Origin of the sequence: Ruegeria sp. HKCCA0235A (assembly GCF_013033235.1) — a bacterium.
In the GTDB taxonomy this organism is placed as follows: Bacteria; Pseudomonadota; Alphaproteobacteria; order Rhodobacterales; family Rhodobacteraceae; genus Ruegeria.
The window spans coordinates 1-56,624 of the sequence record NZ_WQDQ01000001.1 but is presented as its reverse complement, the minus strand read 5'-3'; the positions used below and the strand labels follow the sequence as shown (position 1 = coordinate 56,624).

General features: G+C 58.2%; 57 protein-coding genes (1 of these 57 running past the window's edge). 24 read left to right on the top strand and 33 right to left on the bottom strand.

Features of this window, described 5'->3' with window-relative positions; translation table 11 throughout:
• Positions 1–140, bottom strand: the 5' portion of a protein-coding gene (locus GOW56_RS00280) for a 4Fe-4S binding protein (protein WP_171204595.1). Its footprint begins 1,813 nt before the window's first position; only the first 140 of its 1,953 coding nucleotides appear in the window; it begins with the start codon at positions 138–140; its stop codon lies off the left edge, out of view.
• A gap of 263 nt (positions 141–403) precedes the next feature.
• Here GOW56_RS00280 and GOW56_RS00275 point away from each other — a divergent pair, with 263 nt between their 5' ends.
• The 11 genes from GOW56_RS00275 (at position 404) to GOW56_RS00230 (ending at position 9,965) form a co-directional block, all read left to right on the top strand.
• The gene (locus tag GOW56_RS00275) at positions 404–958 is read left to right on the top strand and encodes a DUF3305 domain-containing protein (protein ID WP_171204594.1); all 555 of its coding nucleotides are present in this window, start codon (positions 404–406) and stop codon (positions 956–958) included.
• Positions 955–1,536 carry a DUF3306 domain-containing protein gene (locus GOW56_RS00270; RefSeq protein WP_171168535.1) on the top strand — a complete coding sequence of 194 codons (582 nt, stop codon included), beginning with the start codon at positions 955–957 and terminating at the stop codon, positions 1,534–1,536. The genes GOW56_RS00275 and GOW56_RS00270 overlap by 4 nt, the downstream gene beginning before the upstream one ends.
• A gap of 4 nt (positions 1,537–1,540) precedes the next feature.
• Complete coding sequence (locus GOW56_RS00265; RefSeq protein WP_171116377.1) at positions 1,541–2,152, top strand: molecular chaperone; 612 nt, start codon at positions 1,541–1,543, stop codon at positions 2,150–2,152.
• Positions 2,153–2,209: 57 nt separating this feature from the next.
• The gene (locus GOW56_RS00260) at positions 2,210–2,398 is read left to right on the top strand and encodes a ubiquinol-cytochrome c reductase iron-sulfur subunit N-terminal domain-containing protein (RefSeq protein WP_171116379.1); all 189 of its coding nucleotides are present in this window, start codon (positions 2,210–2,212) and stop codon (positions 2,396–2,398) included.
• A 105-nt stretch (positions 2,399–2,503) separates the two neighbouring features.
• Positions 2,504–5,398, top strand: a complete 2,895-nt coding sequence (locus tag GOW56_RS00255) for a formate dehydrogenase subunit alpha (RefSeq protein ID WP_171204593.1) — start codon at positions 2,504–2,506, stop codon at positions 5,396–5,398.
• Between the two features lie 12 nt (positions 5,399–5,410).
• Positions 5,411–6,004 carry a formate dehydrogenase FDH3 subunit beta gene (gene fdh3B, locus GOW56_RS00250; protein WP_010439472.1) on the top strand — a complete coding sequence of 198 codons (594 nt, stop codon included), beginning with the start codon at positions 5,411–5,413 and terminating at the stop codon, positions 6,002–6,004.
• A gap of 111 nt (positions 6,005–6,115) precedes the next feature.
• A complete protein-coding gene (locus GOW56_RS00245) occupies positions 6,116–6,466 on the top strand; it encodes a putative quinol monooxygenase (protein ID WP_171168537.1) in 351 nt (116 codons plus the stop codon).
• Between the two features lie 27 nt (positions 6,467–6,493).
• Positions 6,494–7,690 carry a formate dehydrogenase subunit gamma gene (locus GOW56_RS00240; protein ID WP_171204592.1) on the top strand — a complete coding sequence of 399 codons (1,197 nt, stop codon included), beginning with the start codon at positions 6,494–6,496 and terminating at the stop codon, positions 7,688–7,690.
• Positions 7,691–8,953, top strand: a complete 1,263-nt coding sequence (locus GOW56_RS00235; RefSeq protein ID WP_171204591.1) for a c-type cytochrome — start codon at positions 7,691–7,693, stop codon at positions 8,951–8,953.
• A gap of 13 nt (positions 8,954–8,966) precedes the next feature.
• The gene (locus GOW56_RS21975) at positions 8,967–9,092 is read left to right on the top strand and encodes a hypothetical protein (RefSeq protein ID WP_256367747.1); all 126 of its coding nucleotides are present in this window, start codon (positions 8,967–8,969) and stop codon (positions 9,090–9,092) included.
• Positions 9,093–9,965, top strand: a complete 873-nt coding sequence (locus tag GOW56_RS00230) for a helix-turn-helix transcriptional regulator (RefSeq protein ID WP_171204590.1) — start codon at positions 9,093–9,095, stop codon at positions 9,963–9,965.
• 49 nt (positions 9,966–10,014) lie between these two features.
• Here GOW56_RS00230 and GOW56_RS00225 read toward each other — a convergent pair whose 3' ends face one another.
• The 11 genes from GOW56_RS00225 to GOW56_RS00175 all read right to left on the bottom strand — a co-directional run bounded on the left by GOW56_RS00225 (position 10,015) and on the right by GOW56_RS00175 (position 19,670).
• Complete coding sequence (locus GOW56_RS00225) at positions 10,015–10,830, bottom strand: substrate-binding domain-containing protein (RefSeq protein ID WP_171204589.1); 816 nt, start codon at positions 10,828–10,830, stop codon at positions 10,015–10,017.
• Positions 10,831–10,852: 22 nt separating this feature from the next.
• On the bottom strand, positions 10,853–11,587 hold the full coding sequence (locus GOW56_RS00220) for an ATP-binding cassette domain-containing protein (protein ID WP_171204588.1): 735 nt from the start codon (positions 11,585–11,587) through the stop codon (positions 10,853–10,855).
• Entirely contained in the window at positions 11,580–12,293 is a 714-nt protein-coding gene (locus GOW56_RS00215) for an ABC transporter permease (RefSeq protein ID WP_152457703.1), read from the bottom strand. The genes GOW56_RS00220 and GOW56_RS00215 overlap by 8 nt, the downstream gene beginning before the upstream one ends.
• 157 nt (positions 12,294–12,450) lie before the next feature.
• Positions 12,451–13,440: an ABC transporter substrate-binding protein gene (locus GOW56_RS00210; RefSeq protein WP_152457702.1), complete on the bottom strand. Its 990-nt coding sequence runs from the start codon at positions 13,438–13,440 to the stop codon at positions 12,451–12,453.
• Positions 13,441–13,499: 59 nt separating this feature from the next.
• The gene (locus GOW56_RS00205; RefSeq protein WP_171204587.1) at positions 13,500–14,345 is read right to left on the bottom strand and encodes an ABC transporter permease; all 846 of its coding nucleotides are present in this window, start codon (positions 14,343–14,345) and stop codon (positions 13,500–13,502) included.
• Positions 14,342–15,259, bottom strand: a complete 918-nt coding sequence (locus GOW56_RS00200; RefSeq protein ID WP_170344671.1) for an ABC transporter permease — start codon at positions 15,257–15,259, stop codon at positions 14,342–14,344. The genes GOW56_RS00205 and GOW56_RS00200 overlap by 4 nt, the downstream gene beginning before the upstream one ends.
• Complete coding sequence (locus GOW56_RS00195) at positions 15,256–15,699, bottom strand: GNAT family N-acetyltransferase (protein WP_254447137.1); 444 nt, start codon at positions 15,697–15,699, stop codon at positions 15,256–15,258. Before GOW56_RS00195 ends, GOW56_RS00200 begins: the two co-directional genes overlap by 4 nt.
• Positions 15,689–16,477, bottom strand: coding sequence for an ABC transporter ATP-binding protein (locus GOW56_RS00190; protein WP_171204585.1), 789 nt, complete (start codon positions 16,475–16,477; stop codon positions 15,689–15,691). The genes GOW56_RS00195 and GOW56_RS00190 overlap by 11 nt, the downstream gene beginning before the upstream one ends.
• Positions 16,474–16,872 (bottom strand): hypothetical protein, encoded by a 399-nt coding sequence (locus GOW56_RS00185; RefSeq protein ID WP_171204584.1) that lies wholly within the window; start codon positions 16,870–16,872, stop codon positions 16,474–16,476. Before GOW56_RS00185 ends, GOW56_RS00190 begins: the two co-directional genes overlap by 4 nt.
• Positions 16,873–18,327 (bottom strand): dihydropyrimidinase, encoded by a 1,455-nt coding sequence (gene hydA, locus GOW56_RS00180; protein WP_171204583.1) that lies wholly within the window; start codon positions 18,325–18,327, stop codon positions 16,873–16,875.
• Between the two features lie 92 nt (positions 18,328–18,419).
• The gene (locus GOW56_RS00175; protein WP_152457697.1) at positions 18,420–19,670 is read right to left on the bottom strand and encodes a Zn-dependent hydrolase; all 1,251 of its coding nucleotides are present in this window, start codon (positions 19,668–19,670) and stop codon (positions 18,420–18,422) included.
• Positions 19,671–19,842: 172 nt separating this feature from the next.
• Between GOW56_RS00175 and GOW56_RS00170 the strand changes: the two genes are divergently transcribed.
• Positions 19,843–20,451, top strand: a complete 609-nt coding sequence (locus GOW56_RS00170; protein ID WP_152457696.1) for a TetR family transcriptional regulator C-terminal domain-containing protein — start codon at positions 19,843–19,845, stop codon at positions 20,449–20,451.
• Between the two features lie 47 nt (positions 20,452–20,498).
• Here the strand turns inward: GOW56_RS00170 and preA are convergent, their stop codons facing one another.
• From preA to GOW56_RS00155, 3 genes are read right to left on the bottom strand one after another with little or no spacing between them, the layout of a single operon-like run.
• Entirely contained in the window at positions 20,499–21,803 is a 1,305-nt protein-coding gene (gene preA, locus GOW56_RS00165) for an NAD-dependent dihydropyrimidine dehydrogenase subunit PreA (protein ID WP_171168560.1), read from the bottom strand.
• 18 nt (positions 21,804–21,821) lie between these two features.
• Positions 21,822–22,658, bottom strand: coding sequence for a methyltransferase domain-containing protein (locus tag GOW56_RS00160; protein WP_171204582.1), 837 nt, complete (start codon positions 22,656–22,658; stop codon positions 21,822–21,824).
• A 46-nt stretch (positions 22,659–22,704) separates the two neighbouring features.
• A complete protein-coding gene (locus GOW56_RS00155; RefSeq protein WP_171204581.1) occupies positions 22,705–24,039 on the bottom strand; it encodes an NAD(P)-dependent oxidoreductase in 1,335 nt (444 codons plus the stop codon).
• A gap of 442 nt (positions 24,040–24,481) precedes the next feature.
• On the opposite strand from GOW56_RS00155, the gene GOW56_RS00150 reads away from it, so the two are divergent.
• The 3 genes from GOW56_RS00150 to GOW56_RS00140 all read left to right on the top strand — a co-directional run bounded on the left by GOW56_RS00150 (position 24,482) and on the right by GOW56_RS00140 (position 27,555).
• A complete protein-coding gene (locus GOW56_RS00150; protein ID WP_171204580.1) occupies positions 24,482–25,477 on the top strand; it encodes a hypothetical protein in 996 nt (331 codons plus the stop codon).
• Positions 25,478–25,549: 72 nt separating this feature from the next.
• Complete coding sequence (locus GOW56_RS00145) at positions 25,550–26,842, top strand: O-acetylhomoserine aminocarboxypropyltransferase/cysteine synthase family protein (protein ID WP_152457691.1); 1,293 nt, start codon at positions 25,550–25,552, stop codon at positions 26,840–26,842.
• Positions 26,843–26,844: 2 nt separating this feature from the next.
• Positions 26,845–27,555 (top strand): GNAT family N-acetyltransferase, encoded by a 711-nt coding sequence (locus GOW56_RS00140; RefSeq protein WP_171204579.1) that lies wholly within the window; start codon positions 26,845–26,847, stop codon positions 27,553–27,555.
• A gap of 2 nt (positions 27,556–27,557) precedes the next feature.
• Here GOW56_RS00140 and GOW56_RS00135 read toward each other — a convergent pair whose 3' ends face one another.
• Positions 27,558–28,262 (bottom strand): SIMPL domain-containing protein, encoded by a 705-nt coding sequence (locus tag GOW56_RS00135; protein ID WP_371807861.1) that lies wholly within the window; start codon positions 28,260–28,262, stop codon positions 27,558–27,560.
• Between the two features lie 155 nt (positions 28,263–28,417).
• Between GOW56_RS00135 and GOW56_RS00130 the strand changes: the two genes are divergently transcribed.
• Positions 28,418–30,367: a hypothetical protein gene (locus GOW56_RS00130; RefSeq protein WP_171204578.1), complete on the top strand. Its 1,950-nt coding sequence runs from the start codon at positions 28,418–28,420 to the stop codon at positions 30,365–30,367.
• Positions 30,368–30,456: 89 nt separating this feature from the next.
• Here the strand turns inward: GOW56_RS00130 and hppD are convergent, their stop codons facing one another.
• Positions 30,457–31,554, bottom strand: a complete 1,098-nt coding sequence (hppD, locus tag GOW56_RS00125; protein ID WP_171204576.1) for a 4-hydroxyphenylpyruvate dioxygenase — start codon at positions 31,552–31,554, stop codon at positions 30,457–30,459.
• A 147-nt stretch (positions 31,555–31,701) separates the two neighbouring features.
• On the opposite strand from hppD, the gene GOW56_RS00120 reads away from it, so the two are divergent.
• Complete coding sequence (locus GOW56_RS00120) at positions 31,702–32,157, top strand: Lrp/AsnC family transcriptional regulator (RefSeq protein WP_152457686.1); 456 nt, start codon at positions 31,702–31,704, stop codon at positions 32,155–32,157.
• Between the two features lie 20 nt (positions 32,158–32,177).
• Positions 32,178–34,058 carry a monovalent cation:proton antiporter-2 (CPA2) family protein gene (locus GOW56_RS00115; RefSeq protein ID WP_171204575.1) on the top strand — a complete coding sequence of 627 codons (1,881 nt, stop codon included), beginning with the start codon at positions 32,178–32,180 and terminating at the stop codon, positions 34,056–34,058.
• Positions 34,059–34,088: 30 nt separating this feature from the next.
• On the opposite strand, the gene cobT is transcribed toward GOW56_RS00115, so the two are convergent.
• Positions 34,089–35,099, bottom strand: a complete 1,011-nt coding sequence (gene cobT, locus GOW56_RS00110) for a nicotinate-nucleotide--dimethylbenzimidazole phosphoribosyltransferase (protein WP_171204574.1) — start codon at positions 35,097–35,099, stop codon at positions 34,089–34,091.
• A gap of 78 nt (positions 35,100–35,177) precedes the next feature.
• Here cobT and cobS point away from each other — a divergent pair, with 78 nt between their 5' ends.
• A complete protein-coding gene (gene cobS, locus GOW56_RS00105; RefSeq protein WP_171205014.1) occupies positions 35,178–35,942 on the top strand; it encodes an adenosylcobinamide-GDP ribazoletransferase in 765 nt (254 codons plus the stop codon).
• Here cobS and GOW56_RS00100 read toward each other — a convergent pair.
• The 6 genes from GOW56_RS00100 to GOW56_RS00075 all read right to left on the bottom strand — a co-directional run bounded on the left by GOW56_RS00100 (position 35,939) and on the right by GOW56_RS00075 (position 41,842).
• Positions 35,939–36,700, bottom strand: a complete 762-nt coding sequence (locus GOW56_RS00100; RefSeq protein WP_171204573.1) for an ion channel — start codon at positions 36,698–36,700, stop codon at positions 35,939–35,941. The two genes, cobS and GOW56_RS00100, sit on opposite strands and share 4 nt — an antisense overlap.
• Positions 36,701–36,817: 117 nt before the next feature.
• A complete protein-coding gene (locus tag GOW56_RS00095; protein ID WP_152457681.1) occupies positions 36,818–37,327 on the bottom strand; it encodes a CarD family transcriptional regulator in 510 nt (169 codons plus the stop codon).
• 282 nt (positions 37,328–37,609) lie between these two features.
• Positions 37,610–37,948 carry a ferredoxin FdxA gene (gene fdxA, locus GOW56_RS00090; protein WP_152457680.1) on the bottom strand — a complete coding sequence of 113 codons (339 nt, stop codon included), beginning with the start codon at positions 37,946–37,948 and terminating at the stop codon, positions 37,610–37,612.
• 66 nt (positions 37,949–38,014) lie between these two features.
• Entirely contained in the window at positions 38,015–38,380 is a 366-nt protein-coding gene (locus GOW56_RS00085) for an RNA-binding S4 domain-containing protein (protein ID WP_171204572.1), read from the bottom strand.
• 6 nt (positions 38,381–38,386) lie between these two features.
• Positions 38,387–41,212, bottom strand: a complete 2,826-nt coding sequence (locus GOW56_RS00080; RefSeq protein ID WP_171204571.1) for a helicase-related protein — start codon at positions 41,210–41,212, stop codon at positions 38,387–38,389.
• Positions 41,213–41,233: 21 nt separating this feature from the next.
• Entirely contained in the window at positions 41,234–41,842 is a 609-nt protein-coding gene (locus tag GOW56_RS00075; protein WP_171204570.1) for a tetratricopeptide repeat protein, read from the bottom strand.
• A 30-nt stretch (positions 41,843–41,872) separates the two neighbouring features.
• Between GOW56_RS00075 and GOW56_RS00070 the strand changes: the two genes are divergently transcribed.
• From GOW56_RS00070 to GOW56_RS00060, 3 genes are all read left to right on the top strand, one after another.
• Positions 41,873–42,163, top strand: coding sequence for an SCP2 sterol-binding domain-containing protein (locus GOW56_RS00070; protein WP_170344693.1), 291 nt, complete (start codon positions 41,873–41,875; stop codon positions 42,161–42,163).
• Positions 42,163–43,137 carry an alpha/beta fold hydrolase gene (locus tag GOW56_RS00065; protein ID WP_171204569.1) on the top strand — a complete coding sequence of 325 codons (975 nt, stop codon included), beginning with the start codon at positions 42,163–42,165 and terminating at the stop codon, positions 43,135–43,137. The genes GOW56_RS00070 and GOW56_RS00065 overlap by 1 nt, the downstream gene beginning before the upstream one ends.
• Positions 43,138–43,222: 85 nt before the next feature.
• On the top strand, positions 43,223–45,043 hold the full coding sequence (locus tag GOW56_RS00060) for a M3 family oligoendopeptidase (RefSeq protein WP_171204568.1): 1,821 nt from the start codon (positions 43,223–43,225) through the stop codon (positions 45,041–45,043).
• Positions 45,044–45,750: 707 nt separating this feature from the next.
• Here GOW56_RS00060 and GOW56_RS00055 read toward each other — a convergent pair.
• The 4 genes from GOW56_RS00055 to GOW56_RS00040 form a co-directional block, all read right to left on the bottom strand.
• Positions 45,751–46,020 carry a DksA/TraR family C4-type zinc finger protein gene (locus GOW56_RS00055; RefSeq protein WP_170346639.1) on the bottom strand — a complete coding sequence of 90 codons (270 nt, stop codon included), beginning with the start codon at positions 46,018–46,020 and terminating at the stop codon, positions 45,751–45,753.
• A 58-nt stretch (positions 46,021–46,078) separates the two neighbouring features.
• Positions 46,079–47,053, bottom strand: a complete 975-nt coding sequence (locus GOW56_RS00050; RefSeq protein WP_171204567.1) for a Gfo/Idh/MocA family protein — start codon at positions 47,051–47,053, stop codon at positions 46,079–46,081.
• Between the two features lie 249 nt (positions 47,054–47,302).
• Positions 47,303–48,199 carry an RNA polymerase sigma factor RpoH gene (gene rpoH, locus GOW56_RS00045; protein ID WP_171116444.1) on the bottom strand — a complete coding sequence of 299 codons (897 nt, stop codon included), beginning with the start codon at positions 48,197–48,199 and terminating at the stop codon, positions 47,303–47,305.
• Positions 48,200–48,344: 145 nt separating this feature from the next.
• Positions 48,345–49,379, bottom strand: a complete 1,035-nt coding sequence (locus tag GOW56_RS00040; RefSeq protein ID WP_171204566.1) for an RluA family pseudouridine synthase — start codon at positions 49,377–49,379, stop codon at positions 48,345–48,347.
• On the opposite strand from GOW56_RS00040, the gene GOW56_RS00035 reads away from it, so the two are divergent.
• On the top strand, positions 49,378–49,680 hold the full coding sequence (locus GOW56_RS00035; protein WP_152457651.1) for a DUF6476 family protein: 303 nt from the start codon (positions 49,378–49,380) through the stop codon (positions 49,678–49,680). The two genes, GOW56_RS00040 and GOW56_RS00035, sit on opposite strands and share 2 nt — an antisense overlap.
• Positions 49,681–49,729: 49 nt before the next feature.
• Here the strand turns inward: GOW56_RS00035 and GOW56_RS00030 are convergent, their stop codons facing one another.
• From GOW56_RS00030 to GOW56_RS00015, 4 genes are all read right to left on the bottom strand, one after another.
• Entirely contained in the window at positions 49,730–51,625 is a 1,896-nt protein-coding gene (locus GOW56_RS00030; protein WP_171204565.1) for an ATP-grasp fold amidoligase family protein, read from the bottom strand.
• A gap of 27 nt (positions 51,626–51,652) precedes the next feature.
• Positions 51,653–52,705: a glycosyltransferase family 2 protein gene (locus tag GOW56_RS00025; RefSeq protein ID WP_171204564.1), complete on the bottom strand. Its 1,053-nt coding sequence runs from the start codon at positions 52,703–52,705 to the stop codon at positions 51,653–51,655.
• Between the two features lie 22 nt (positions 52,706–52,727).
• Complete coding sequence (locus GOW56_RS00020) at positions 52,728–53,399, bottom strand: class I SAM-dependent methyltransferase (RefSeq protein WP_171205013.1); 672 nt, start codon at positions 53,397–53,399, stop codon at positions 52,728–52,730.
• A 94-nt stretch (positions 53,400–53,493) separates the two neighbouring features.
• The gene (locus tag GOW56_RS00015; RefSeq protein WP_171204563.1) at positions 53,494–55,377 is read right to left on the bottom strand and encodes a glycosyltransferase family 2 protein; all 1,884 of its coding nucleotides are present in this window, start codon (positions 55,375–55,377) and stop codon (positions 53,494–53,496) included.
• Positions 55,378–55,486: 109 nt separating this feature from the next.
• Between GOW56_RS00015 and GOW56_RS22045 the strand changes: the two genes are divergently transcribed.
• Entirely contained in the window at positions 55,487–55,909 is a 423-nt protein-coding gene (locus tag GOW56_RS22045; protein ID WP_371807860.1) for an acyltransferase family protein, read from the top strand.
• Here GOW56_RS22045 and GOW56_RS00005 read toward each other — a convergent pair.
• Positions 55,863–56,624, bottom strand: a 762-nt coding sequence (locus GOW56_RS00005) for an IS3 family transposase (protein WP_254447136.1), incomplete at its 5' end; no start/stop codon positions are given. The two genes, GOW56_RS22045 and GOW56_RS00005, sit on opposite strands and share 47 nt — an antisense overlap.

Below are 56,624 nucleotides of genomic sequence, written 5' to 3'. Positions count from 1 at the left end.
AAGTCCGCGGCGGACTGCAACTCATCGGTACAAAGCGCGGTATGCAACCTGGAACAGGCAACGCCGCAGGCGCTTTCGATCTTGTCCGGATCGAATGCCTGTGTTCCGGCGCAATCACATAGCAGTAGTTTCGTGGCCATATCCTCTCCTCGGGCAACCGCCCCGGTTCCATGCACACTAGGCTGTACCCCCGGGAAAGCAACTTCAACCCCTTGCCGCGTTTCCTGCACAGGGTTGAATTTCGGCAATAAATGCCACGAAACACAAGCATTCACAGGACCTGCTCACGCAGTTGCTACCCTGGACTACGACCAAAGTCGTAGAGCTTAGGCTTGGCACACAGCCAGTTTGTGTACCATAGTGGACTTGGAAAGGCAGGGGAGAGCCTTTCGGGGAGGAGCCAGTGGCCAAGGCCGCAAGCCAGACTGAAATGCCGGTTGGCGTCATCGTGCGCAAGACACCCGGGGTCACACGGTGGGCCCGGTGGAACTGGCGCGCTGTGGCCCTTTTACCCGGCGCGGGGCCGGCCGACTGGCAGGAACTGCGCCGCGAAGGCGATGCCGTCGAGTATCACGCGGCCACCTTGCCCCTGACGCTCTGGGCAGATGAAACCGAAGCCTACATGGTTAACTTGTCGGATGGGCAGCCTTCGCTGTACCTTGTGCTGCGGGACGAACTGAAAGGCGAAACTCCCCTGAATGCAGTTCTGATCACCGCCTCTCCGTTCGAGGGGCAGGATTACGCGGATACCGGTGAAGAAATTGTCGAGAAGATCCCGATGACTGTAGGGCTGATTGCCTGGGTTCGCGATTTTACTCTGAAACATCATCAGCACGAAGTTTTCGTCAAGCGCCGCCGCGACAAGAAGCGGACAGATCTGGTTGAAGACGGCAAGGGTGATGCTCGTATCCGGCAGACGTCGGACGTGTATCGCGCCCCGAGAAAGGCGCTGCAATGAACCGGCCCGATGATTTCTGGTCTCGCCGAAAGGCCGCCGTTCACGCCGAAGCCGAGGCCGAGGCACTGGCCCTTGAAGAACAGGCGATCGCAGAACGGCAAGCGGAGCTGGAAGAAAAGGATGACGCCGAGATCCTCGCCGAGTTCAACCTTCCCGACCCAGAGACCCTGCAACCCGGCGACGATGTTTCGGGCTTCATGGCCAAGGCCGTGCCTGATCGCCTGCGCCGTCGGGCTTTGCGTCGGCTGTGGCGGCTGAACCCGGTTCTGGCCAATGTCGACGGGCTGGTTGATTACGGCGAGGACTACACCGATGCGGCCTGCGTGATCGAAAACATGCAAACCGCCTATCAGGTTGGAAAGGGCATGCTGGCACATATCGAAGCACTGGCGGCCGACGCGGAAGAGGCCAAAGACGATGCTGCTGAAAGCGAAGCCGATACGCGCGCTGAACCCGAGGCCGAGCCGGTCGAACCCGATACCGGGCCCGAACCGGTTTCCGTCGCCCGCGCGGACGAGCCGGAAGAAATCGACCTTCCCCCGGCGCCACGTCGAATGACATTTGAATTTGAAGGATGACCGAATGACCGCAAGTGACGCGCACACTCTGGACGTTTCAGCCGAGGATCGCCTGCGCGCGGATTTCTACAACTTTCTGGGCTTGCTGCTGGCCGGTCCACCCGACCAGATGCTGCTGGATCAAATGGCGAGCCTTAGCGGGGATGACACTGATCTTGGTCAGGCCATCCAAGCCATGGCGCGGGTTGCAAAGGTCACCAAGCCCGCCGCCGCGGAACGGGAATTCAACGCATTGTTCATCGGTTTGGGTCGGGGCGAATTGCTGCCCTATGCCAGCTTCTATCTCACGGGTTTTCTGAACGAGAAACCTCTGGCGCAGCTCCGCAATGACATGGCGGTGCGCGGGATCACACGCGCCCAGAACGTGTTTGAGCCCGAGGACAACATCGCCTCATTGATGGAGATGATGGCAGGCATGATCGTTGGGCGTTTTGGCAGCCCGGCATCGCTTGAAGACCAGAAAGCATTCTGGAGCAAACATATCGGCCCATGGGCCGCACATTTCTATTCGGATTTGGAAGCTGCTGAAAACTCTGTTCTCTATGCATCCGTCGGTACCGCCGGTCGGGTATTCATGGAGATCGAGCGCGAAGCGTTCCGGATGACAGCGGGGTAGCCCGCACATCGCCGGTGCCCTGTGGGCACCAAACCGCAATTGGGACAGGAGGAGCCCATGAGCAAGACCAAGGAAGAAGGCGCCACACGCCGCGACTTCCTCAAACTGGCCGGAACCGCAGCGCCTGCTGCTGTTGCCGCCGCCAGCCTGACCGGGAAAGCCGAAGCGGCCGAAGCGCCGACAGACGATACCCGCATCCAGGATACCGCGCATACACGCGCCTACATCGAAAGCACCCGGTTCTAGGATCGGACGTTTTCACACCCGACTGACGGTTGCGATTGGCCCCGACGTCGGCTTCAGCAGTACCAAGCCAGCCGTGGCATACACGGCGCGCAAGGGAGGAAACAAATGCTTAGGAAAAAGACCAACGGGGTTGCGAGACGCCCCCAGCGGACAAGTATCCTGTCCCAGGTCGGCGAGAAAACCGTCGATCGCCGCGCATTCCTGCGTGGATCGGGCCTGACGATCGGCGGCCTTGCCGCGATCAGCGCCACGGGTGGAACCGTGACGCCAGCCAGCGCCCAGACCGCAGCCAACACGGCTGTCGAGAACATCAAGTCCGTCTGCACGCATTGTTCGGTCGGTTGCACGGTGGTTGCCGAAGTTCAGAACGGCGTCTGGATCGGGCAGGAGCCCGGCTGGGACAGTCCGTTCAACCTGGGCGCCCATTGCGCCAAGGGTGCCGCCGTTCGCGAGCACGCCCATGGCGAGCGCCGCCTGAAATATCCGATGAAAAAGGAAGGCGGAGAGTGGAAGCGCATCAGCTGGGAAGAGGCGATCAACGAGATCGGCGACGGCATGATGAGCATCCGCGAAGAATCCGGGCCTGACAGCGTGTACTGGCTGGGTTCCGCCAAGCACAACAACGAACAGGCCTATCTGTTCCGCAAGTTCGCCGCCTACTGGGGCACGAACAACGTGGACCATCAGGCCCGGATCTGCCACTCGACCACTGTTGCGGGTGTTGCGAATACATGGGGCTACGGCGCCATGACCAACAGCTACAACGACATGCACAACAGCAAGGCGATCTTCATCATCGGCGGCAACCCGGCCGAGGCGCATCCCGTGTCGCTGCTGCATATTCTGCGCGCAAAAGAGCAGAACAACGCCCCGCTGATCGTCTGCGACCCGCGCTTTACGCGCACTGCGGCGCATGCGGATGAATATGTCCGTTTCCGGCCCGGCACGGACGTTGCGCTGATCTGGGGTATCCTCTGGCACATCTTCGACAACGGTTGGGAAGACAAAGAGTTCATCCGCACCCGTGTCTGGGGCATGGATCAGATCCGCGAAGAAGTTGCCAAGTGGAACCCGGATGAGGTGGAACGTGTCACCGGCACTCCGGGATCGCAGTTGAAGCGGGTTGCCCGCACGATGGCCAACAACCGTCCTGGAACGGTTGTCTGGTGCATGGGCGGAACGCAGCACACCAACGGCAACAACAACACCCGCGCGTATTGCGTCCTTCAGCTTGCACTGGGCAACATGGGAACCTCGGGTGGTGGCACCAACATCTTCCGCGGTCATGACAACGTTCAGGGCGCAACGGACCTTGGTGTTCTTTCCCATACCCTGCCCGGCTATTATGGCCTGTCCGCAGGCGCATGGGGTCACTGGGCCCGTGTCTGGGGCGAAGAACCTGAATGGCTGGCCGGTCAATTCGCCACGATCAAGGACAAGGACGGCAAGGACAAACCGCTGCAGAACGAGCGCGGCATTCCTGTTTCCCGCTGGATCGACGGTGTTCTGGAAGACCCGGCCAACATGGATCAGGACAACAATGTCCGCGCCATGGTTCTGTGGGGCCACGCGCCCAACTCGCAGACCCGGATGACGGAAATGAAGACGGCGATGGAAAAGCTGGACATGCTGGTCGTGATCGACCCGTATCCCACCGTCTCGGCCGTTCTGCATGACCGCACCGATGGCGTCTACCTGTTGCCCGCCTGTACGCAGTTCGAAACCCGTGGCTCGGTCACGGCTTCGAACCGGTCGTTGCAGTGGCGCGACAAGGTGGTCGATCCGCTGTTCGAAAGTCTGCCGGACGAGGTCATCATGGCCAAATTCGCCAACAAGTTTGGCTGGGCGGATCGGTTCTTCCGCAACATCGAAATGGACGACCCGGAAACCCCGAATGTTGAAAGCATCACGCGTGAGTTCAACTCGGGCCTCTGGACCATCGGATATACCGGTCAGTCACCGGAACGTCTGAAAAGCCACATGGCCAACCAGCACACGTTTGACAGAACCACGCTGCAGGCAATCGGTGGACCCAACGACGGTGAGTATTACGGCCTACCTTGGCCTTGCTGGGGAACGGCTGAGATGGGTCATACGGGGACACCAAACCTTTATGACATGTCCAAACCGGTGGCCGAAGGCGGCCTGACCTTCCGCGCCCGTTTCGGTGTGGAACGCGACGGTGACAACCTGCTGGCCGAAGGGGTCTATAGCGTTGGATCGGAAATTCAGGATGGCTATCCAGAGTTTACGATGCAGATGCTGATGGATCTTGGCTGGGACGGTGATCTGACGGCCGAGGAACGCGCGGCCATCGACGCCGTGGCCGGACCAAAGACCAACTGGAAAACCGACCTGTCCGGCGGTATCCAGCGGGTCGCGATCGCACATGGCTGTGCGCCCTTCGGGAACGCAAAGGCCCGTGCGGTTGTCTGGACCTTCCCGGATCCGATCCCAATCCATCGTGAGCCACTTTATACGCCGCGTCGCGATCTGGTAGAGGACTATCCGACCTACGAGGACCGTCAGGCCTATCGCCTACCCACACTTTATGCATCGATCCAAAAGAACGACTTTTCAAAGGATTACCCGATAGTCCTCACGTCTGGTCGTCTGGTCGAGTATGAGGGCGGCGGTGACGAAACCCGGTCGAATCCGTGGCTGGCCGAGCTTCAGCAGGACATGTTCGTCGAGATCAACCCGCGCGATGCCAACAACCTTGGCATTCGAGACGGATCACAGGTCTGGGTCGAAGGTCCCGAGGGCGGCAAGGTCAAGGTGATGGCGATGCTGACCAACAGGGTCGGTGCCGGCGTGGCCTTCATGCCGTTCCACTTCGGCGGCCATTTCCAGGGCGAGGACCTGAGGGAGAAATACCCCAAAGGTGCAGACCCCTATGTGCTGGGTGAAAGCACCAACACCGCCCAGACCTATGGCTATGATTCAGTGACCCAGATGCAAGAGACCAAGGCGACTCTCTGCAAGATCTGGGCAGCGTAAGGAGGACGATAAATGGCTAGAGCAAAGTTTCTCTGCGACGCTGAACGCTGCATCGAGTGCAACGCCTGCGTAACCGCGTGTAAGAACGAACACGAGGTGCCGTGGGGCATCAACCGCCGCAGGGTGGTGACGATCAATGACGGCAACCCGGGCGAACGCTCGATCTCGGTCGCCTGTATGCATTGTTCGGATGCGCCCTGCATGGCGGTGTGCCCGGTCGACTGCTTCTATCAGAACGAAGAAGGGGTCGTCCTGCACTCCAAGGACCTGTGCATTGGCTGCGGCTATTGCTTCTATGCGTGCCCCTTCGGCGCGCCGCAATATCCACAGGCGGGTAACTTCGGATCGCGCGGCAAGATGGACAAATGTACCTTCTGCGCCGGCGGCCCCGAGGAAACGCACTCGACCGCAGAGTTCGCCAAATACGGTCGCAACCGGATCGCCGAGGGCAAGCTGCCCATCTGCGCCGAAATGTGTTCCACCAAGGCCCTGCTCGCCGGTGACGGCGACGTGGTTTCCGCAGTTTACCGTGAACGCGTCGTGGCGCGCGGTTTCGGCTCGGGCGCCTGGGGCTGGGGCACGGCCTACGACCAGAAGGACGGTTGAAATCCGGCTTTTGACAAAGCAGCCTCCCGCCCTTTGCGGGGGGCTTTTCAAGTGATGTGATCGGGGATCCGTTTCCTGCAACGTCACAGCAAACAAATTTGAGAGGCGCGCATGACCAATGATGTTTACTGGCTGCTGAAGCTTGACCTCGATCTGGATAAAAAGGATGAGTTCGAAGCGCTTATGGCAGAAATGGTCACGGCCACGCAGCAGGAGACCGGCGCCAGAAGCTATGAATGGCACATGACCGGTTCGGCTGTTCATATCTATGAACGCTACGCCAGTTCCGAAGATGCCATGATACATATGCAGAATTTCGGTGCCAGTTTTGCTGAACGGTTTCTGGCCCTTCTGACGCCAGTAGGGTTGGACGTGTATGGTCCGGCCAAGGATGATCTTCGCGAAGCGCTCGCACCGGTCGGCGCCGTCTTTCACCAGCAAATTGGCGGGTTTGACCGCTGATATGAAATTGCACAGGAGGATACCCCTATGCGTCTGATCCAGTATCTGCTGGTTTCGATTTTTCTGACCGGAGCCGCATGGGCGCAAGAGACCTCTGAACCCACGGCAGATGAGCGCACCTCGACCGGCGGAGCGACAACGCTGGAAGACATTCTCGCCCGGCAGCGTGGTGAAACCGTCGACAACAGCTATCGTTCCGAGAACACTGGTCAGGGCAATGCCGAGGGGTTGCTGGGGCAGCTTGGCACGCGTGGTGTGGCCTCGGACAGTGACGTGTATCGCGCTTTGCGCTATGGCTCGGCTGATGTGACGGTGTCTTCTCATGGTCCGGCAGACAGCGTGCTGATTCAGGATGGCGGCATGTGGTGGCTGACCTTCCGCACCGGACCGCTGCGCGAATACGGCACCTATATCGTTGCCGGGATGCTGGGCATCATCCTGTTATTTTTCCTGATCCGAGGCAAAATTCGCATCGATGGTGAGAAAACCGGCCGCACGGTCACGCGTTTCAACGGATTCGAGCGGTTCGGCCATTGGCTGTTTGCCGGGTCGTTCCTGATCCTTGGCGTCACGGGCCTGCTGACGCTTTATGGGCGCGACTTCCTGATCCCGGTTTTCGGGAAAGAGGGCTTTGCGGCCCTCGCACAGGGCTGCAAGTGGTTGCACAACAATCTGGCTTGGGCCTTCATGCTGGGCCTGATCATCGTCACGGTAAACTGGATTGCCCATAACATCCCCAACCGCGTCGATCTGAAATGGCTGGCCGCAGGTGGCGGGTTGTTCACCAAGAACAGCCACCCACCGGCAAAGAAGTTCAACGCGGGACAAAAGATCATATTCTGGGCCTGCATCCTGCTGGGCGTCTCCATCAGCCTGTCGGGTCTGTCGCTGTTGTTCCCATTCGAGATGCCCTTGTTTGCCAAAACCTTCCAGATCGCCAATGCGACCGGTATTCCACAAATGATGGACCTGAACCTGCCGGAGCAGATGTCGCCGCAGGAAGAAATGCAATATGCCCAGGTCTGGCACGTGATGGTTGCTTATGTGTTCATTGCGATCATCGTGGCGCATATCTATCTCGGCTCTGTCGGAATGGAGGGCGCCTTTGACGCCATGGGCACCGGCGAGGTCGAAGAACAATGGGCCCGTGAACACCACTCTTTGTGGCTGGAAGAAGTTCAGGAAAAAGAGGCAGGCAAAACCGCCGCCTCGCCTGCTGAATAGATGCGGGGGCTGGTTCTGGCCCTGGCGCTGATCCCTCTGCCCGCCTTGGCCGAATTCTTCACGCTCAAGGGACACGGCGGCCCAATCATGGGAATCGCCACAGCCCCGGACGGGCGTATCGCAACAGCCAGTTTCGACAATTCCGTCGGGCTGTGGGCTGATCGGACCCCCGAATGGCTGGAAGGTCATGAAGCCGCCGTGAACGCCGTTGCCTTCAATGGCACGGCCATCTACTCGGCCGGAGATGACTTCACCCTGCGCAAGTGGCCCGGTGGCGACGTGGTTGGGCGACATAAGGGCAAGATCGTGGGTCTGGCAGCGTCCAAGACCCACGTCGCAACCGCCAGTTGGGACGGAACGATTGGGGTTTGGCCCGTGAACGGAGCCGCGCCCACAACTCTTGGACCGACCGGAAGTGGTGTGAACGCGGTGGTGTTTTCTTCTGATGGCACACGGCTTTATTCAGCAGGCATGGATGGGTCGCTGCGCATTTGGGACATCTCGACTGGACAAGAGATCATCCGGCTCATCGAACACGGGTTCGGCATCAACGAATTGGTCCTGAATGAACAGGACAACTGGATCGCTTACGGTGCCGTTGACGGAGTGACCCGAATTCTGGACCTTTCCACCGGTGAAGAACGCGATTTCACTCTGGATCGTCGCCCGATTCTTGCCATGGCGCTCAGCCCGGATCGTCGGTTTCTGGCCGTGGGCGACGGCGAAGGCTATATCATGGTCATCGATACCTCGGACTGGCGCATCGCACAGGACTTTCGTGCAACGTTGCGGGGACCAGTCTGGGCCCTGGCCTTTTCGGTCGATGGTGAAAACATCCATGCTGGCGGGATCGACGAGGCCATGTACAGTTGGCCGGTCACCGCCTTGTCCGACCGGCAACAGATGGCTTCTGCCGAGCCGAGTTTTCTGCAAAACCCCGACGAGATGGACAATGGTGAGCGTCAATTCGCGCGGAAATGCTCGATCTGTCACAGCCTGACACCCGACAGCCAACGCCGCGCAGGTCCCTCCTTGCACGGGGTTTTCGGCAGACGCGCGGGCACGTTACCGGGATATTTGTACTCGGATACGCTGCAAGGCTCTGATATCATTTGGAATGACGAAACGATAAATGCTCTTTTCGACGAAGGGCCTGACCATTACATTCCGGGGTCCAAGATGCCGATGCAGCGAATTACACAAGCTCAGGATCGTCAGGATCTTATTGCTTTTCTGCGCCACGCAACGGGTGCCCGGAACTGAACTGGAGGAGACCATGAAAGCCTTTCTTGCCGCGGTCGCCGCAATGGTCGTCATTGCAGTGGCAGCCCCTGTCGTGCTGGATCGGATCGGATTCACCGCCGCCGACGCCACGTCCGGCTCTGCCGTTCGCCTCGACTGAATGTCGCAATACCTGACCACCCGCGAACTGGCCGATTTGCTGCGCATCGGCGAGCGCAAAGCCTATGATCTTGCCTCCTCGGGCGAGGTGCCCTGTGTTCGCGCCATGGGCAAGCTGCTGTTCCCGCGGGCCGAGATCATTGCTTGGCTCAACGCGTCGCGATCCGGTCCGCAGGTCGCCGAACCGCCCCTGCCTCCGATTGTAGCAGGCAGCCATGATCCTCTGTTGGACTGGGCGCTGCGTGAAAGCGGATCGGGGCTTGCCACCTATTACGACGGCTCTTTTGACGGGCTGACACGGCTGAGCGAACGCAGCGCACAGGCGGCCGTGTTGCATATCCACGAAGACGGAGGGTTCAACGAAAAATCCCTGCGGGACGCCTTGGGCGAAGGGCCGGTGGTGTTGTACGAAGTCGCCCGGCGCAAGCGCGGGCTGCTTCTTGCCCCGGGCATATCGGATATCAAAACGTTCAAGGATCTCAAATCGCGCCGCGTGATCATGCGTCAGGACAGTGCGGCCAGCCAACACCTGTTCGACAGCCAGCTGGAAGCCCATGGCATGAGCCGAGACGATCTGGACGCAACCCCCGGCTGCGCACGCACCGAAGAGGAACTGGCCATCGCCCTTCACGGCGAAAAGGCCGAGGCCGGCTTTGGGCTGGGGGCTTTGGCAGGGCTTTACAACCTGGGTTTCGTCCCCACCCATTCCGAGAGGCTGGATCTGGCGATTTGGCGCAGGTCATATTTTGATCCGCCAATGCAGAAACTGATAACGCTGCTGCGCTCGGATCAATTTGCGCAAAGGGCCCGTGAATTCGGTGGCTACGACCTGTCGGGCCTGGGCACGATACACCACAACGGTGCCAGCGGTTGAGCCCTCAACCGCCTTTTACCTTGTAAGGATACGCCCGCCGCAGGCCGGCTTAGTCGGCGTTCGGAAAGAACACCTGCTGCCCGTCCAGCCTGAACGACGCAATCGCCTCCTGCCCGTCCGGCCCCGTCAGCCAGTCGATGAAACGTTGGCCGGCCGCCGCGCGCACATGCGCGTGCTTGTCGGGACTCACGAGAATCACGCCGTATTGATTGAACAGGCGTGGATCCCCTTCGACCAATACCTCAAGATTTCCGCGGTTCCCAAAAGACAGCCACGTGGCCCGATCCGTCAGCGTATAGGCATCCATTCCACTGGCCACGTTCAGCGTCGCCCCCATACCAGATCCGGTCTCGCGATACCACGCACCCGAAGCCTCGGCAGGGTCCAGCCCGGCCGCGGACCAATAGCCCAGTTCAGCCTTGTGTGTTCCGCTGTCGTCACCGCGTGATGCAAACGGCGCTTCGACCTCGGCGATTTTCGACAGCGCGGCCAACACATCGGCGCCGCCGCGAATTCCGGCAGGGTCAGACTTGGGGCCGACCAGAACGAAATCATTGTACATCAGATCCTTCCGCTCTACGCCCCAACCGTCAGCAACGAATTTCTCCTCGGCCGGTTTGGAGTGAACCAAAAGAACATCCCCGTCCCCGTTGATGGCGTTGCGAATGGCCTGACCGGTTCCAACCGCCACGACACGGACATCGATACCTGAATCGGCTTCGAACCACGGCAGAATGTATTCCAACAGTCCCGAGTTCTGTGTGGACGTGGTCGACTGCACCACAATAAACGGCTCTTCCGCCGAAACCGCGCTGGTCAACAGGCCCAAAGCCACCGCCGCTGCCCGAATTGGTTTCCGGAACATCACTCTCTCCGCTTTCTCTGTTTTAGGTAACCAATCCGCCCGCCAAATAGCGGCGCGACGCATCGCTTTCGGGTGAATTCAAAACCTGTTTTGCCACACCATGTTCCACGACGTGCCCGCCCTGCATCATGACCACGTCCGAGGCCAAACGACGTGCCTGACCGATATCATGCGTCACCATCACGATCCGCACGGCCAGAGCCGATGCCCGCAATATCATTCGTTCGATCATCTGGGTCGCGCTTGGATCCAGCGCGCTGGTGGGCTCGTCCAGAAACAAGGTCTCGGGGTCCAGCGCCAGCGCACGGAGAATCGCCAATCGCTGCGCCTCTCCCCCGGACAATGACCGCGCGGGTTGTCTGGCCTTGCCGTCCAGCCCGCCTTCGGCCAGCAATTCGGCGATACGGGCCTTACGGGCCCTTCGTCCCATGCCTTGACGCTTGAGAACGAAGTCAAGGTTTGCCGCAACTGATCGACGCAGCAGAACCGGTTTCTGAAACACCATCGCCTGGCGGGCTTTCTGTGCCGCGCCCAGCGGTTTTCCATCCTGGACGACCTGCCCCCGATCCGGCGTGATCAAACCGTGCAGGCAGCGCAGCAACAGGCTTTTGCCTGCACCGTTGGGGCCAAGAATCAAGGTTGGCCCCGGCCCATCCAGAACCAATGACGAGACGTCCAACAACGCCTTGCCGTTACTTCGGATTTGCAGGTTCTCGACTTTCAGGCAATTCACCGCGTCGCAGAACAGGTCACGCATGACGTACCCCTTCCCGTTCGGCCCGCAGGCTGACCGCGCTGACCATCGCGTTCACGGCCACCGCGATCCCAATCAGGATTGCCCCCAGCGCCAGAGCCAGCGCCAGATTTCCCTTTGACGTCTCCAACGCGATCGTTGTCGTCATCACGCGCGTTACATGATTGATGTTGCCGCCCACGATGATCACGGCGCCGACCTCGGCAATGGCGCGCCCAAACCCCGCAAGCAAGGCCGTAACCAGTGCCAGCCGCGCATCCCAGAGAAGCACGGGAACCGATGCCAGCCGCGACACGCCCAGTGATCGCAGCTGTTCAGAATATTCCTCGGCCAGCATTTCGACCACCTGCCTGGTCAATGCCGCGATAATGGGAGTGACCAACACGACCTGCGCAATGATCATGGCCGTCGGGGTATACAAAAGCTCTAGCACACCCAACGGGCCGGAACGGGACAGCATCAGATAGACCAGCAGCCCCACGACCACGGGCGGGAACCCCATCAGGGCATTCATCAGAACGATCAGCATCCGCCGCCCCGGAAACCTGGCCACAGCCAGGGCGGCACCGACGGGCATGCCGATCAGGGCAGAAATCAGAACCGCAAACACGGATACTTTTAGGGACAACAGCACAATCGCCCAAAGCTCTGAGTCTCCCTCAAAGATCAGCGCGATGGCAGAGCTGAATTCTGATGCAAATCCCTGCATTTTATCCCATTGAATTCACATTTCGTATGAAATGCGTTCGTTTACAGGTAAATACTACTCTGATTTCAGGTCGAGTACAGACACTTATCCGGCATTTAGAATGAAAAACGCGGCCCCGCTTGGGACCGCGCTTCAATTCCCCAAGGAAAGGCTGAGATCAATTCAGTGCAGCATCGGTGATCTGATGTGTCCAGGCCCCTTCGGGCTTTTTGGTAATAACCGGATCAGACCCGCCTGCCAGCAATGTATTGACGGTGCGGTCGAAATCAGCCGGGTCCAGCGCGCCGTTCGACCCTGCGGTCAACTTGGCGATCTCACCCATCATACGCTTTTGGTGTTCTTCCGTCTGGGCACCGGTTGCATCGTTTTCCAGAACGATTTCCGCCGCTTCGTCCGGGTTCTCCTCGGCGTATTTCCAGCCCTTCATCGACGCGCGCACGAACCGCTCCATCTTGTCGGCGAAGGCCGCATCGCTCAGGTTCTCTTCCAGCACATAAAGACCGTCTTCCAGCGTTGCCACGCCCTGGTCTTCGTATTTGAAGGTCACCAGCTCATCCGGGCTGACACCGGCATCGATGACCTGCCAGTATTCATTGTAGGTCATGGTGCTGATGCAATCCGCCTGACGCTGAAGCAACGGGTCGACGTTGAAGCCCTGCTTCAGAACTTCCACTCCGTTTTCGCTTTTGCCATCGGTGCTGATGCCCAACTGGCTCATCCAGCTCATGAAGGGAAACTCGTTGCCAAAGAACCAGACACCCAGCGTGCGGTTTTTGAGGTCTTCGGGCGACGAGATCCCGGCGTCTTTCCAGCAGGTCAGCATCATGCCCGAGCTTTTGAACGGTTGCGCGATGTTCACCAGCGGCAGCCCTTTTTCACGGGCAGCCAGCGCGGCAGGCATCCATTCGACGGTCACATCGGCGCCACCGCCTGCAATCACTTGCGTCGGAGCGATGTCAGGCCCGCCGGGCAGAATGGTGACGTCCAGCCCCTCTTCTTCGTAAAAGCCCTTGTCCTTGGCAACATAATAACCCGCGAACTGTGCTTGCGTGACCCATTTCAGTTGCAATGTCACCTCATCCGCCGCCAGCGCCGCACTGGCTGCGAGGCTAAAGGCGGCAACCGCCCCGCTGAGTAGCTTGTTCATCTTCATTTCTCCTAGTTGCTTGTTGTGCCCCAATTTCGGGGTCTGTTGATTTCTTTGTTTTATCCGCGCTGTGACGGGTGCCAGAAGGTCACCACTTTTTCGATCCCCGCCACCAGCCCATAAAAGGCCGTGCCGGCCAGTGCCGCAACAACGATTTCAGCCCAGACCATGTCCAGCGACAATTGCCCGACACTGGTAGAGATCCGGAACCCCATACCAAGTGTCGGTGAACCGAAGAACTCGGCCACGATAGCGCCGATCAGTGCCAAAGTGGTGGAAATCTTCAACCCGTTGAAAATGAAGGGCATCGCTGCGGGCAAACGCAGTTTCATGAAGCTCTGCCAATAGGTTGCGGCATAGGTCTCCATCAGATCGCGCTGCATCGAGGTGGCTTCCCGCAGGCCTGCCACGGTGTTGACGAGCATCGGAAAGAACACCATCACAACCACCACCGCCGCCTTGGAGTGCCAGTCGAACCCAAACCACATCACCAGAATGGGGGCGGTTCCGACAATCGGCAGGGCGGCCACGAAATTGCCGACCGGCAACAGACCCAGACGCAGGAAATCCCAGCGATCCACCGCAATCGCCATCAGAAAGGCCGCGATGCACCCGATGACATAGCCGCTGAGCGCGCCCTTGATGATGGTCTGCACAAAGTCAGCCCACAGGATCGGAAGGCTGTCCGCAAACCGTACCGCAATCACCGACGGCGCTGGCAGGATGACCAGAGGAACCTCAAGCCCGCGCACAAGAAGCTCCCAGATCCCGATGACCGTCAGGCCAAAGATCAGCGGGGCCAGAAACCGCACCATTCGGGTGTCGGCATAAGGCCCGCTGGCTAACCGGCTGTTCAACCACCAGCCAAAGAGCCAAAGCAGGACAGCACAGAAAACCAGTATCATTGCGCCATCCCCATTCGTTTCAGTACGGCCCGTTCAATCAGCCCCAGCAGCCCGACCAGGCACGCCGCCAGAATGGCAGCCGCGAACAGAGCCGACCAGATCTGTACCGTCTGACCGTAATAGCTGCCAGCAAGCAACCGCGCGCCCAGACCGGCGACAGCCCCTGTCGGAAGCTCACCAACAATGGCACCGACCAGCGACGCAGCGATCCCGATTTTCAGCGAGGTGAACAGATACGGCATGGATGCCGGCAGGCGCAATTTCCAAAAGCCCTGAGACCGGCTGGCGTTATACGTCCGCAACAAGTCCAGCTGCATCGCATCGGGGCTGCGCAGGCCCTTGACCATGCCGACGACAACCGGAAAGAAACTCAGATAGGCCGATATGATCGCCTTGGGAATGATGCCCTGGATACCGACGGAATACAGCACCACAATGATCATCGGTGCCAGCGCGATGATCGGAATGGTTTGACTGACAATGGCCCATGGCATGACCGACAGGTCCATCACACGGCTATGCACGATACCCACGGCCAGAAGGATTCCCAGCCCGGTGCCAATCGCAAACCCAAGCATCGTTGCACTCAGCGTGACCCAGCCGTGATAGATCAGCGACCGTTTCGAGGTGATCTTTTTCTGGACCGTCGTTTCCCACATCTCGATGGCGACCTGATGCGGGGCCGGCAGTCGAGGCCGGTCCTGTTCCCATGTGGCCGGGATGGCGAATGTGTTGTTCAAAACAAGACCAACCTCGGACATGTCACGCCGGTCCTTGGCGGATGGCGGCTGCACGACGGCCCCGGCACGTTCCTGTTCGGTCAACACGCCCTTTATGTTCATCGGAATACAGGCCACGTACCAGAACAGAACAATTGCGGCGATGACTGTGAATACGGCGATGACCTGCTTCATGCACGCCACTCCATTCTGAAGACCGGAACGGTATCCGGTGGCACAGGAGGTTCCTCGGCCGTCACTTCAAACCCTTCACGGCGATAAAAGCGTTGCGCCGCCGTATTGGGCCGATGCGTCGTCAGCCAGAGAAAATTTCGGCCCTCTTTTGCCTTGTCGACAAGGCGCTTGCCGATACCCTGCCCCGTCCGGCTGCAATACAGCGCGCCGATTTTGTTCTGTGCCGGGTCCACTGACATGTAGCAATCGACCGGATCACCGGCGACCCACATTTCACGGTCGTCGAATGCGTCACTGATCAGTTTCGCCAGTTCATCGACCGGCAGTTCGTCGGGCATCCAGTCTGTTTGCGTGACCCAGTCATGAACAACCCTGGCACAGGCTGGCACATCGCCTGGTGCCGCGCGCCGGATTTTATCCGCATTCAGGTTAGTCGTCATTGGAATGCCCACCCCGCAAACCTTCTCGGACGCGATGCGCGACCTCAATGAATTCCGGAGTATCACGGATATCCAGCGGCCGTTCCTTGGGCAGCGGGCTGTCAATCACATCTGCAATCCGCCCGGGGCGCGGGCTCATCACCACGATCTTTGTGCTCAGGTAAACCGCCTCGGGAATGGAGTGTGTCACGAATCCGATCGTCTTTTCCGTCCGCGCCCAGAGCTCAAGAAGCTGCTCGTTCAGGTGGTCCCGCACGATCTCATCCAGCGCCCCGAACGGCTCGTCCATCAGCAGGATATCCGCATCGAAGGCAAGGGCACGCGCGATACTGGCCCTCTGCTGCATCCCGCCCGACAACTGCCAGGGAAACTTTCCGCCAAACCCTTCCAGATCAACGAGTTCCAGGACCCTCTTCACCTGCTCATCCTGTTCGACAGCGGTGAATCCCATTATCTCAAGAGGCAGTTTTATGTTCTTGGCAATTGTGCGCCAAGGATAAAGGCCCGCCGCCTGGAAAACATACCCATACGCCCGGTTTCGACGCGCCTCATCAGGCGTCATGCCATTGACGGTCAGCGTCCCGCCCGTAGGTGTCTCAAGGGCTGCGATACAGCGTAGAAAGGTGGTTTTGCCACAACCGGACGGCCCGATGAAACTGACAAAATCGCCCTTGTCGATCGCCAGATTCACGTCCTTGAGGGCGTGCACGGGTCCGTCATTGGTTTGGAAGGTCAGGTCGAGGTTCTTTGCCTCAATTACCGGCGCGTTCGTTGTCATTCTTTATTAGTCCCCAATCTTTCGACCCAAAGCCAAACCAACCCGGCAATCGCTCCTGCAACGCTAAACAGCAGTAGGTCATGCAAATCGACCACCAAAGGTCGTCCTGTCATGTTTTCGGTGCTGACCAAAAGGTACACCGCCACACCCGTCAATGCGCCAAAAACCGCAGCTGTTATCGGATGAAAAAGGTGAAAGATCACCGCAGTCAACCGCAGTGCAAACGCTGGCAGGACCGTGAAGATGAGACCGAACAGCCAATACGACGGCACGCGAAACATGACTGCCCGCCAACCCATGCCGTTTTCTGTCTGTGATTCCATCAAGAGAAGCAGCAACACCGTCCCCACGAAGACCGCAACCAGATACCCCAATACAGCGCGGATAAACGGCACTCACACCCCCGTCGCCGGGATGCCCGACCGCTCTACCGGGCGCGGGGCGGTCAGCTGTTTCCAGGTGCTCAGCGCCTTGTTCACGGTGGTGTTGGCCTCGCGCGCGACGAATTTTCCGTGGCCTTCCTGCGTTCGGATCTCGCCATCATGCACCGCCACCTGTCCGCGGGTCAGGGTAAAGCGCGGCAGGCCCTTGACCGCGTGCCCCTCGAACACGTTGTAGTCGATCGCCGACTGCTGCGTCGCCGCGCTGATCGTCTTGGTCTTGTCCGGGTCCCACACCACCAGATCGGCATCTGCACCCACCAGAACGGCGCCTTTTTTCGGATAGCAATTCAATATCTTGGCGATGTTTGTTGAAGTGACGGCCACGAATTCATTCGGTGTCAGGCGTCCAGTGTTGACCCCATGGGTCCACAGCATCGGCATCCGGTCTTCCAGCCCGCCGGTGCCGTTCGGGATCTTGGTGAAATCCCCAACACCAAAACGTTTCTGTTCGGTTGTGAAGGCGCAGTGATCGGTGGCAACCACGCTCAGCGTTCCCGATTGCAGGCCATTCCACAGGCTGTCCTGATGCTGTTTGTTGCGGAACGGAGGGCTCATGACCCGTCGCGCCGCGTGGTCCCAATCCTGATTGAAATATTCACTTTCGTCCAATGTCAGGTGCTGGATCAGGGGCTCTCCCCATACTCGCTTACCCTGCATTTTCGCCCGGCGGATGGCTTCATGCGCTTCTTCACACGAGGTGTGTACAACATACAGCGGCACACCCGCCATGTCCGCGATCATGATCGCCCGGTTGGTGGCTTCGCCTTCCACCTGCGGCGGGCGCGAATACGCATGTGCCTCGGGGCCGGTATTGCCTTCGGCAAGCAGCTTGGCACTCAGCTCTGCCACCACATCCCCATTCTCGGCATGCACCAGGGCGGTACCGCCAAGCTCGGCAAGACGCTTGAACGAGGCGAACAGCTCATCATCATTCACCATCAGCGCGCCCTTGTAGGCCATAAAATGCTTGAAGGTGTTGATACCGCGCGTCTCGATCACGGTTTTGATGTCGTCGAACACCTGTTCCCCCCACCAGGTCACCGCCATGTGGAACGAATAGTCACAATTGGCCCGTGTCGACTTGTTGTCCCAACGTTTAAGCGCATCCAGCAGGCTTTCACCCGGATTGGGAAGTGCAAAATCGACAACCATGGTGGTGCCACCCGCCAGGGCCGCCCGCGTCCCGCTTTCAAAGTCATCACTGGAATAGGTGCCCATGAACGGCATTTCGAGATGGGTATGAGGATCAATCCCGCCCGGCATCACAAAACAGCCGGTTGCGTCCAGTTCCTTGTCCCCCTTCAGGTTCATGCCGATTTCGGTGATCAACCCACCCTCCACCAACACATCCGCCTTGTAAGTCAAATCCGCGGTGACAACGGTTCCGTTTTTGATGACAGTACTCATTTTGAACTCCCTGATGCGGTCTGCGCCGCTTGCTTCATCTGGCCAAAAATATCCCGGGGGAGTCGCCCTTAGGGCGACGGGGGCAGCGCCCCCTATTCCACGATTTCGGCAGTCTCGACCACGGCATGCAGCAGAACATCCGCCCCGGCTGCGGCCCATTCCTTGCTGATTTCTTCGGCTTCATTGTGGCTCAGCCCGTCAACACAGGGGCACATGATCATCGCGGTCGGCGCAACCCGGTTGATCCAGCAGGCATCATGCCCCGCGCCCGAGATGATATCAGTGTGCGAATAGCCCAGCCGTTCGGCTGCGTTTCGCACGGCCGATACGCAAGCATCGTCAAATTTCACCGGATCGAACCCGCCGACTTTCTCGAATTCGATCTGGAGACCCATCTCGTCAACGATGTCCTCGGCAGCCACCCGCAGGCGGTTTTCCATGTCGGTGATCACCTCCAGTTCGGGCGAGCGGAAATCGACCGTAAACACCACCTTGCCCGGGATCACATTGCGTGAGTTCGGGTAGACATCGATATGCCCCGCCGCGCCCACCGCATGCGGAGCATGAGACCAAGCGATCTCGTCCACTTTCTCCAGGATCCGCGCCATGGCCAGCCCGGCATTCTTGCGCATCGGCATCGGTGTCGATCCGGTATGCGCGTCCTTGCCCGTTACCGTGATCTGCGTCCAGCTCAGCCCCTGACCATGGGTGACGACGCCGATATCCTTGCCTTCAGCTTCAAGGATCGGGCCCTGTTCGATATGCAGTTCAAAGAACGCGTGCATCTTGCGGGCGCCCACCTCTTCATCACCACGCCAGCCGATCCGGTTCAGCTCATCCCCGAACTTTTTGCCCTCAGCATCTTCGCGGTTGTATGCCCAGTCTTGCGTGTGCATCCCGGCAAATACGCCCGAAGACAGCATCGCCGGCGCGTAACGCGTGCCTTCTTCGTTTGTCCAGTTGGTGGCGACGATCGGATGTTTCGTCTTGATCCCCAGGTCGTTCAGCGTCCGGATCAGTTCCAGCCCTCCCAGGACACCCAGCACGCCGTCAAACTTACCGCCTGTCGGCTGCGTATCCAGATGCGATCCCACGTAAACCGGCAGCGCGTCCGGGTCAGTGCCTTCGCGGCGGGCAAACATGTTGCCCATCTGGTCAAGCCCCATGGTGCACCCTGCTTCCTCGCACCATTTCTGGAACAAGGCGCGGCCTTCCGCGTCCTCATCCGTCAAGGTCTGGCGATTGTTGCCACCAGCGACACCCGGGCCGATCTTGGCCATCTCCATCAGGCTGTCCCACAACCTGTCGCCATTGATCCTGAGATTCTGCGCCGGAGCTGCCATGTTCATCTTCCCTGTTTGCTGGCGAGTTGGCTCGCTTTTGGTGTCTTGATTTGACCATATGGTCAAACTCACGCTATCACGGGTTCGGTATCAGTCAAGAATTTGCGCGGTTCAGCTGAAATTTTCAGTACGTCCCGCACCTGTTCGACGAAAAAAGAGACACGCTGAAAACATGCCAAAAGACCGCGCACCAACCCGTATTCAGAAAAAGAACCGCGCCGCGATTCTAGAGGCCGCTCTGAACGTGTTTTCAGCCCACGGGTTTCGCGGCGCAACCGTAGACCAGATCGCCGCAGAAGCAGGTCTGAGCAAGCCGAACCTGCTGTACTATTTCCCATCAAAAGAAGCGATCCATACTGAATTGCTGTCCGGCCTGCTGGATACCTGGCTGGCTCCGCTGCATGATCTGGACGCCAATGGCGATCCGATGGAGGAAATCCTGGCATACATTCGGCGCAAGTTGCAGATGAGTCAGGAGCTACCACGGGAAAGCCGCCTTTTTGCCAACGAGCTTGTACAGGGCGCGCCGCGTATTCACGATGCATTGTCCAATGATCTCAAGACACTGGTCGACGAAAAGGTCACGATCCTTACCGGCTGGATGGATCAAGGAAAAATCGCGCGGGTGCACCCCTACCACCTGGTGTTTTCGATCTGGGCCTTGACGCAGCACTATGCGGATTTCGATGTTCAGGTTCGTGCAATTCTGGGCAACGAAGATCCGTTCGAGGGCGCAGAAACCTTTGTTGACACGTTGTACCGCAAACTTCTGAGCCCCTGAAAAAAGGGGCCGAAAAAACGGCCCCTTGACGATCTGTCGCAATCCCGTCATTCGGCCGCCTTGGCCATCGGGTTGTTCGGATGCGTCGTCCAGTTCGCATAGGTTGGCTGAACTTCTTTTCCGGTCCGGGGATCAACCTCGCCCGCTGCCATCGGCACCATATCGATGCAGCCTTCGATCGGACAAACATCGACGCAGAGGTTGCAGGCGACGCATTCGTCATCCATCACCTCAAAGACGCGGTCCTCGGACATGGAAATCGCCTGGTGGCTGGTGTCTTCGCAGGCCGCATAACACCGGCCACACTTGATGCACTGATCCTGATCGATCTTCGCCTTGGCGACGTAGTTGAGGTTCAGATACTGCCAGTCGGTGACATTGGGCACCGCACGTCCGATCACTTCATCTATGCTGGAATAACCCTTCTCATCCATCCATTCCGACAGCCCTGCCGTCAGTTCGTCGATGATCTTGAAGCCATAGGTCATCGCAGCGGTGCACACCTGAACGTTGCCGCAACCCAACGAGATGAACTCGGCCGCGTCACGCCATGTGGTGACGCCGCCGATGCCGGAAATCGGCAGGCCCCGCGTCGCGTCGGCCCGCGCGATCTCGGACACCATCGACAATGCAATGGGCTTGACGGCGGGGCCACAATACCCACCGTGGCTGCCTTTGCCGTCAATGGACGGTTCAGGGCTGAACGTGTCCAGATTGACGCTGGTGATCGAATTGATGGTGTTGATCAGCGACACCGCATCCGCACCACCGTTTCTGGCTGCCGCAGCCGGTTTGCGGATGTCAGTGATGTTCGGCGTAAGCTTAACGATGACCGGACGGTCGTAATACTGTTTGCACCAGCGCGTGACCATCTCGATATATTCCGGAACCTGCCCCACGGCCGAGCCCATACCACGTTCACTCATCCCATGAGGGCAGCCGAAGTTCAGTTCGATCCCGTCCGCACCGGTTTCTGCCACGCGTGGCAGAATGGCCTTCCATGCTTCTTCCTCGCACGGCACCATGATCGAAGCGATCAGCGCGCGATCCGGGTAATCCGCTTTGACCCGCGCCATTTCTTCAAGGTTCACTTCCAATGGCCGGTCCGTGATCAACTCGATGTTGTTCAGGCCAAGCAACCGCCGATCCGCGCCGTAAATCGCTCCATAGCGCGGACCGTTCACGTTCACGACCGGAGGGCCCTCGGACCCTAACGTTTTCCAAACCACACCGCCCCATCCGGCCTCGAAGGCGCGGCGAACGTTGTATTCCTTGTCGGTCGGCGGCGCAGAGGCCAGCCAGTAGGGATTAGGGCTGGAAATGCCCAGAAAGTTTGTCGTCAGATCGGCCATGGCTTCTCCCTTCCCGGCTCAGCCGGATTTTTTGAATATCATTTCGGTCGGGCGAATACGCCCGGCCTTGAGGTTTTTGACGTAGTTTTGGAACTTTTCGGGCGCCGTTTCGCCCATCATCAGGTGGATCCCCAGCGGCGCTGGTCCGGTCTCGGCTATCTTGGCAAACACATCTTCGAAGAACTGGATCGCAAACACGGTGCGGTCTGTTTCGGCAACCAGCTCAAGACCGGCCGCGGCCGCGGCGTCTTTGTATATCTCTGGCGCGTGGACAAAGGAGGTTTCCGGCAAAGTGGACCAGGGAAGCGGAAAATCCAGCGGTTCATCCACCTCTCCGCCCATGACGTCGAACAGGGCAAAGGTGCCACCGGTGGCCAAAACCCGTGACACTTCCGCGAACAGCCCCGCTTTGTCTTCGATATTCATGCCCACATGCATCATGACGGCAAGGTCGAACCCGGCATCCGGCACAGGCATGTCCAGAGCACTGCCAACGTGAAAACTGGTCTTTTCGGAATGTCCGACCAGATCGCTTAGCGCAGTTGCGGTTTCCACGAACTCGGGCGTCAGATCGACCCCTGTAACCCTTGAGTCATATTTGTCCACTATGTACCGGGATGTGCCTCCGATGCCGCATCCAACATCCAGAACGCGTGTCGCATGGGTCGGGGAAAGTTGCGCAAACAGGTTGTCGGTCGCAAGAACGCCGCCTGTATGGAATTCATCCCCCGCCTTCAGATCAGCGACCGTGGCCGCATCCGGGTCGATGCCGCTGGCCTTCAGCGCCGCGCGGACGCGTTCGGTCAGTGCACCGGTGGTATAGTGTTGAGCAACGGCTTGTTCGATCTGGGACATGGGAATACCTCAGCAGCGAAAGGAATGGGGTGAATACCCCACCCTATCACGAAACGAGCGTTGCGTGGATGTCCATCGCCGCGTCCCGACCTTCGGCAACGGCCGTTACGGTCAGATCTTCACCGCCCGCAGCGCAGTCACCACCAGCCCAGACACCAGCCAAGGAGGTTCGGCCAGCACCGCTGACGGCGATCTTGTTGCCATCCAGCGTCAGGCCTTCGGGTGCGCCCTCCAAGGTCTGCCCAATAGCCTTGAGAACCTGATCGGCCGGCAAGCGGATCGTTTCTCCGGTGCCGATGAGCTGACCGTTCTGGCTGGATGTATATTCCAGCTCGATCTCGGTCGCGGTACCATTGCCGTGGATGGCCACCGGCTGAACATTGGTCATGATCCGAACGCCATGCGACGCTGCCAGGTCCTGCTCGTACCGGCTGGCCCCCATGGCATCCCGGCCGCGGCGATAGGCAATCGTGACGTTTTCGGCGCCCAGAAGCTTGGATTTCACGGCGGCATCCACAGCTGTCATGCCCCCGCCGATGACGACCACATTCCGTCCAACGGGCAGATCGGCAAGGTCGCTGGCCTGCCGCACGTCCGATATGAAATCGACCGCGGCCCGCACACCGTCCTTGTCGACACCGCCTGCACGCAAGGCGTTGACACCGGCAAGACCAATGGACAGAAACACCGCGTCGTAGTTTTCGACCAGCCCATCCAACGAGATGCTTTCGCCCAAAACCGAACCGGTCTCGATTGCAATCCCTCCGATTTTCAGCAGCCAGTCCACCTCGGCCTGTGCAAAATCGTTGGTCGATTTGTAGGCTGCGATACCATATTCATTCAGGCCGCCGGGTTTGGGCTTGCTTTCATGGATCACCACGTCATGGCCCAGCATCGCCAGCCGATGGGCACAGGCCAGACCCGCAGGCCCGGCCCCCACAACGGCAACTGTCTTGCCGGTCGAAGGCGCCCGTTCAAACGGATGCACACCCGAGGCCATGATTTCATCGGTGGCGAAACGTTGCAGGCGCCCGATCTCAACCGGCTTGCCTTCGGCGGCTTCGCGAACGCAGGCCTCTTCGCACAGCGTTTCGGTTGGACAGACCCGAGCGCACATTCCGCCCAGAATATTCTGTTCCAGAATCGTGCGCCCTGCTGATTGCGGTTGACCGGCCTGAATCTGGCGAATGAACAACGGGATATCGATATCCGTTGGACAGGCCGTTACGCATGGTGCGTCGTAGCAGAAATAACAGCGATCTGCGGCTACTGCGGCCTCATGCTGCGCAAGTGGCGGATGCAGATCGGTGAAATTCGAGGTCAGCTCATCGCTTGAAAGCCGCCCGGCTACGATACCGGGTGCCATCTGGCCCTGTGCCATCACTCTACTCCCTGTAGATATGTTTGTTATGCTCTCAGCTTGCCACAAAAATTTTTTTTATCAATTGGTAAAATTTGCCAAATGGTCAAAAAATGAAAAGCCCTGCAAAAACAACCGTGTTTTTGGCCACTTCGCTTAGCGATTGAGCAGGAACCGCGTTGAATCACTGGGCCCAAAGGCAGGATTTGCCCAGGAAAGGGCTGTGCGGGTATTGGCAAACAAGGTTCGGTGAACATGGCACGCTGTCGATTTCACCTTTCGACATGAACCGGGCCAACCTCGGAAAATCCGCAAAAGGACCTTGCTCAACCCTTTCTCGGCGCGATGAGAGGAATGCCATAGATAACAAGAAATCAAACTTTCGGCTTTTGACGCCCCACCCCGCTTGCTGTAACCCGGATCAAAGGGTGCCGGTTCCGGCAGCTTTCAGGAATGGGCATAGATGCAGGCAAGTTCTCGGAAATTCAACATCGCGGTTGTCGGGCAAAACAACCGCCTGCAATATGAGGCCTTGTTGTTTGCGGCCTCGCTTCGCCATTGCTCGCCCGGGTTCAAAGGCAGGCTGTTTGTCGCCACACCCAACCCGGGCCCGCGCTGGACCCACAACCCCAGCATCCAGGACGAAGACGTTTTGAAAGCCCTGAAACAGTTGGATGCCGAAATCCTGCCCTTCGACTCGCATGTTTTTGGCGAAAGCTACCCTTATGGCAACAAGATCGAGGCTTTGTTGGCTCTGCCGGAAGGTGAACCCTTTGTGTTCTTCGATACGGACACGCTGATCACCGGCGACATCACAAGCGTTCCGTTCGATTTCGACCGCCCCGGAGCCTCACTGAAGGTCGAGGGCACGTGGCCAAAGCCGACGCTGTACGGCCCCGGCTTTGACGGTATCTGGCGGTCGCTTTATGCACGCTTCGGGCTGGATTTCGAAAGCTCGGTGGATCCGGACCAACCCGATGGTTACTGGCGGCGATACCTTTACTTCAACGCAGGTTACTTCTTTTACAAATGCCCCAGGATGTTCGGTGAACGTTACCTGGACTACGCAAGAACGATCCGGGATGAAAACATTCCCGAACTGACGGGCCAGAACCTTGACCCATGGCTGGATCAGGCAGCCCTGCCGCTGGTCATTCATTCTTTCGGCGGCGGGCGGGATACTTTGCCGGACGGGCTTCTGGATGGGTCCGTCAGCTGCCACTATCGCCTGTTCCCTTTGCTTTATGCCCGCGAAAGCGATCACGTGATCGATGTGCTGGAAACCGTCGTGGCCCCCAACAAGGTCAAAAAAGTGCTCAAACAGTATGATCCGCTGAAAAAGCTGGTTCTTCAGGGCAAAGGCGAAAAAATCCGTGCGCTCTTTGATCAGGACAATCTGCCGCGGCGGGAACAGGCGCTGCGCAACGCGATCAAAAGCAAAGGCCTCTGGCTGCGCTGACAGGATCGTTGTGCGCAGGCGGGCAATGGCCTACAGATTCCGCAAGACAGATACCAACAGGAGATTTTCACGATGTCTGACGGCCCGACCTACGGTTTCGACACATTGCAAATTCATGCGGGTGCCCGCCCCGACCCGGCGACCGGAGCACGCCAGACACCGATTTATCAGACCACGGCCTATGTGTTCCGGGATGCGGACCACGCAGCGGCCCTGTTCAACCTGCAAGAGGTGGGCTTTATCTATTCCCGCCTGACCAACCCAACCGTCGCCGTTCTACAGGAACGCGTGGCGACGCTTGAAGGCGGCGTCGGGGCGGTGTGCTGCTCGTCCGGGCATGCGGCACAGATCATGGCGCTGTTTCCGCTGATGGGCCCCGGCTGCAACGTTGTCGCCTCGACCCGTTTGTATGGCGGCACGGTCACGCAGTTCAGCCAGACGATCAAACGCTTTGGCTGGTCCGCCAAATTCGTAGATACCGATGATCTGGACGCCGTGAAGGATGCCATCGACGAAAACACCCGCGCCGTGTTCTGCGAATCCATCGCCAATCCGGGCGGTTATGTGTCTGATATCCGTGCGTTGGCGGATGTTGCTGATGCGGCGGGCATCCCGCTTATTGTCGACAACACCTCGGCCACGCCCTACCTGTGCCGTCCGATCGAGCACGGCGCAACGCTGGTTGTGCATTCTACCACCAAGTACCTGACCGGCAACGGCACCGTCACAGGCGGGTGCATCGTGGATTCTGGCAAGTTCGACTGGTCCGCGAATGACAAATTCCCGTCACTGAGCGAACCCGAGCCTGCCTATCACGGCCTGAAGTTCCACGAGACCTTTGGCCCGCTGGCCTTCACCTTCCACGGCATTGCCATCGGTCTGCGTGATCTGGGCATGACCATGAACCCGCAGGCAGCCCATTACACGCTGATGGGGATCGAAACACTGTCGCTGCGGATGGAGCGTCACGTCGAAAACGCCCAGAAAATCGCAGCGTGGCTGGAAGCGGATGACCGCGTGGAATACGTCACCTATGCGGGATTGCCGTCATCACCTTACAAGGACCGGGTCAAATCACAGTATCCGCGTGGCGCCGGTGCACTGTTCACCTTTGCGGTGAAGGGCGGTTATGACGCCTGTATCAAACTGGTCAACGCTCTTGAGATTTTCAGCCATGTGGCCAATCTGGGCGATGCCCGCTCGTTGATCATCCATTCGGCCTCGACCACCCACCGTCAACTAACGCCGGAACAACAAGAGGCTGCCGGTGCAGGTCCGGGTGTCGTGCGGGTGTCTATCGGCATCGAAGACGTGAACGACCTGATCGCGGACCTTGATCAGGCCCTCGCCAAGGCCAGCGCCTGACAATGGCCGGGCACGCCACAAACGCACTGGGCCAGCCCATCGGTTTGCCGGTGTCGGGTGACTTTCCGCGCCCGACACCGCCTCATACACCGATGGAAGGCCGGTACTGTTCTGTCGTGCCACTGGATGTGAATCGCCATGCGCCCGGGCTTTTTCGGGCGTTTGCAAATGACAGGGATGGCCGTAACTGGACTTACCTGCCCTATGGCCCGTTTGACAGCGAACCGGAATTTGAAGACTGGGCCCGCACCAACTGCATGGATGCGGACCCGATGTTTCATACCGTATTGGATGCGGACGAAGTGCCGGTGGGCATGGCCTCTTATCTTCGGATCGAACCCGCAGCGGGTGCCATCGAAGTCGGCCACATCCACTTTTCGCCGCTGCTGCAACGCAAGCCGCAATCGACCGAGGTCATGTACCTCATGATGAAGCGGGTTTTCGACGAGCTTGGCTATCGCCGGTACGAGTGGAAATGCGACGCACTGAATGCACCGTCACGCAATGCCGCTGAACGGCTGGGATTTACTTTCGAAGGGGTGTTCCGGCAGGCGACCCATTACAAGGGCCGCAATCGGGATACGGCGTGGTACGCGATCATCGACGCCGAATGGCCGCGCATTCGCGATGCATTCGAAGCCTGGCTGTCGCCCGACAATTTTGACGGCACGGGCCAGCAGCACAAACCGCTGATGGCCCGCGCGAAAGCGTGATCTTAGTCTGAAATCTCGAATTCCATCGAGACACTGACGGAAACCGAGACCTCGCCTCCCGCGACGGGAACACCACCCGCATCCGCCATGCTCAGCGCGCGCATTTCTGCCATCGGACGAATGCCAGCCGTTTGTTCCGAGATCGACTGAACCGGACCAAGCGTCACGCCCGCTGCCTCTGCCAACTGCTGTGCTTTGGCCGTGGCTTCGCCAACGGCCTTGGCACGCGCCTGCGCCTCGATCGGGTTGGGATCCTGCACGCCAAAGCTCAAGCCCCCGAAATCATTGGCGCCGTCCTGAATGACCGCGTCCATGATCTTCCCCAGTTGGGTCAGGTCGCGCACACGTACAAACACGCGATTGGACGCAGTAAAGCCGGTGATTTCCGGTGTCTCCCCATTCTGTCCGTGACGACCCGACCAGACGGGGGACAATGACAGATCCCGTGTCTGGACGTCACGATCTTCGATACCCATCTCGGTCAGACGCGCCAGGACTTTGGAAACGGCATCCGACGTCGCCTGCATCGCAGCCGAGGCTTCGGCGTTTTCGTTGGTCACGCCCAAGGTTATCGTCGCCATATCAGGCGCAATCTGCACTGTTCCGGTTGCATCAACGTTGATGCGACGTTCTTCCGCATGAGCGGCCCCGGCAGCCGTTGCCGCCATCATCGCGGCCAGAAAAGCGAATGTCTTCAAGGTTATCACTCCAAATTACTCTGCTTTTAGATGGGTTGACGGGTCCTTGCGATACAAGAGGGGATACCGCCTTTTTCTTTCCCTCGGCGGGTTCCTGCTTTAATGTCGGTCTGCAAACGCAAAGTCGTTTGCATTGACATTGATAATTATGGTTCCTCCGGAATATGAAACCCGCCTTTGCGCTGTCTTTTTCTGCGACCGGAATAACACTGCACCACCGTTCCGATGACGACTGGTTTGTCGTCGGTACGATTCCGCTGGATGTTCCGGACTTGTCCGCACAGATACAGGCGTTGCGGGAAAAGGCATTTGCGCTGGAAAATGATCTGAGCTGCAAGCTCGTGCTGCCAGAGGATCAGGTTCGGTTTCTAAAGCTTTCGACCGATGGGCTGCCGCCGGAAGGCCGGACGGAACGTATCGAAAGTGCTCTGACCGAGGCCACGCCTTACGCCCTGTCGGAACTGAGTTATGACAGTCACACCGAAGGCGGCACGACCTTTGTTGCCGCCGTGGCGGTTGAAACTCTGGCCGAAGCACGGACCTTTGCCTCGGAACATGGTTTTGTGGTGGTGGCGTTCACTGCCGAAGACAAAGAGGGCGCGTTCCCGCGCGAGGCGTTGTTTCGCGAAACCTCGGACGCTTCCGATCTGTCACACCCGGAAAACCAGCCATCTCCGGTGGAAATGGACGCAGTTGAACAGGCTGATGATTCCGGCCTGCCCACCCATCCGATTGCCGGCACCGCCGCGCCCGAGGCTTTCCGAGTACCCCGGGAAACAGTGAACAGCCTGAATGCATCTTCAAGGGTAAAACGGTCTGCCATTGCTGTCTTTGCCGCTGTGTTTCTCGTTGGTGGACTAGTTGGTATTTGGCTGGCATCGGGGTCCGACCCTGAACAGGATCAGGCGGAACAGAGCCCGGCACAGGTTGCGGTTTCGACTTCTGAACCGGCCGCAGAGCCCCTGCCTGAACCAGAGCTGGACACTGCTGCGCTGGAAACCCCGCAACAAGTCGTTCCGGACCTTGCGACCGATGACGCCGAAGAGCCAGCGAACGAGCCCTCGGAAACCGAGACCGGCACGCAGCCGGATCTGACTGCCACAGATGCAGCCATTCTGGAGGCCCTCAAAGTTGCCCCTACCGCGGTGGAATCCGTCGCTCAGGACCCCGAGACGCAAAGAGGTGTCGAGGCCGTTACGGGCATAAGCACGACAGCGCCTGCGGCACCGGAAATACCCGAAACTGTTGAACCGCAGGAATTGTATCTGGCATCGCTCGACAACGCCGATCTGTTCGAGGATGCAGTAGCCTTGCCCCCCGACCCCAGTTTTGACACCGACGCTCCTTTTGAACCCGACGTATCCCCCAACATTGCGGGCACTCGGTTTGATCTGGATGAGAACGGCCTGGTCGTGCCAACACCGGAAGGCACCGTGAATCCGGAAGGGATCGTTGTTTATCTGGGGCGCCCATCCAAGGTTCCGCCTGAAACTCCGGTTCGTTTCGAAGAAGAACCGGTGGTCGACGAGGTCGACGACAGATTGGCAGGCATTCGGCCCAAGCCACGCCCTGCTGATCTGGTCGAGAATTTCGAGCGCGGTCAACTGGGTGGCCGGTCATTGGAGGAATTGGCATCCAAGCGGCCGAAAGCGCGCCCGGAAAGCCTTCAGACCAAGCCACAGGTCGATGATGCACCAACGGCCTTGGCTGTCGTAAGAGTACCGCGCCCCAAATCCCGCCCTGCCGGATTGGCCCCTGCCAAATCACCTGTTTCAAACAGTTCGAATCTTGGGTCCACAGCAGCATTAGATCAGAAATCCGATGAAGCAGGATCGTTCCAACCAAAAACCGTCGCACCCAAAATTCCTTCGACTGCCTCGGTCGCACGACAAGCCACGATCGACAACGCAATCAATCTGCGCAGGCTGAACCTGATCGGGGTCTACGGAACGCCAGCCAACAGACGCGCATTGGTGCGGCTTCCCAGCGGGCGTTACAAAAAGCTGAAAGTCGGAGACCGCCTTGATGGCGGGAAAGTCATCGCGATCAGCGACAGTGAGCTTCGATATCAGAAAAAGGGCCGCAACGTGACCCTGGCGATGCCGCGCAGCTGAAAACCGGCAATCGATCTTCTGACGCACCAACCGTCACATGAAAGCGCCGAAGGCAGATGAACTGCCCCCGGCGTGTCAGTGCGTTGCAATCAGGCTGCGGAAATCTCGCCGCTTTCGATCTGTTCGCGTTCGATGGATTCGAATAGCGCCTGGAAATTTCCCTCGCCGAAACCGTCGTCGCCCTTGCGCTGAATGAACTCGAAGAAGATCGGTCCGATGACGGTTTTCGAGAAAATCTGTAGCAGAATCCGGGTCTCACCACCGTCAACGACGCCTTCACCATCGATCAGGATGCCGTGTTTCATCATCCGGTCCAACGGCTCCTCGTGGCCGGCCACGCGGGTCTTGGACATCTCGTAATATGCCTGGTTCGGGCCCGGCATGAATTTCAGACCGTTTTCCGCAATTGCATCGGTCGAGGCGTAAATATCGTCACTGCCGACAGCAATATGCTGGATGCCTTCACCTTTGTATTTCTTCAGGTAAGACACGATTTGCCCCGTCTCACCGCGGTCTTCGTTGATCGGGATGCGGATACGACCACAAGGAGACGTCAGCGCCCGGCTGTACAACCCGGTGAACTTGCCCTGAATGTCAAAGAAACGAATTTCACGGAAGTTGAACAGGTCGCCGTAGAACTTGAACCACTTGTCCATGTTGCCCTTGTAGACGTTGTGCGTCAGGTGATCGAGATAGAAGAAGCCCACACCCCGTGGTTTGGATTCCTTGATCCACTCGAATTCCTGATTGTAGGGCGATGTGTCGTAATATTGATCGATGAAATAGATCAATGATCCGCCGATGCCCTTGATCGCAGGCACATTCATGGTTTTGTCAGCGCCGTCGTAAGGTTCTGCACCTTTCGACACCGCATGTTCATAGGCCTTCTGCGCGTCAACAACGCGCCACCCCATGGATGGCGCGCAAGGGCCGTGCTCTTCCACGAACCTCGCGGCAAAGCTGTCGGGATCCGCGTTCAGGACATAGGTGACATCCCCTTGCTGCCACAGCTCGACGGCAGGTTTTTCCTTGTGGCGGGCCACCAGGTCAAACCCCATCTTCGCGAACAGATCCCGCAGCTCTTGCGGCTCAGGATGGGCAAACTCGACGAACTCAAACCCATCGGTTCCGGCTGGGTTTTCTTCGCTGATAACAGATTTCGGGGCGTTGTGTGGGAAAGGACCCATGGCGCGTCTCCTTAGAAAACAGGAATTTCTTTGCTGATTCAAAAATATGACTTTTATGACGCTGTTTCTGCGCATTGTTTTCGTGTAAACTGCCGACAGGCGCGCAAAACGCGCATAAAAGTTAATAAAGGCAGGATTTTTCCGCACATGCTGGACGCGACCGACAAGCGATTGCTTTCCGCCCTGCAAAAGGACGCGCACCTGACCGCGCACCAACTGGGCGAAATGCTGAACCTGTCGCCCAGTCAGGCAGGACGCCGCCGCCAGCGGCTTGAAGCCGAAGGGTACATCACCGGATATGCCGCCCGGCTGGACCCGCTGAAGCTGGGTCTGCAAGTGCAAGGCTTTGTTCAGGTCCATCTGGGAACTCATGGCCCTGAACAATCTGCAAGCTTCGCCCGCATGGTCGACACCCGCCCCGAAATTACCAGCGCATGGACGATGACCGGAGAGGCAGATTACCTGCTGCACATCTATTGTGACGATCTTTCCGCGCTCAACAGCTTGCTACATTCGGTCATCCTGCCGCATCCTGCCGTTGCAAGGGTCCATAGCCAGATCGTAATGGACCAACTGAAACGCGACGCCCCCCTGCCCACCTGAACGGGCCCGAGAGGACACCTATGGACGTATTCCTATATCAGGCTTCGATCTATCTGGCAGCGGCGGTCATCGCCGTTCCCCTGTCTGCACGGCTGGGGCTGGGGTCGGTTCTGGGGTATCTGGCCGCCGGGATCATCATTGGACCTGTTCTTGGGCTTGTCGGCGCGGAAACGGAAAACCTTCAGCACGTTGCCGAATTCGGTGTGGTGATGATGCTGTTCCTGATCGGTCTGGAACTGGAGCCGCGCGCCCTGTGGGATATGCGCGACAAGTTGCTGGGGTTGGGCGGGTTGCAGGTTGCGTTGTCGACGGCTGCGATCGCTGCCGTGGCAATGTACGCCAACCACCCCTGGTCGGTCGCCCTGGCCGTAGGGCTGACCTTGTCGCTGTCATCCACGGCAATCGTTCTTCAGACTCTTTCGGAAAAGGGCCTGATGCGAACAAATGGCGGTCGAGCTACGTTTTCGGTGCTGCTGACGCAGGACATTGCGGTCATTCCGATCTTGGCCTTGCTTCCACTTCTGGCCTTGCCGGCCATGCCTCATATCGAATCGGATGGTTCGATTGACCGCGGGGCCGGAGACCTTCACGGCGCGGACCATCACAGCCTTTCTCTGGTCGAAGGTCTGCCGGGTTGGGCCGTCACGCTGGTTACGATCGGGGCAGTGGTGTTTGTCATCCTGGCCGGTGTCTACCTGACCCGCCCGCTGTTTCGCTTCATCCACGCGACCCGCCTGCGCGAGATGTATACTGCTCTGGCGCTTATGATCGTGGTCGGGATTTCCTTCCTGATGACCCTCGTCGGACTTTCTCCTGCCCTGGGCGCCTTCCTGGCGGGCGTGGTTCTGGCCAGTTCCGAGTTCAGACATGAAATGGAAAGCGACCTTGAGCCATTCAAAGGGCTTTTGCTTGGGCTTTTCTTCATCACGGTCGGTGCCGGGATCGATGTTGCCTATTTCTTTGATGATCCCCTTGACCTGATCGGTCTGGCGCTTCTTTTGATCCTTGCAAAAGGGATCATCCTGTATCTTGTGGGTAAGGCCTTCAAGTTGCGTGGGCGCGATCACTGGCTGTTTACCTTGGGCTTGGCGCAAGCGGGTGAGTTTGGCTTTGTTCTGCTGGCATTTTCCACGCAACAGAATGTCATCCCCCCCGACCTGTCCCAAAAACTGCTGATGATCATCGCTTTGACGATGCTGATCACACCGCTTCTGTTTATCATCTACGATCTTCTGTCGCGAAAGATCGGCGACACTTTCAAAGAACCTGTGCCGGACGAAATTGACGAAAAAGGCCCCGTCATCATCGCCGGGATTGGTCGGTTCGGGCAGATTGTAAACCGGCTGGTGCGGGCCAGCGGGTTCAAGACGGTTGTACTGGACCATGATATCGAAACCATTCAGTTGATGCGCCGTTTCGGCGTCAAAGGGTTTCTGGGCGATCCTACACGCCCTGAATTGCTGCGCGCTGCGGGGTTGGAAAAAGCGTCGGTCCTTGTCGCCGCCATGGATGACCACAAGCAAGTCACGCGGCTTGTCGGGTATGCCAGACGGCAGCGCCCTGACCTTCACATCATCGCCCGCGCCCGCGACCGGACGCATGTGTACGAGCTCTATCAGGCTGGCGCCAACGACATCGTGCGGGAACTTTTCGACAGCTCATTGCGCGCAGGCCGCTATGTTCTGGAGAATGTCGGGCTAAGTGAGTACGAGGCCGCACAGGCGGAACAGACCTTTTATCACCATGACCGGATGTCTGTTCGCGATCTCGCCGAACTATGGGTCCCGGGTCTGCCAACTGCCGAAAACAAGAAATACATCGAGCGTGCACAGCAGCTGGAAAAAGATTTGGAAACCGCGCTGCTGGAGCTGGCCGAAAAACACGCCAAGAAGTCCGCCTGACCCAAGCCTGTGCCCGGGTCAGGCAATGAATCAACCGTCAGACACTCCTGCCTCGGCAAAGGTTGCCATACCGGAATGGCAGGCAATGGCGCTTTTGAGAATATTGATCGCCAGCGCCCCGCCCGAGCCTTCGCCCAGCCGAAGACCAAGGCTTAGCAGCGGTTCCTTGCCCAGCTTCGCCAATACCGCACCGTGTGCGGCCTCGGCGCTTTGGTGGCCAGCCACGGCGTGATCCAGTGCGGTATCCGACAGCCTCCACAGGCAGGCAGCGGCAGCGGTACAGATGAAACCGTCAAGGATCACAGGAATGCGCAATATCCGCGCGGCGGCAATCGCCCCTGCCATCGCCGCGATCTCACGACCTCCGAGGCAGCGCAGGATTTCAAGGCCGTCCTCTGACTTGTGCAACGCTACACCTTCGGCCACGACGCGGGTCTTGTTGGTCAGCCCTGCATCATCGACGCCTGTCCCGCGACCTGTCCAATCGGCCGCGTCACCGCCGAACAGCGCGCAGGCAATGGCGGCTGCCGGGGTCGTGTTGCCAATGCCCATCTCGCCCACGACCAACAGATCAGCCTGCGGGTCCACGGCCTGCCAGCCGGTGCGCAGCGCGTCCAGCAATTCGGCCTCCGTCATGGCCGGTGCCTGGGTGAAATCTGCGGTCGGGTTGTCCAGATCCAGCGCGTGAACATCCATCGTTGCACCCGCCGCCCGGGCCAGTTGGTTGATCGCCGCACCGCCATGTTCGAAGTTCATCACCATTTGCACGGTCACTTCCGACGGAAAAGCCGAGACCCCCTGTGCAGTGACTCCGTGGTTTCCGGCAAAGACGATGACCTGTGGCGCCGCGATCTGTGGCCGGGCATCTCCTCGCCATCCTGCGTACCAGATTGCCAAATCTTCAAGTCGCCCCAGCGCGCCCGGGGGTTTCGTCAGTTGTCCGTTTCGCTCTGCCGCGCCCTGCGCCGCGGTGGCATCCGGCCCCGGAGCCGCTGCAAGCGCAGCACGGAACGCGTTCAAATCATTCAGTTCAGGCAACATGAAAGCCTCATTGCATCAGAGTGGTCCTGTGTGTTTAACCGAAGCATCGAATCCAACAAGACCCCGAAAGGCACGGGCGTGCATAAAAACGACACCAATCCCTTTTCCCTGTGGGACATTCCGCTGGCTCTGGTGCTGTTGACCCGCCTGCCCCTGCCCCGATTGCCCGAACCTGTATTCAAGCGGCAGGCACAGGCGGCATGGGCCTTCCCCGTCGCCGGGCTGGCCGTCGGAGGGATGGCCTGTCTGGTCGGATGGTTGGCAATGGTCTTTCATCTGCCCCCTTTTGTTGCCGCGGCCCTATTGGTTGCAACGTTGATCATGACGACGGGCGCGATGCACGAAGACGGTCTGGCCGATACGTTCGACGGCCTCTGGGGCGGGTTCACCGCTGAACGTCGACTTGAAATCATGAAAGACAGCCAGATCGGAACCTATGGTGTTCTCGCTTTGGTTTTTTCTCAGCTTGCTCGGGTTTCGGCAGTTGCCACGATTTTGGCAACCGGGTCGATTTGGGCGATTCTGGCAGCCTGCGTGTTCTCACGCGCCTTGATGCCCGTTTTGATGGCATCCCTGCCAAACGCCAGAAAATCGGGGCTGAGCCATTCGGTGGGAACCCCCGGCGCGATTTCGGTCAGCATGTCCTTGGGCCTGGCCGTTCCAATCGCCGTTTTCCTGTGCGGGGGTGCGGCGATCACCGCCATCATCTCTGCTGTCTTGGTTGCTGCCATCTTGGCGCTGACAGCGCGCAAGAAGATCGGTGGCCAGACCGGGGACATACTTGGGGCATCGCAACAACTGGCCGAGATCGCGTTTCTACTTGCCATCAGCGCGCAGATTTAGGACGCGCCGCCTGTTTCGATCCGCAGTGTTCCACCGCAATGCTTGCAATGCACGGCATCCGGATCATGCCGATACAACCCGCAGCTTGGGCATTTGTGACGTACCTTCTGCGGCATGAATATCGCCTGCGCCAAACGGACAAACAACGCGACACCCACGACCATGATGAACACCGAGAACAGCTTGCCCCAAGGGGTGCTCAGCGTGATGTCACCGAACCCGGTTGTGGTCAGGGTGGCCATGGTGAAATATAGCGCGTCTATGTAAGGCGTTTGTACGTCTTCCGGAATGAAGAACACCAAAACCGCCGTAGAGGTGGCAAAGACAAAAACCATCAGATTGATTGCCGCAATCACCGCGTCTTCATGGGTGCGAAAAAAGCTGCTGTCGCGTCGCAAGTCCCTGAGCAGATGGTATGAGTGGATCAGGCGCAAGGCCCGCAGAATCCTTAGGAAAGCCAGGTTGCCCGTCAGGAACGGATCCAGAACCAGCGAGACAATGACGACAATATCCGCCAGCGTATAAATCTGGCGCAGCAGCTTCCAACGATCCTTTGAAATCCAAAGCCGCGCAGAGAAGTCCAAGAAAATCAAAAACCCGATCAACTGGCTTGCAAGGACCAAGCCGGGACCATGAGGGACGTGAGCCGTTGCGACAAAGAAAATGATTGTCGCAACATCGAACAGGATCAGAGCGTACCGAAACCAGACCGAAATCGGGTCATGTCCTATATACAGATATCTAACTGTCTGCTTCATGTCCGCCCTGTAGCTTGCTGCATATACAGTGAAATTAGCGGTACTTGCGGAATTCACCAAGCCACGAAAAAGGCCGCCCCGATGGTGGAGCGGCCTGTTGTCATATTGAACTCGCTGTCAGGCAGCGCGAGAGGTCAGAACTTCGTCCACCTGTTTGGCAGCGGATACTTCGCCGGCGCCGGAAACCGCCGCGACCTCGCGGGTCAGGCGTTCCAGGGCAGCTTCGTACAACTGACGCTCGGAATAGCTCTGCTCGCGCTGATCGTCCGTGCGATGCAGATCGCGGACCACTTCCGCAATCGAGATCAGATCGCCCGAGTTGATTTTCTGCTCGTATTCCTGAGCACGGCGCGACCACATGGCGCGTTTGACCTTTGCCTTTCCTTTGAGCGTTTTCATCGCCTGACTGATCACGTCGGGCGAGCTGAGCGACCGCAGTCCGGATTCGGTAACCTTGTTGGTCGGCACGCGCAGAGTCATCTTGTCTTTCTCAAATGAGATGACGAACAGCTCCAGAGAGAATCCCGCGACTTCCTGTTCTTCGATCGAGATGATCTGGCCTACGCCGTGGGCGGGGTAGACAACATAGTCGTTCGGGCGGAACTCGAGCTTTTTCGACTTTGTCATTCAGTTTTTTCCTTGCTTGCGGACGGGACACAGACAACAAAAGCACCACATGCGGGGACTTTTTCAGCCCCGACAGGCGGCGATATTGTCACAAATTCAAATCTCCAAAGCGAGCATACTTGTGGAGCGCATCCCAATCTCGGTCATCATATAAGAACCAAGTATATCACAAAAATACGACACCCGAAAGTTTACCCCACGGTAAATCTTCATATTCAACCTGTTTTCAACAGGTTGTGCCGCGTTCTTTTCGCATCAAACAGGGGTTTGAGCGCGAATCGTTCAACCACCCTCGCCCGGTGCTTCCGAGAAATACTTCTCCATCTTGCCTTCTTCACCGTCGCGTTCTTCCGCATCGGGAAGCGGATCTTTCTTGGTGACGATCACAGGCCACATTTCCGAGTACTTGCGATTGAATTCGACCCATTGATCCATGCCCGGTTCAGTATCGGGGCGGATCGCGTCGGCCGGGCATTCCGGTTCGCAAACACCGCAGTCGATGCATTCGTCGGGATGGATGACCAACGTGTTCTCACCTTCATAGAAACAGTCCACCGGACATACTTCGACACAGTCGGTATATTTGCAGGCGATACAGTTTTCGGTGACAACATAGGTCATGATCGGATTCCCGTTTGCGGTTTGAGCGTTTAGCTAATTCAGTCTGGCCTACTCTTCAAGATATGATCAGCGATCTTCGGTGCGAGAAAGATCAAGTGAACGGCGATCTTTCTTTGTCGGGCGACCTTTTCCCTCAAACCCCGGATTTTTGGGCGGAACGTCCTGTTTTTCGGTCATATCGAAATACAGCGTTTGCGCTTCGGGGGCCGGACCACGGCGATCCCCGATTTTTTCGATGCGCACAACGCGGACGATACGGCCCTGAGGAAAGGTCAGAACGTCGCCCGGGGCCACGGCCTGCGCCGGTTTTTGCACCCGGTTTCCGTTCAACCTGACATGGCCGGCGCTGACCTGTTTGGCGGCCAGGCTGCGGGTCTTGAAGAACCGCGCCTGCCACAACCATTTGTCAACCCGCAGCCTGGCCTCGGCCATTTCGGATCAGTTACCGTCCTTCAAACCCATCAGCGCAGCAGCAAACGGGTTGTCGGGATCAATCGCCTTTTCCTTTTTCGGAGGCCGTGACGAGAAGGTCTTGGCGCCCTGAGGTTTGCCGCCCTTCTTGCCGTGAGGTTTGCCACGGCCATCCTGCGGTTTGCCACGCGGTTTGCCCTTGCCCTGTCCCTGTTCGCGACGCGGGGCCCGGTTGGGCTGTCGCTGACGGGCCCAGGTGAAGGTATAGAACACTTCAACCTCGGGTTCGTCAGAAACTGGTTCTGCGGGATGGCTTTCCGCGCCAGCCTCGGCTGCCGCCTCGGTACTTTCGGTGGCCTCGGCTGCCGCCTCGGCGGGTGCTGCGACCTCTTCTGCCGCGACTTCACTTGCCGGGGCTTCTTCGGCGGTCGGTTTGTCAGCGTCATCTGCCGCCGGTCGTTCGACCGGTGCAGGTTTGACTTTCGGCCGCTCGCCGCGTTCCGCCTTGTATCCCAGCCCCTGCATCAGATCAGCGAACTGATCCAGCGTCATCCCGGTGATCGACAGCATATCGGGTTTGGCTTCGAACCCGCCGCGGCTGTCTTCAGCGCGCAGCATGTCCGCCAAACGTTCCAGCATGTCGATACGGATCGAACGCTCGCCCGCATCGCGGTAGCCACACATGGTGTCATAGCCCTGCGGTGCATCCTTGGCGACCGGCACGGTCACCAATCCCGGAGGCGGTGCTTCGGGGAATTCCTGCAAACCGCTGGACAGCGCCCAAAGCACAAGACGCAGACGCGTCGGGGCCGGTTTCAGCAGCAGCGGCATGAAGATGGTGAACTGGCCGAACCGGATACCATGCTTGCGCAAGGCGCCACGGGCGTCCTGATCAAGATCCTTGACCTCTTGTGCGACCTGTGCGCGGGGCAGGATACCCAAAGCTTCGACCATGCGGAAAGCAAAACCCTTGGCAAGGCCGCTGAGTTCCTCATCGCGGGACAGGTTCAGCAGCGGCTCGAACAGAGCGGCCACCTTGCGGTCGATGAAGTGCTGCAAACGGCGCTGCACTTTCTGCTCGACGTCCGGCCCCGCGGCTTCATCAACGAAAACTTCGACCATAGGTTTGAGAGGTTCCGCACCGGCAACCAGCTTGCCGACGGCGTATTCACCCCACATCAGGCCACCCTGATCAGTGAAATCAATTTCAGTATCGGGCGCGTTGTAGAAGCGATCGGCGCGCAGATGGAATTGCGGCGCGAGTGCTTGCAGAGACGCCGATTTCAGAGCTTTCGCCTCGGTTCCCTGCGCGCTTTTGTCCGGGATGAACCGGAACCCTTCCAGACGACCGACGAATTCGCCTTCGACGGTCACTTCACCCTTGTCATTTACTTCGGCCAAAAGGGCCTCCTTCTGCTTGAGCCGGCGCAACAAAACGGATGTGCGCCGATCCACAAATCTTTGCGTGAGACGCTCATGCAGAGCGTCGGACAGTCTGTCTTCTACAGTGCGGGTTTCGTCACGCCAATGTGATTCGTCACGAACCCACCCTTTTCGCTGCGCAACATATGTCCACGTGCGAATATATGCCAATCTTTTAGATAACGCGTCGATATCGCCGTGGGTCTGATCGATCCGTCTGATCTGCCGTGCCATGAACTCGTCGGGAATAGTTCCCCGTTCATGCAGATGGCCATAGATCCCCTCCAGCAAGCTGGCGTGTTCCGCGTGGCTGATACCGCGAAAATCAGGGATTCTGCACACATCCCACAACAACCGGATGGACGGGCCGTCGCTTGCCCGGGCGACAACCTCGGTCACTTGCGACAGCGATTTCAACGCGTTCAGGTCATCAGCAGGGCGGGCCTTGATCAGGTGTTCATCATCCGGGCTGACCTCAAGCGAGTCGATCAACGCTTCAATCGAGCCGAACCGAAGGGCGGCGTTCCGCCAGTTCAGCTTTTTCATCGGCGTAAACCGGCTGTCCATTATCGCCTGTGCCACGCCCTCGTCCAGCGGCGGGGCCTCTCCGGTTACGCCGAAGGTGCCATCCGACATCCCGCGACCTGCCCGGCCTGCGATCTGTGCCAGCTCGTTCGGCGCAAGCGGACGCATCCTGCGCCCATCGAATTTGGACAGGGATGAAAACGCAACGTGGTTCACATCCAGGTTCAACCCCATCCCGATAGCGTCCGTGGCAACCAGGTAATCAACCTCGCCGTTTTGATACAGGTCCACCTGTGCATTCCGGGTCCGCGGGCTGAGCGCCCCCATGACCACCGCGGCACCACCTTTCTGGCGGCGCAGCAATTCGGCGATGGCATAGACGTTTTCAACCGAGAACCCCACGATGGCGCTGCGCGCAGGCATCCGGCTGATCTTTCTGGAGCCCGAGTAAACCAGCTGTGACATCCGCTCTCGCCGCACGAACTGCGCCTGGGGGACCAGCGCCGAAATCGGGCCACGCATTGTGTCCGAGCCCAGGAACAATGTCTCGTTCGTGCCGCGAGACCTAAGCAGACGGTCGGTGAAGACGTGACCCCGTTCCGGATCGGCACAGAGCTGGATCTCATCGATGGCAACAAAATCAGCGCCCATGCCTTCCGGCATCGCCTCAACCGTGCACACCCAATACTGGGCGCGGGGCGGTACGATCCGTTCTTCACCCGTGACCAGCGCCACCACCGACGGCCCACGGATCGCAACGATCTTGTCATAGACCTCGCGCGCCAGCAGGCGCAGCGGCAGACCGATCACGCCGGTCCGATGGCCCAGCATGCGTTCGATAGCGTAATGGGTTTTACCAGTGTTGGTCGGGCCAAGTACGGCCACGATTCGGGATGACCCGCTCACATTCGCCCCCTGCCCCGAGCCTTACAGCGCCTTGCCTTCAACCTGAGGCTTCAGCCGATTCACGGCATTGGTTACTTCTTCGTGATGAGGATGTATAGACAACGCCCGAGAATAAGCCTCGTAGGCTTTCCGAGGTTCCCCGATAACTTCAAAGATCAGACCCAGACCGTAAATCGCCTCATAGTGATTTGGATTCAGCGTCAGCACATGTTCCAGATCGGCGGCCGCCATACCAAATCGCTCGACCCCGAAAAAGGCAGATGCGCGCAGATGCCAGCCTTCGGCAAAATCAGGCGCGTGATCCGTCAGCGCGGTCAGATGATCCAGAGCAGCGTCGACGTCGCCCTCATCCAAGGCCTCGCGTCCCCGCTCCAGCAGCAGATCAGCCGACGCAGACCCCGATTGCGACCACAGCGCCTGCAACTGCCGATCCAGTGCAATTGCCTGTTCCGGGGTCGACTGCGCCAGTTTTTGCAGCAACTCATCCTCGTCCCGTGAATCCGCCTGCTGCGCGAAACAATTGGTGGAAAACGTGACTAGGACAAAAAGTGCCGCAACGGTACCTTTGAGATTGTGAATTGCAATGCTCATAACAATAGTCAGTGTAGCGTTGCGACCGGGGATGTCCATTCACGGCGCACTAACAATATGAGGAAAAGCATGAGCGAGACTCTTGAAAAGGCAGCTGCCGCGCTGAACGAAAAACTGGATGGCGGCGCGTTTGATGACACGGCCAAGTTTGCCATCACCGATCTGGGTTCGATCGTTCTGGACGAAAACGGTGCGCGGGTCAGCGATGAAGAGGCCAATGTCACCATGAGCGCTGACGTAGAAACGTTCGAACAGATCCTCAGCGGTGAACTGAATCCGACCGGCGCGTTCATGTCCGGAAAGCTGAGCATTGATGGCGACATGGGCGTTGCCATGAAGCTTGCCTCGGTGCTGGCCTGATGGAGTTGTCGCCGGCCCCCTTTTTTGAAGACGTGGCCGGCGGACCTGCCGGTGGACAGGCCCATTGGTTGATGACGTCTGACCAAAAACGCATTCGCGTGGGTCACTGGCGTCCGGTTGGTCGCGCCCATGGCACCGTCATGGTGTTTCCCGGACGCACCGAATACATCGAAAAGTATGGCAATACCGCCCAAGAATTCGTGAATCGTGGCTTCGCGGTGCTGGCCGTCGACTGGCGCGGTCAGGGTCTTGCGGATCGGCTGCTGGAAAACCCACGCATCGGCCATGTCGATCATTTCACCGATTACCAGCACGATGTTCAGGCAACCCTGGACCTTGCAGACGCTTTGGATTTGCCGAAGCCGTGGTACGTCGTGGGGCATTCGATGGGCGGCGCCATCGGGTTGCGTGCCGTCATCGAAAAAGGGTGCTTTGCCGCTTGCGCGTTCACGGGCCCGATGTGGGGAATTTTCTTCACTCCGGTGATGAAACCTCTGAGCCGCGTTACGGCCTATTGGGGCACGGCGCTTGGCCTTGGCGAACGCACCCCCCCGACCACAACGCTTGAAAGCTATGTCCTGTCGCAACCTTTCGACGGGAATATGCTGACCCGCGACCCCGACATGTACCGGATGATGCAAGATCAGCTGAATGCGCATCCCGAACTGGCACTTGGTGCCCCCTCAAACCGCTGGCTGCGCGAGTCGCTGGACGAATGTGAATGGTTGATGGAACAGCCCGCGCCGAAGACACCCTGTCTGACTTTTCTGGGCAGCCACGAACAAATCGTCGATCGCAAGGCCATACGGGCACGTATGGCCAATTGGCCGAACGGCACATTGATCGAAATCCCCGACGGAGAACACGAGGTACTGATGGAAGCACCCGACGTTCGGGGGCCGGTTCTGGACCAGCTTGCCAAGCATTTCCTGGCCAACCAATCAAATGGGGCGTCCAGGCTGGTTTCCTCGTAAACCTTTTCACCTTCGGGACTGGCCGCTTGTGATCCGGGCGCGCCAGCCCTAGATGTTTGCAAAAGCAGTCTACAAAAGGTGATCCATGCGCGACCTTCCCTTTCCCGTCCGTGACGCAAACGCAATGGGCGGTGCCGACAATCTGGGCAATCTGCCCGAATGGGATCTTACGGATCTCTACGCATCCGAAGAGGCGCCCGAACTGGCGCGCGACCTGGACTGGCTGGAGGGCGAATGTGCGGCTTTCGCTGCTGACTATGAAGGCAAGCTGGCAGAACTGGACGCCGCGGCCCTTTTGGCCTGCGTTCAGCGCAATGAAAAGATCAACGCCGTCGCAGGCCGTATCATGTCCTTTGCCGGTCTGCGCTATTACCAGCTGACCACCGACGCAGAGCGGGCCAAGTTCCTGTCGGACATGCAGGAAAAGATCACCGTGTTCACGACGCCTCTGGTGTTTTTCACGCTCGAGATCAACCGGATCGAAGATGATGTGCTTGGGGCGCATTTTGCTGCCAACCCAGATCTTGCCCGATACGAGCCCGTGTTCCGGCGCATCCGCGCGATGAAGCCCTATCAGCTGTCTGACGAGCTGGAAAAATTCCTGCACGATCTGGGCGTTGTCGGCGACGCGTGGGAGCGTCTTTTCGACGAAACCATCGCCGGACTGACCTTTACGGTGGACGGCGACGAACTGAACATCGAAGGCACCCTGAACCTGCTGACCGAACAGGACCGGTCCAAGCGCGAGGCCGCGGCGCGCGAACTGGCGCGCGTGTTTCAGGAGAACATCAAAACATTTGCCCGTGTCCACAACACGCAGGCCAAAGAGAAAGAAATCGTCGATCGCTGGCGCAAGATGCCGACCGCGCAAACAGGGCGTCACTTGTCGAACGATGTCGAGCCCGAAGTGGTCGAAGCCCTGCGCGAGGCGGTCGTGGCCGCCTATCCCAAACTCAGCCATCGGTACTATGAGCTCAAGCGAAAGTGGCTGGGGCTGGATGTGATGCAGGTCTGGGACCGCAACGCGCCGCTGCCGATGGAAGACACCCGCACCGTGTCGTGGGAGGACGCCGAGAAAACCGTGATGGAAGCCTACGCCGCCTTCGATCCCCGCATGGCCGACATCGCGGCGCCGTTCTTCTCTAAAGGCTGGATCGACGCGGCGGTGAAGCCCGGCAAGGCTCCGGGCGCCTTCGCGCATCCCACCGTGACCGAGGTGCATCCTTACGTGATGCTCAACTATCTGGGCAAACCGCGCGACGTGATGACGCTTGCGCACGAGCTGGGCCACGGCGTGCATCAGGTGCTGGCTGCCGATCAGGGCGAGATGCTGTCCTCGACGCCGCTGACGCTGGCCGAAACCGCCAGCGTCTTCGGCGAGATGCTAACTTTCCGCAAGATGCTGGACCAGGCCGAAACGCCCGAACAGCGCAAGGTTCTGCTGGCCGGCAAGGTCGAGGACATGATCAACACGGTGGTCCGCCAGATCGCCTTCTACGACTTTGAATGCAAACTGCACGCCGCCCGCCGCGAGGGGGAGCTGACCCCAGACGACATCAATGCCCTGTGGATGAGCGTTCAGGCCGAAAGTCTTGGCCCGGCATTCGAATTCATGGACGGGTACGAGACCTTCTGGGCCTATATCCCGCACTTTGTTCATTCGCCCTTCTACGTTTACGCCTATGCCTTCGGCGACGGGTTGGTGAACGCGCTATACTCGGTCTATGAAAGCGGGGCCGAAGGTTTCGAGGACAAGTATTTCGAAATGCTGCGCGCAGGTGGATCAAAGCACCACAAAGAACTGCTGGCCCCGTTCGGGCTGGATGCCAGCGACCCGAAATTCTGGGACAAGGGCCTGTCGATGATCTCGGGCTTCATTGACGAGCTGGAGGCGATGGAGGGCTGAGAAGCCCGTAACAGAGGGTGGCGACATCTGCCTTGTGGAAATCCTCCTTCCTCGGCACTGTCGCGCCCAAGGGGCTGTTGAATGCAAGCGTCCGCTACGTGGGACATTACCGCCATTTGGTATGCTTGTTCCAATGGCGGCTTAATCCCCGAAGCGTATACTTGCGGCGATTCTCTCTTTGGGTGAATAAAGCAACAAAGTCTCTGAGTTGGAGGAATAATATGAACCTGGTTCGTCATGCGCTCGGATTAGTCGAGCGTTGAGCTCTTCTGGCCAAAGATAGGTGCATGCGCCAAGGATATCGTGGCGACCTTCAGGGACGGCAACTGGTGTTTCGACCCAATCGGCGTGCCAGTTCGCTGGTGGGGTTGATGCAGCGTTCCCTGAAATACTTGCAATTGCATAGGAACAACCAAATACGTTGTCAGCCCATGGATGACTGCCCCAATGCCACCTGCGGCTTTCGACTACGTCTTCGATATCTAGCAAGTCCTCAAAGAACGTAGAAGCAAATCGCGGGCTTTGAACAAAGTGAATCCAACTCCACCAAACCGTAACCAGAACTATTGGCAGGGTTATCAATACTCCGACTGAACAAAACAAGAAGAGTATGAGATTCTTCATATGACTTATTTGCGTTCCCGACTTCGGACATTCATAACCAGTGGCGCATCCGACACAATGGGCTCATCGCGGCCATACCAAGATCACTTCAACTGACTGTCTTTCGATCCACGCCGATTTACACCGCCGCGCGCCTTGAACGCGCCGTCCCGCTCTTGCTGGCAATCCAGGCAGAGCTTTACTCCCGGCAACGCGACGCGACGCTTTTCCGGTATGGGTTCCTCGCATTCGGCACAATGGGTCAGGCTTTCGCCCTGGGGCCGCTTTTGCGCCTGCATCCGCGCCAGTTCATCTGAGATCGACGCTTCGATCTGTTCGCTTACAGCGCCGTCGCGTGCCCAACCTCCGGCCATCGGTCATCTCCTGAAACTGTGAAACTCAGGATAGCTGAGCCGTTGGCCGCAACGCAAGTTACAGTGAAACCGCGCCCTCGAAGACACGATCAATCACCTCTTGCGTCCCGCGTGAGAATTCCAAAGGGCAAGGATATTCCGCCCCATCCCTGATTGATCGGCAAAAGGCCTCGACCTGCAACTTGTAATGGTCTGCTCCGGGGAAGCGAATGACCTGAACTTCAAGCCCCGGCCGGTGCAACTCGACCCGAGCCTCGCCAAACACACGCGCATTGAACGGGGTCGTCAGGCGGATCAAACCGCTCTCGCCGTGAAATACCATCTCTTGATGGGGATGCATCCGTATGGACACATAGCTGGAATAGGTAAATCCGGGGAACTGGGCGCGTATTTCAGTGAAGATGTCGATATCATCCTGCCAACGGATCGCGGATTGCACCGACACAGGCTCTTGCCCGGTTGCAAAGCGTGCTCCACCGATCACGTAGACCCCGATGTCACGCAATCCTCCACCGCCCGTTTCCGCACGGTTTCGAATGTTCCGAGGGTCAGAGCGATTGTCGAAACTGAATGCACCGGTCACATGTACCAAATTGCCGATGGCCCCATCAGCGATCAGTTTCCTTGCAAGCTGCCATTGAGGGTGATGGACAATCATGTATGCCTCGGCGGCCAACAGGCCGCTTTGGTCTCGCTTTTGGATCAATGCGTCGAATTCATCCGCCTTCATGGTCATGGGCTTTTCGCACAGAACATGCTTGCCAGCCTTTAAAGCCTTAAGGCTCCATTCCGTATGCATATGGTTGGGCAACGGGATGTAGACTGCGTCGATTCCGGCGTCTGCCAACAATGCATCATAGCTGTCAAATACTTGCAAATCCGGGCAAAAGGACTGAAACGGCTCTGCTTTTGCGGCATCCGAAGTTGCCAGCGCGGCCAAGCGCGCCCCATTGGCGGCATGTATTGCCGGGGCCATGTATTCGCGGGCAAATTTCGCGGCACCCAATACACCAAATTGAACCGGTCTTTGCATTGCGCCCTCCGTACTCGGCTTGTTTCAAATTTCACGCTTCCCGAAGGGTCACCAGCGCTCGTTCTGCTGCGAAATCAAAAACGAAACACGTCTTTTCCTAACACAGCTTTCGACCTTCAGCCATTGATTCAGGGCTATGCTTCAGTTTCTGCAAACATTCTCAAAAAACGCCCCCTGATCATCAGAGGGCGTTTTCCGTCATTGCTTGAACGCGAAGAATCTTCCTGCGAGGCAAGAAGGGCGCAACTGTTAGCTGACGCCCAACATGCCTTTTTCCCGCGCCAGATCCCGCATTTTCTTTTGCAGCTTCTCGAACGCGCGCACTTCGATCTGGCGAATGCGCTCTCGGCTTACGTTATACTGAGTGCTCAACTCCTCGAGCGTGACCGGCTGATCCATCAAACGACGCTGGGTCAGGATATCCTTTTCCCGATCATTCAGCACATCCAGAGCCGCCGCCAGCAATTCCCGACGTGCTTCCAGTTCATCGCGAGCTTCGTAATCACCGGCCTGATCGGCATCCTCATCCTCAAGCCAGTCCTGCCATTGCATGGTGCCTTCGCCTTCGGACCCGACCGTGGCGTTCAGGGACGCATCGCCACCGGACATCCGGCGGTTCATGCTGATCACTTCTTCTTCGGTCACGCCCAGATCAGTGGCGATCTTCTTGACATTTTCAGGGCGCAGGTCGCCCTCTTCCAGTGCACCGATGCGGGCCTTGGCCTTGCGCAGATTGAAGAACAGCTTTTTCTGCGCCGAGGTCGTGCCCAGTTTCACCAGAGACCAGGACCGCAGGATGTATTCCTGGATCGAGGCACGTATCCACCACATTGCATAGGTCGCCAGACGGAAGCCTTTTTCAGGGTCAAACCGTTTGACAGCCTGCATCAGGCCCACATTGGCCTCGGAAATCACTTCGGCCTGCGGCAGACCATAGCCGCGATAGCCCATGGCGATCTTGGCCGCCAGACGCAGGTGAGACGTCACCATCTTGTGCGCGGCTTCGGTGTCCTGCTCTTCGACCCAGCGTTTGGCCAGCATGTATTCTTCTTCCGGCTCTAGCAGAGGAAACTTGCGGATTTCCTGCATATAGCGATTCAGGCCGCCCTCGGGCGTCGGTGCGGGAAGATTTGCGTAGTTTGCCATTATTGTGTCCCTCCGACAAATGTTTAGATGTTTAACATAGGATATGGGTAAGGAACCCTTCCCATTCAAGAGGTGCTGCTAACAGTCTGGAATTAATCTTACGTTAAGAAAAGGTAAAAAGCCCTTTTTCACAGGAGTTTGCTTATTATGACAGCGGTGTGCGCAGACGTTCGACAAGGCATTGCATATCTTGCGGCAAATCGGCCTCGAACCGCAGGGATTCACCGGTGACAGGGTGCTCGAACCCCAAAACGGCGGCATGAAGCGCCTGACGGGGAAAAGCGCCTACAAAACCTGCGGCGGCGGCAGAGAACGCTTTTGCGGACAGCTTGCGCTTGCCACCATAAACCGGGTCGCCCACCAGCCCGTGCCCTGCGTGGGCCATATGAACGCGGATCTGATGGGTTCGGCCGGTTTCAAGCCAGCATTCGATCAGGGCAACACCCGCCGGCACACCAAATGTCTCGACAACGCGTGCGCGTGTCACGGCATGCCGCCCGCCATGGAACAGAACCGCCTGTTTCTGACGGTCGGTCTTGTGTCGCGCAAGTTGCGTTGTGACGCGCATGATGTTGCCGGGTTCAAAGCTGATCCCTTTGACACCGCGCAACCGAGGATCGTTGGCATCCGGCACCCCGTAACACACCGCACGGTAATACCGTTCGACGCTATGCGCCGCGAACTGCTCGGCCAGACCGTGATGCGCCGCGTCTGACTTAGCGACCACCAGAAGACCACTGGTTTCCTTGTCGATGCGATGCACGATACCGGGGCGTTTCACCCCGCCGACGCCCGACAGATCGTCTCCGCAATGGTGGAGCAAAGCATTCACCAATGTCCCGCTGGGTGATCCCGGCGCAGGGTGCACGACCATGCCTGCGGGTTTGTTGACGACGATTACGTCCGCATCCTCGAAGACGATCTCGAGCGGGATGTCCTCGGGACCGATATGGCTGTCTTCGGCCTCGGCCACGGCAATCGTGACCCGTGCCCCTTCGGCCACCTTGGACTTGGGGTCGCGTATCTCGGCACCGTCGATCTGCACCGCGCCCCCTTCGATCAGACGCGCAAGTCGGGTGCGCGACAGGTTTTCCCCGTCTGGCACATCCCGGGAAAGCGCCTTATCAAGGCGAGGCGGCGGATCGGCCGCGATCTGAAACTCAATCTGGCGGGTGCCCATGACTGTCCCTTCCGAACCTCAAGAACCGCAGGAAACTCCGCAACTGCGATTGCTGCGGCGGATGGTCATGCTGTTGACCGCGGTGATGATTGGCGGGGTTCTAGTGACATTCGCCCTGATTGTCATCCGCCTATCGGACCGCACACCGACCTTGCCGGATCAGATCGCGCTGCCCGACGGCGCCCGGGCGCAGGCCCTGACCATCGGGGCAAACTGGTATGCCGTCGCAACCGATGACAATCGCATTCTGATCTTTGACAAAACAACAGGAAAACTGCGCCAGGAAATCGCGGTCGAATAGGCCCTGCCGCCTGTTCCGGCGGCATGAAAGATCCGGGAATCGTCCATCCTCAGCCGGGAAACAGCCGAGTTCCGGTCCACGCAGCACCCAGACGCTGATCCAGCGCATCCGACCGCATCTTGTGCTTGCCCGACACCGGCGCCAACATGATGTCACCCAAGCAAATCCTGTCACCAACCGGGAAAAGCTCTACGCTTGCGCATTCAAGGTCTTGCCCCAGGGTTTCAGCGATCCGGATCATGTCCTCAAAACGTTCGGGCCGGGGTTCAACAGTGCTGCTGGTTGGTGAATACAGCTCATCTGCAAGGTAATCGTAGTCGCGATCATGGAGCATCTGGATGCGCCCTCGCCCCCGGTCACGGTCAACCTGCACCAGCTGCACGCGTCCGGCGATTACCCAGAATTTCCAGGTGCCGGCCTGTCGATCCCCGGCGGACAAGTCTTCTTCGATGTAATAGAGGGGCTTTTGCGTGGCGCGCCACCATTCGCCTGTCCAGAACCCTTCGGGCGTTTTTGTCTTGTGCCACGCGGCCAGTTTCTGGTTGGCATCGTCGCGCTGCGGGCCATCCAGCGGGAACGACAGGGCCAGCTTGTGACCATGGCTCATCGTTCCTTTCAACCAATACTGGCCGGGCCCGAGGTCGAGTGTTTCGGGCAATGCCGGAATGTGCGCCTCCCACATGCGCTGTGGGCAGGCAAGCAGTTCCGAGGCGCTGCCCACGTATTTGGACCGGTCAGAGATCAACGGATCAGGGACTTCGCCAAACAGCTTCATGACCACCAGCTTTTCGGCGAATGTCTTTGGCGCGCGCAGATCGGGTAATGACCGATGGCTATCCGCATAGTTGTACAAAGACATACCTAGCGCATTCAGCCGAGCAGGGTCACTGCCATAGTGTTCCCAACCGCGCGAAAAACCGACGCGTGGCGGGGTGTTGGCACCGTACAGATTGTCAGCTGCAATTGCGTCGAGATCAGCCTGTGCCGCCTTGAGATAGTCTTCCCTGTCAGAGAGCAGAGCAACGGAAACAACGCCGCCGGTGGCGTCGTGGATTTCTTCGGTCGTAGCGCGCAAGGTGGGCAGGTTTGCCGGAAACTCCACCGGTTTGAGGCCCCCTCGGCCGTGGCGCGGCAAAGGCGCGTCGCCCGGTCTCACCCCCAGGTTCCGCAAACGTCGATCCAGAAACGAATGCCGCTTGATCCCGTTTGCAATCCACCACCGCATCCGACGCCCCCACAGATGCACGGCAAGCGTTTCCTCTTTGATATACGCGTCCCTGAACTCTCGGACGTGAATGTCATTGGCCTGCCCTGCCCGTCTGAACGGCAAAGGATAAAAGACCGGTATGGGGCTGGCATGCTTCAACTCGTCAAAATGGCGTAGAAACCATGTCATGACACCGGGGCCGTAGACACTGTGTTCCTGATCTGACGCATGAGGCAACTCTCCAGCCTGTTTAAGGCGTTCCAGTTCCTTCCGTTCCTCCCCTTCAACCCAAGGGCGGATCGGATAGGGGTCCTGGCAGTATTCGGAATACGCGTTCAACGTGGGGCTGTCGAAGGGCAGCCGCATAACGGCATTGCAGATGGTATCGCGGTTGAAATACCCAAAGACATGATCGGCCCTTGGGATCGGGGCAAGCGCCAACACATCCGTGTCGCACCACAGAAAATCCGTTTTCTTCATCAGGTGCAATCTGAAGATATCGGATTGGGGCACCGGCGTCTTGAACTGGTTGTTCACGATGAACTGCCTGGGTTCGTGGATTTCGTTTGCCGACACCAGTTCGATACCATCCGGAACGTTGTCGACTTGCCCATAGTGGAACAAAACAACCCTGTGCCCGCATTCGACGAATGACAGCATGCACATCTGCTCCAGAAAGCTCAAGCTGCCTTCCATCCACAGCATCCCAATCGTCGGAAGAGAGTGATCCGCAACCATTCGTCTATTTCTCCAGGGGCTGTTTTGTCAGGACTCTGTCCGGTTTTCGTCAGTCGAAGACGGCGCGCTGGACGACATGCGTTCCCTTACGCCACGGTCCTTTGCGACAAAATCCACAGCCGGTTTTTCAAGAAGTTTCTGGTACAGCTCATCATACTCTGGCAGTTTCAGCAGATCGTTGAGCAGGGCCTTGTGCCAGCGGAACGCTCTTCTATGTAGCCGTCGAAGCCTGTCGTCAGCGCGAAACTCTTCCAGCACCGCATCCACTTCGTCCTTGTACCGCAGGATTGTTTCATCCTTGGCACCGCCACGGTTCCAACGGTCCCAATATTCGGTTCCAAGTGTCTGCGAGGAATGATTTGCCCGACCTCGGCTGCGCTTTGCCAGATAGGCCTGCGTGGATCTGACGGCATAGTGGTTGATCTGTGCGACTTCAAAACCAAACGGAGGCGAGACATGGTTGCCGAAGGGTGCAGGTTCCGTGGCGTGCCCTCCGGGCACGGACCGGAACACGCCGGCCTGAAGTTCGGCACGGGGGTGCGGGTTGTGCAACCCGAAACGAAGATAGAAATCGCCCTGCCTGAACAGGGATTTGACAAACCGGCGCCCTGCCCCGCCTTGTTCGAAATCCAGTTCACAATCGAAGAACTGCCGCGTCACCAGCGTATCGCGCATAACATGCCGACCACTGTTCGAGAAAATCTTCCAGGGGATGGAGATGACGTCAACGCCGGGCGTTGCCTCGATCAGATCATCAACTCTGTGATTTCCAACGTGAATATTCAGGAACTCATCCGCGTCCCCGACGTATATCCACTTTGCGTCTTTCACCACCGGCAAACGCCGTGCCTGCCTCAGCGCAGACCGGTGAATGCCTCCGGTTCCAACCCGGTTTCTGTGAAACTCCACATGGCCCAAGTCCTGCAACCGTCTCAGAATCTGGTTGGTGCCGTCTGTACAATCATTGGTGTAGACAATGATCCGGTCAAACCCCAGCACCTTGTGATGGGCCACCCATTCCAGAATATAGGGACCCTCGTTCTTCATCGCGGTGATGAGGACTTTTTCAGGCTTTTCCATCGCTGCCACTTATCCCCGCCGCTTAGTTGTTCTGACCTTTGCTGTCATCTTGCGGGACAATTTTTTCGATGGCGATCTGCGCGCCGGCAATCGCGCGGATGCGCAACTCTCGGGGGTGCTGACCCAGAAACTCGTTGACCGCACGGATCACGCCGTCGCCCCACCAGCCGCGGCGGTGGTAGTCGTCGAATGCCATGATCCCACCGGGTTTGATCTTGGGAAACAAAGCGGCCAGATCAGCGGTCACGCCTTCATACGAATGGTCTCCGTCGACATAGGCGAACGAGATGCTTTCATCATCAAAAAGCTCCAACGCAGGCACCGAAAAATCGCGGATAATACCGACCTTGCCCTCTTCGATCTCGGCCTCGAAAGTCTTTACGACCTTCTGGAAGATGGCCTCCATCTTTTCGTCTTCGGTCCGACCCACAAACGCGGTTGTGTGCGACTCAACACCAATATGCTTCCACGGGTCGATCAGAAAAAGCTGACTGGGCTCGATCAGTTTCAAGATGGTCGGAGAGAACTCACCCTGCCAGACACCGATTTCAACAGCCAAGCCCCCCTTTGGCAAACGCGAAAGGAATGTTCGGCGGATTGCTTCTTTGCTGTTTTTGCGTTTGGTCGCCTTGTCAGCCTTCGGTTTCTTCTGGCTGCCGGGCGCAACACCGATAACCTTGGGTTCGTTCGACATCTCGACCTCACTTGCAGACGGGTATCCCATTCACTCAAAACCCGTTTTGTTCATTGCGCCATGGCTACCACGCCACAGCCTCAAGAACCAGAAGCTATGTGTCCTTTTTGCCAAGCGGTGGCAACTTGTCGATGCCAAGCCACGGTGGCTGCAAGCTGGTTATCCGGTATCGTGCAGCATTGCGCCCGAGGAAACTGTTCATCGCCGCATTCATACCCGTATACGACCCGCCTCCGTGACGGCGATAGGATGTGAACGCGATACTGCCCCCGGGGGCAAGAACCCGGTCGATACGGCGCAACAGCTGGGTCATCACCTGCTCTGCCCGCACCCCGCGGATGATGACGACGCCGACGCTTTCGTCTTCAAACAGCTTCAGCATCAAGGGGGGCAGCGCCCGGTAGATATGCAATCGCCCGGCAAGAATGGGGTCGCGGAAATATTCCAGCAATGCATAAAACGTGCGATCCAACGCCTGTAGCTCGGGATCCTGAGTTGCATCCGGACATGTAAAACCGTCCCAAGACAGCCCCCACGGTCCTATGACCGTCAATTTCTCGACAGCGTCCAGATCAAGTACTTCTTCGATGATTTCAGTCTCAACATGTCCGATCAGCACCCAATTCTTCTTGCCACTGATTGATCGAAGAAAACTCTGCCGCTGGTCTTTTGTTCTTTCAACTTCCGGAGGGGCAGAAGGCAGGTAGACAGGATCCTTGGGATCGAACGGCACCGAAACCTGTTTGGCATCCGTAATTTGCGCATGCTGCGCCGCGGCCTCTTCGTAATCAAACGAGGTTTCGAGGGCATCGAGCCGAACGAACCAAGGGAAATTGTATGGCTTGGAGTTCTCGGGCTTGGACATCTTGCCGAGCCGCGTCCATTTCGCGACCTGGGCAAATGTGATTTCCGGGTCCTTGTACATTTCGGCGTTGAAAGACAGATCGCCATCTTCCATCACGCCGAGTTCCAGCGCCTTCACATAGCGCCCGCTGCGAAAGCGGCTGAACTTTGCAACAAAATCCTGCGCCACCTCGGTTTTTCTGAGGCTTGCGATGCGTTCCTTGTGAAATGCAACTGCCTGATGATGCAATTGCCCCAGAACAGGATCGGATCGCAGTTTCTCATAAACCTTCCGAAGTCGCGCAACTTTGGACAGGATCGAGGTTTCTTCGAAGTCGTTATAGCAATGCAGCTTCCAGTAAGCCTGACCTGTTGCCTCCATCTTCGGATGAAAACTCGAGATATTCACATCCCCGCGCAACCGCTTCATCAGATAGCTTTCCACGGACCTCACTGCATAGTGGTTCATCCGAAAAAGCCTGCGGCCGAACCCGGCGCCCGTTGATGAATACGCCCACCCTCGTCTTCGCATGGCCGGCGGCAACGGATCACCGTCCCCGTCGACCCAGGCAAATCGATCCGCCTTGTTGGGTATCGGGCCGCGCGGTCGATGCGTGCTGATTGTGCGATACGATCCGTTGTTGCGAAACAGCGATTTGAACGCCCGCAAGTTGTGAGGACTGACGGCGCCAAGCTCGCCCGCACGGGTGAATTGCTCGACAATGAACCTGTCTTCGAACTCGACGATTCCGTTGTGCCCGAATAACTGCCAGATTGCGGCGAAACCGTCCGCATGCGGCAATGCACGAAACAAATCGTCCAGTGTTCCGTCGCCGACGCGAATATCAAGAAATTCATCCACGTCGCAGACCAATATCCATTCGGCTTCTTTGCACCAGGGGTGTTCCATGGCGTTTGCATAAGCTGAAGCCTGGGGTCCAAATTCCCACGGGCCGGGATTGTCGATATGCGCCAGAAACCCCAGTTCCTGGCATCGCTGGAGGATCGCGTCGGTGCCATCGGAACAATCGTTCGAATTGACGATAAAGTGGGTGAAGCCGATCGAAAGATAGTATGCAATCCATTCCAGGATGAACGGCCCTTCGTCTTTCATCGTGGATATGACAAGTCTCATCGCGTCTACCTGTACCCGTGGCCCGCAAATTCAGGATAGCGGGAAAAAACGCATCTTTGCAGATGTATAGCGCGCATCCCTGCCTGCGGCTTTGTTACGGGCCCCGGAAATGCATTGCAAGTGGACGAGCCCGCCGGTTCAACGTCTGCCAACTCCAGATCCCGCAGACGGCCACGGCCCCGCACGCAGCGATCCCCCAGCGTGTCTCCGCCTTGAAACCGTCATTCGGATTGCCATCGCGCGCCAACCATCTATCGCTGGCATTCACCGCTGTCGAAGTCATTTGGTAGCACAGGCGCGGCATCTCGAGTGGATCATGACAGGCAATCTCAAAGATCAAAGGGCGCATGGCCTTGATTCACTGCGCGGTATCGCGGCGTCTGCGGTCGTGTTTGTACACGCGGTGAAAATTCATCCGCTTGGTGTCGATTACACAGACTGGGGTGTCGACTATTTTTCGATGGGGGTGCCGCTGTTTTTCATAATCAGCGCGATGTCCATGTCGCTGGCTTACCCAAAAGGAGTGCCCTGAGCAGCCTCATCTGACTGGTCCAAATTGATTGTTGGTGCATTGTCGGCCTGCGATCCATTGGTATGATGGTTTCGGGCGCTGGCGGGCGATAGCCCAGTGCACTGTGGGGCCGCTTTGTGTTGTAGTGTCTCCTCCATTGTTCGATCAGAATTTGAGCTTCGCGCAGGCTGTAGAAGATCTCACCGTTGAGCAACTCGTCCCTGAACCGGCCATTGAAACTTTCACAGTATCCGTTCTCCCAAGGGCTGCCAGGTTCGATGTAAGCCGTCTGCGCGCCAACGGCGGCGATCCAGCCTCGGACAGCCTGGGCGACAAATTCCGGTCCATTGTCAGAACGTATGAAACTCGGTGCACCCCGCAGTATGAACAGATCCGTTAGGGCATCGATCACATCGACCGAGTTCAGCTTGCGCTTCACTTTAATCGCCAGGCACTCTCGGCTGTGCTCATCAAGGATATTCAGCGTCCGAAAAGCTTTGCCATCATCGGTTCGACAATGAACGAAGTCATAGCTCCATACATGATTGCGATGGTCCGGTCGAAGCCGGACACATGATCCGTCGTTCAGCCAGAGCCGCCCCTTCTTCGGTTGTTTTGTGGGCACTTTCAGCCCCTCTCGTCGCCAAAGCCGTTCAACCCGCCCGTCGCTGACAGACCATCCAGCCTCTCTCAGTAGCGCAGCAATCCTGCGATAGCCATATCGGCCGTATTGACG

Coding starts and splice junctions, on each gene's coding strand:
- GOW56_RS00265 (WP_171116377.1), top strand. CDS start 1,541: ATGACCGCAAGTGACGCGCACACTCTGGACGTTTCAGCCGAGGATCGC.
- GOW56_RS00175 (WP_152457697.1), bottom strand. CDS start 19,670: ATGGCAGCTCCGGCGCAGAATCTCAGGATCAATGGCGACAGGTTGTGG.
- GOW56_RS00035 (WP_152457651.1), top strand. CDS start 49,378: ATGACTGTCCCTTCCGAACCTCAAGAACCGCAGGAAACTCCGCAACTG.
- GOW56_RS00270 (WP_171168535.1), top strand. CDS start 955: ATGAACCGGCCCGATGATTTCTGGTCTCGCCGAAAGGCCGCCGTTCAC.
- GOW56_RS00225 (WP_171204589.1), bottom strand. CDS start 10,830: ATGTTCCGGAAACCAATTCGGGCAGCGGCGGTGGCTTTGGGCCTGTTG.
- GOW56_RS00150 (WP_171204580.1), top strand. CDS start 24,482: ATGCAGGCAAGTTCTCGGAAATTCAACATCGCGGTTGTCGGGCAAAAC.
- GOW56_RS00100 (WP_171204573.1), bottom strand. CDS start 36,700: ATGAAGCAGACAGTTAGATATCTGTATATAGGACATGACCCGATTTCG.
- GOW56_RS00015 (WP_171204563.1), bottom strand. CDS start 55,377: ATGAGACTTGTCATATCCACGATGAAAGACGAAGGGCCGTTCATCCTG.
- GOW56_RS00070 (WP_170344693.1), top strand. CDS start 41,873: ATGAGCGAGACTCTTGAAAAGGCAGCTGCCGCGCTGAACGAAAAACTG.
- fdh3B (WP_010439472.1), top strand. CDS start 5,411: ATGGCTAGAGCAAAGTTTCTCTGCGACGCTGAACGCTGCATCGAGTGC.
- GOW56_RS00215 (WP_152457703.1), bottom strand. CDS start 12,293: ATGCAGGGATTTGCATCAGAATTCAGCTCTGCCATCGCGCTGATCTTT.
- GOW56_RS00160 (WP_171204582.1), bottom strand. CDS start 22,658: ATGTCCCAGATCGAACAAGCCGTTGCTCAACACTATACCACCGGTGCA.
- GOW56_RS00145 (WP_152457691.1), top strand. CDS start 25,550: ATGTCTGACGGCCCGACCTACGGTTTCGACACATTGCAAATTCATGCG.
- GOW56_RS00055 (WP_170346639.1), bottom strand. CDS start 46,020: ATGGCCGGAGGTTGGGCACGCGACGGCGCTGTAAGCGAACAGATCGAA.
- GOW56_RS00260 (WP_171116379.1), top strand. CDS start 2,210: ATGAGCAAGACCAAGGAAGAAGGCGCCACACGCCGCGACTTCCTCAAA.
- GOW56_RS00190 (WP_171204585.1), bottom strand. CDS start 16,477: ATGACAACGAACGCGCCGGTAATTGAGGCAAAGAACCTCGACCTGACC.
- GOW56_RS00075 (WP_171204570.1), bottom strand. CDS start 41,842: ATGGACATCCCCGGTCGCAACGCTACACTGACTATTGTTATGAGCATT.
- GOW56_RS00255 (WP_171204593.1), top strand. CDS start 2,504: ATGCTTAGGAAAAAGACCAACGGGGTTGCGAGACGCCCCCAGCGGACA.
- GOW56_RS22045 (WP_371807860.1), top strand. CDS start 55,487: ATGCATTGCAAGTGGACGAGCCCGCCGGTTCAACGTCTGCCAACTCCA.
- GOW56_RS00020 (WP_171205013.1), bottom strand. CDS start 53,399: ATGTCGAACGAACCCAAGGTTATCGGTGTTGCGCCCGGCAGCCAGAAG.
- GOW56_RS00130 (WP_171204578.1), top strand. CDS start 28,418: ATGAAACCCGCCTTTGCGCTGTCTTTTTCTGCGACCGGAATAACACTG.
- GOW56_RS00095 (WP_152457681.1), bottom strand. CDS start 37,327: ATGACAAAGTCGAAAAAGCTCGAGTTCCGCCCGAACGACTATGTTGTC.
- GOW56_RS00170 (WP_152457696.1), top strand. CDS start 19,843: ATGCCAAAAGACCGCGCACCAACCCGTATTCAGAAAAAGAACCGCGCC.
- hppD (WP_171204576.1), bottom strand. CDS start 31,554: ATGGGTCCTTTCCCACACAACGCCCCGAAATCTGTTATCAGCGAAGAA.
- GOW56_RS00205 (WP_171204587.1), bottom strand. CDS start 14,345: ATGATACTGGTTTTCTGTGCTGTCCTGCTTTGGCTCTTTGGCTGGTGG.
- GOW56_RS00240 (WP_171204592.1), top strand. CDS start 6,494: ATGCGTCTGATCCAGTATCTGCTGGTTTCGATTTTTCTGACCGGAGCC.
- GOW56_RS00195 (WP_254447137.1), bottom strand. CDS start 15,699: ATGACGACTAACCTGAATGCGGATAAAATCCGGCGCGCGGCACCAGGC.
- GOW56_RS00155 (WP_171204581.1), bottom strand. CDS start 24,039: ATGGCACAGGGCCAGATGGCACCCGGTATCGTAGCCGGGCGGCTTTCA.
- GOW56_RS00065 (WP_171204569.1), top strand. CDS start 42,163: ATGGAGTTGTCGCCGGCCCCCTTTTTTGAAGACGTGGCCGGCGGACCT.
- GOW56_RS00040 (WP_171204566.1), bottom strand. CDS start 49,379: ATGGGCACCCGCCAGATTGAGTTTCAGATCGCGGCCGATCCGCCGCCT.
- GOW56_RS00210 (WP_152457702.1), bottom strand. CDS start 13,440: ATGAACAAGCTACTCAGCGGGGCGGTTGCCGCCTTTAGCCTCGCAGCC.
- GOW56_RS00085 (WP_171204572.1), bottom strand. CDS start 38,380: ATGGCCGAGGCCAGGCTGCGGGTTGACAAATGGTTGTGGCAGGCGCGG.
- GOW56_RS00025 (WP_171204564.1), bottom strand. CDS start 52,705: ATGGAAAAGCCTGAAAAAGTCCTCATCACCGCGATGAAGAACGAGGGT.
- GOW56_RS00030 (WP_171204565.1), bottom strand. CDS start 51,625: ATGGTTGCGGATCACTCTCTTCCGACGATTGGGATGCTGTGGATGGAA.
- GOW56_RS00120 (WP_152457686.1), top strand. CDS start 31,702: ATGCTGGACGCGACCGACAAGCGATTGCTTTCCGCCCTGCAAAAGGAC.
- cobT (WP_171204574.1), bottom strand. CDS start 35,099: ATGTTGCCTGAACTGAATGATTTGAACGCGTTCCGTGCTGCGCTTGCA.
- GOW56_RS00200 (WP_170344671.1), bottom strand. CDS start 15,259: ATGAAGCAGGTCATCGCCGTATTCACAGTCATCGCCGCAATTGTTCTG.
- GOW56_RS00235 (WP_171204591.1), top strand. CDS start 7,691: ATGCGGGGGCTGGTTCTGGCCCTGGCGCTGATCCCTCTGCCCGCCTTG.
- GOW56_RS00245 (WP_171168537.1), top strand. CDS start 6,116: ATGACCAATGATGTTTACTGGCTGCTGAAGCTTGACCTCGATCTGGAT.
- GOW56_RS00060 (WP_171204568.1), top strand. CDS start 43,223: ATGCGCGACCTTCCCTTTCCCGTCCGTGACGCAAACGCAATGGGCGGT.
- GOW56_RS00115 (WP_171204575.1), top strand. CDS start 32,178: ATGGACGTATTCCTATATCAGGCTTCGATCTATCTGGCAGCGGCGGTC.
- GOW56_RS00140 (WP_171204579.1), top strand. CDS start 26,845: ATGGCCGGGCACGCCACAAACGCACTGGGCCAGCCCATCGGTTTGCCG.
- hydA (WP_171204583.1), bottom strand. CDS start 18,327: ATGAGTACTGTCATCAAAAACGGAACCGTTGTCACCGCGGATTTGACT.
- GOW56_RS00050 (WP_171204567.1), bottom strand. CDS start 47,053: ATGCAAAGACCGGTTCAATTTGGTGTATTGGGTGCCGCGAAATTTGCC.
- GOW56_RS21975 (WP_256367747.1), top strand. CDS start 8,967: ATGAAAGCCTTTCTTGCCGCGGTCGCCGCAATGGTCGTCATTGCAGTG.
- preA (WP_171168560.1), bottom strand. CDS start 21,803: ATGGCCGATCTGACGACAAACTTTCTGGGCATTTCCAGCCCTAATCCC.
- fdxA (WP_152457680.1), bottom strand. CDS start 37,948: ATGACCTATGTTGTCACCGAAAACTGTATCGCCTGCAAATATACCGAC.
- GOW56_RS00220 (WP_171204588.1), bottom strand. CDS start 11,587: ATGCGTGACCTGTTCTGCGACGCGGTGAATTGCCTGAAAGTCGAGAAC.
- rpoH (WP_171116444.1), bottom strand. CDS start 48,199: ATGGCAAACTACGCAAATCTTCCCGCACCGACGCCCGAGGGCGGCCTG.
- GOW56_RS00230 (WP_171204590.1), top strand. CDS start 9,093: ATGTCGCAATACCTGACCACCCGCGAACTGGCCGATTTGCTGCGCATC.